At 68.5% G+C, this 57,280-nt stretch carries 47 protein-coding genes and 1 pseudogene (2 of these 48 cut by a window edge); 26 read left to right on the top strand and 22 right to left on the bottom strand.

Annotated elements, in window-relative coordinates; genetic code table 11:
* The 5 genes from rnpA to QP609_RS20850 form a co-directional block, all read left to right on the top strand.
* Positions 1 to 316, top strand: partial view of a ribonuclease P protein component gene (rnpA, locus tag QP609_RS20870; protein ID WP_080053031.1) — the 3' portion only. Its footprint begins 179 nt before the window's first position; 316 of the gene's 495 nt are visible here — the last part of the coding sequence; the start codon falls outside the window, past its left edge; its stop codon occupies positions 314 to 316.
* Positions 316 to 2,031 (top strand): membrane protein insertase YidC, encoded by a 1,716-nt coding sequence (gene yidC, locus QP609_RS20865; RefSeq protein ID WP_014648955.1) that lies wholly within the window; start codon positions 316 to 318, stop codon positions 2,029 to 2,031. Before rnpA ends, yidC begins: the two co-directional genes overlap by 1 nt.
* A gap of 115 nt (positions 2,032 to 2,146) precedes the next feature.
* Positions 2,147 to 4,819 (top strand): polysaccharide deacetylase family protein, encoded by a 2,673-nt coding sequence (locus QP609_RS20860; protein ID WP_197621041.1) that lies wholly within the window; start codon positions 2,147 to 2,149, stop codon positions 4,817 to 4,819.
* 3 nt (positions 4,820 to 4,822) lie between these two features.
* Positions 4,823 to 6,172, top strand: coding sequence for a tRNA uridine-5-carboxymethylaminomethyl(34) synthesis GTPase MnmE (mnmE, locus tag QP609_RS20855; RefSeq protein ID WP_014648953.1), 1,350 nt, complete (start codon positions 4,823 to 4,825; stop codon positions 6,170 to 6,172).
* A 147-nt stretch (positions 6,173 to 6,319) separates the two neighbouring features.
* Positions 6,320 to 7,426, top strand: coding sequence for a glycerophosphodiester phosphodiesterase (locus QP609_RS20850; RefSeq protein ID WP_197621042.1), 1,107 nt, complete (start codon positions 6,320 to 6,322; stop codon positions 7,424 to 7,426).
* Between the two features lie 153 nt (positions 7,427 to 7,579).
* Here the strand turns inward: QP609_RS20850 and QP609_RS20845 are convergent, their stop codons facing one another.
* On the bottom strand, positions 7,580 to 8,350 hold the full coding sequence (locus QP609_RS20845; RefSeq protein ID WP_134967216.1) for a rhomboid family intramembrane serine protease: 771 nt from the start codon (positions 8,348 to 8,350) through the stop codon (positions 7,580 to 7,582).
* 106 nt (positions 8,351 to 8,456) lie between these two features.
* Complete coding sequence (locus QP609_RS20840) at positions 8,457 to 9,419, bottom strand: TerC family protein (RefSeq protein WP_014648950.1); 963 nt, start codon at positions 9,417 to 9,419, stop codon at positions 8,457 to 8,459.
* 386 nt (positions 9,420 to 9,805) lie between these two features.
* Here QP609_RS20840 and QP609_RS20835 point away from each other — a divergent pair, with 386 nt between their 5' ends.
* Positions 9,806 to 10,975: a class I SAM-dependent rRNA methyltransferase gene (locus QP609_RS20835; RefSeq protein ID WP_014648949.1), complete on the top strand. Its 1,170-nt coding sequence runs from the start codon at positions 9,806 to 9,808 to the stop codon at positions 10,973 to 10,975.
* A gap of 135 nt (positions 10,976 to 11,110) precedes the next feature.
* Positions 11,111 to 12,352 (top strand): dipeptidase, encoded by a 1,242-nt coding sequence (locus QP609_RS20830; protein ID WP_197621043.1) that lies wholly within the window; start codon positions 11,111 to 11,113, stop codon positions 12,350 to 12,352.
* A gap of 93 nt (positions 12,353 to 12,445) precedes the next feature.
* Here QP609_RS20830 and QP609_RS20825 read toward each other — a convergent pair whose 3' ends face one another.
* Both QP609_RS20825 and QP609_RS20820 read right to left on the bottom strand, forming a co-directional pair.
* The gene (locus QP609_RS20825) at positions 12,446 to 13,873 is read right to left on the bottom strand and encodes an amino acid permease (protein ID WP_046433392.1); all 1,428 of its coding nucleotides are present in this window, start codon (positions 13,871 to 13,873) and stop codon (positions 12,446 to 12,448) included.
* 175 nt (positions 13,874 to 14,048) lie between these two features.
* Entirely contained in the window at positions 14,049 to 15,044 is a 996-nt protein-coding gene (locus tag QP609_RS20820; RefSeq protein ID WP_046433390.1) for an aldo/keto reductase, read from the bottom strand.
* 121 nt (positions 15,045 to 15,165) lie between these two features.
* On the opposite strand from QP609_RS20820, the gene QP609_RS20815 reads away from it, so the two are divergent.
* On the top strand, positions 15,166 to 16,068 hold the full coding sequence (locus QP609_RS20815; RefSeq protein WP_014648945.1) for a LysR family transcriptional regulator: 903 nt from the start codon (positions 15,166 to 15,168) through the stop codon (positions 16,066 to 16,068).
* Positions 16,069 to 16,091: 23 nt separating this feature from the next.
* On the opposite strand, the gene QP609_RS20810 is transcribed toward QP609_RS20815, so the two are convergent.
* From QP609_RS20810 to QP609_RS20800, 3 genes are read right to left on the bottom strand one after another with little or no spacing between them, the layout of a single operon-like run.
* A complete protein-coding gene (locus QP609_RS20810; protein ID WP_014648944.1) occupies positions 16,092 to 16,529 on the bottom strand; it encodes a hypothetical protein in 438 nt (145 codons plus the stop codon).
* On the bottom strand, positions 16,526 to 17,155 hold the full coding sequence (leuE, locus tag QP609_RS20805) for a leucine efflux protein LeuE (RefSeq protein WP_005411716.1): 630 nt from the start codon (positions 17,153 to 17,155) through the stop codon (positions 16,526 to 16,528). The genes QP609_RS20810 and leuE overlap by 4 nt, the downstream gene beginning before the upstream one ends.
* 15 nt (positions 17,156 to 17,170) lie before the next feature.
* Positions 17,171 to 18,142: a LysR family transcriptional regulator gene (locus QP609_RS20800; protein ID WP_014648943.1), complete on the bottom strand. Its 972-nt coding sequence runs from the start codon at positions 18,140 to 18,142 to the stop codon at positions 17,171 to 17,173.
* A gap of 91 nt (positions 18,143 to 18,233) precedes the next feature.
* Between QP609_RS20800 and QP609_RS20795 the strand changes: the two genes are divergently transcribed.
* A complete protein-coding gene (locus QP609_RS20795; RefSeq protein ID WP_014648942.1) occupies positions 18,234 to 19,241 on the top strand; it encodes a zinc-binding alcohol dehydrogenase family protein in 1,008 nt (335 codons plus the stop codon).
* Positions 19,242 to 19,308: 67 nt separating this feature from the next.
* Here the strand turns inward: QP609_RS20795 and QP609_RS20790 are convergent, their stop codons facing one another.
* Positions 19,309 to 19,914, bottom strand: a complete 606-nt coding sequence (locus QP609_RS20790; RefSeq protein ID WP_111205872.1) for a glutathione S-transferase N-terminal domain-containing protein — start codon at positions 19,912 to 19,914, stop codon at positions 19,309 to 19,311.
* Between the two features lie 55 nt (positions 19,915 to 19,969).
* On the opposite strand from QP609_RS20790, the gene rmuC reads away from it, so the two are divergent.
* The 3 genes from rmuC to QP609_RS20775 all read left to right on the top strand — a co-directional run bounded on the left by rmuC (position 19,970) and on the right by QP609_RS20775 (position 22,661).
* Positions 19,970 to 21,538, top strand: coding sequence for a DNA recombination protein RmuC (rmuC, locus tag QP609_RS20785; RefSeq protein ID WP_014648940.1), 1,569 nt, complete (start codon positions 19,970 to 19,972; stop codon positions 21,536 to 21,538).
* 61 nt (positions 21,539 to 21,599) lie between these two features.
* On the top strand, positions 21,600 to 21,989 hold the full coding sequence (locus QP609_RS20780) for a hypothetical protein (protein ID WP_197621044.1): 390 nt from the start codon (positions 21,600 to 21,602) through the stop codon (positions 21,987 to 21,989).
* 126 nt (positions 21,990 to 22,115) lie between these two features.
* Positions 22,116 to 22,661: a glutathione peroxidase gene (locus tag QP609_RS20775; protein WP_014648938.1), complete on the top strand. Its 546-nt coding sequence runs from the start codon at positions 22,116 to 22,118 to the stop codon at positions 22,659 to 22,661.
* Positions 22,662 to 22,745: 84 nt separating this feature from the next.
* On the opposite strand, the gene QP609_RS20770 is transcribed toward QP609_RS20775, so the two are convergent.
* The 6 genes and pseudogenes from QP609_RS20770 to QP609_RS20745 form a co-directional block, all read right to left on the bottom strand.
* Positions 22,746 to 23,756: a VacJ family lipoprotein gene (locus QP609_RS20770; RefSeq protein ID WP_014648937.1), complete on the bottom strand. Its 1,011-nt coding sequence runs from the start codon at positions 23,754 to 23,756 to the stop codon at positions 22,746 to 22,748.
* 1 nt (position 23,757) lies between these two features.
* A complete protein-coding gene (locus tag QP609_RS20765) occupies positions 23,758 to 24,069 on the bottom strand; it encodes an STAS domain-containing protein (protein ID WP_014648936.1) in 312 nt (103 codons plus the stop codon).
* On the bottom strand, positions 24,059 to 24,727 hold the full coding sequence (locus QP609_RS20760; RefSeq protein WP_014648935.1) for an ABC transporter substrate-binding protein: 669 nt from the start codon (positions 24,725 to 24,727) through the stop codon (positions 24,059 to 24,061). The genes QP609_RS20765 and QP609_RS20760 overlap by 11 nt, the downstream gene beginning before the upstream one ends.
* Before the next feature lie 56 nt (positions 24,728 to 24,783).
* Positions 24,784 to 25,248: pseudogene (gene mlaD, locus QP609_RS20755) on the bottom strand (outer membrane lipid asymmetry maintenance protein MlaD); the annotation flags it as partial.
* 59 nt (positions 25,249 to 25,307) lie between these two features.
* Positions 25,308 to 26,057 (bottom strand): MlaE family lipid ABC transporter permease subunit, encoded by a 750-nt coding sequence (locus QP609_RS20750; RefSeq protein WP_005414955.1) that lies wholly within the window; start codon positions 26,055 to 26,057, stop codon positions 25,308 to 25,310.
* Positions 26,057 to 26,845 carry an ATP-binding cassette domain-containing protein gene (locus tag QP609_RS20745; protein WP_014648934.1) on the bottom strand — a complete coding sequence of 263 codons (789 nt, stop codon included), beginning with the start codon at positions 26,843 to 26,845 and terminating at the stop codon, positions 26,057 to 26,059. The genes QP609_RS20750 and QP609_RS20745 overlap by 1 nt, the downstream gene beginning before the upstream one ends.
* A 189-nt stretch (positions 26,846 to 27,034) precedes the next feature.
* On the opposite strand from QP609_RS20745, the gene recC reads away from it, so the two are divergent.
* The 3 genes from recC to recD are packed head-to-tail and all read left to right on the top strand — an operon-like array spanning position 27,035 to position 35,930.
* Positions 27,035 to 30,379 carry an exodeoxyribonuclease V subunit gamma gene (gene recC / locus QP609_RS20740; RefSeq protein WP_197621045.1) on the top strand — a complete coding sequence of 1,115 codons (3,345 nt, stop codon included), beginning with the start codon at positions 27,035 to 27,037 and terminating at the stop codon, positions 30,377 to 30,379.
* Entirely contained in the window at positions 30,376 to 34,053 is a 3,678-nt protein-coding gene (gene recB, locus QP609_RS20735) for an exodeoxyribonuclease V subunit beta (protein ID WP_197621046.1), read from the top strand. The genes recC and recB overlap by 4 nt, the downstream gene beginning before the upstream one ends.
* On the top strand, positions 34,050 to 35,930 hold the full coding sequence (recD, locus tag QP609_RS20730; RefSeq protein WP_289213835.1) for an exodeoxyribonuclease V subunit alpha: 1,881 nt from the start codon (positions 34,050 to 34,052) through the stop codon (positions 35,928 to 35,930). Before recB ends, recD begins: the two co-directional genes overlap by 4 nt.
* A 225-nt stretch (positions 35,931 to 36,155) precedes the next feature.
* Here the strand turns inward: recD and QP609_RS20725 are convergent, their stop codons facing one another.
* The 6 genes from QP609_RS20725 to QP609_RS20700 all read right to left on the bottom strand — a co-directional run bounded on the left by QP609_RS20725 (position 36,156) and on the right by QP609_RS20700 (position 41,836).
* Complete coding sequence (locus QP609_RS20725) at positions 36,156 to 36,554, bottom strand: hypothetical protein (RefSeq protein WP_111205875.1); 399 nt, start codon at positions 36,552 to 36,554, stop codon at positions 36,156 to 36,158.
* Positions 36,555 to 36,648: 94 nt separating this feature from the next.
* A complete protein-coding gene (locus tag QP609_RS20720) occupies positions 36,649 to 38,688 on the bottom strand; it encodes an FUSC family protein (RefSeq protein WP_111205876.1) in 2,040 nt (679 codons plus the stop codon).
* A 3-nt stretch (positions 38,689 to 38,691) separates the two neighbouring features.
* The gene (locus QP609_RS20715; RefSeq protein ID WP_032955852.1) at positions 38,692 to 40,152 is read right to left on the bottom strand and encodes an efflux transporter outer membrane subunit; all 1,461 of its coding nucleotides are present in this window, start codon (positions 40,150 to 40,152) and stop codon (positions 38,692 to 38,694) included.
* The gene (locus QP609_RS20710; RefSeq protein WP_197621048.1) at positions 40,149 to 41,066 is read right to left on the bottom strand and encodes an HlyD family secretion protein; all 918 of its coding nucleotides are present in this window, start codon (positions 41,064 to 41,066) and stop codon (positions 40,149 to 40,151) included. The genes QP609_RS20715 and QP609_RS20710 overlap by 4 nt, the downstream gene beginning before the upstream one ends.
* Positions 41,063 to 41,272, bottom strand: coding sequence for a DUF1656 domain-containing protein (locus QP609_RS20705; protein ID WP_010487502.1), 210 nt, complete (start codon positions 41,270 to 41,272; stop codon positions 41,063 to 41,065). The genes QP609_RS20710 and QP609_RS20705 overlap by 4 nt, the downstream gene beginning before the upstream one ends.
* A gap of 108 nt (positions 41,273 to 41,380) precedes the next feature.
* Complete coding sequence (locus QP609_RS20700) at positions 41,381 to 41,836, bottom strand: MarR family transcriptional regulator (protein ID WP_012481667.1); 456 nt, start codon at positions 41,834 to 41,836, stop codon at positions 41,381 to 41,383.
* A gap of 598 nt (positions 41,837 to 42,434) precedes the next feature.
* Here QP609_RS20700 and folE point away from each other — a divergent pair.
* From folE to QP609_RS20680, 4 genes are all read left to right on the top strand, one after another.
* Positions 42,435 to 43,046 carry a GTP cyclohydrolase I FolE gene (folE, locus tag QP609_RS20695; protein WP_004141296.1) on the top strand — a complete coding sequence of 204 codons (612 nt, stop codon included), beginning with the start codon at positions 42,435 to 42,437 and terminating at the stop codon, positions 43,044 to 43,046.
* Positions 43,047 to 43,158: 112 nt separating this feature from the next.
* On the top strand, positions 43,159 to 44,628 hold the full coding sequence (locus tag QP609_RS20690) for a DUF3375 domain-containing protein (protein ID WP_014648925.1): 1,470 nt from the start codon (positions 43,159 to 43,161) through the stop codon (positions 44,626 to 44,628).
* Positions 44,615 to 45,316, top strand: coding sequence for a DUF4194 domain-containing protein (locus tag QP609_RS20685; protein WP_005421303.1), 702 nt, complete (start codon positions 44,615 to 44,617; stop codon positions 45,314 to 45,316). The genes QP609_RS20690 and QP609_RS20685 overlap by 14 nt, the downstream gene beginning before the upstream one ends.
* Before the next feature lie 16 nt (positions 45,317 to 45,332).
* Complete coding sequence (locus QP609_RS20680) at positions 45,333 to 48,713, top strand: SbcC/MukB-like Walker B domain-containing protein (protein WP_032960149.1); 3,381 nt, start codon at positions 45,333 to 45,335, stop codon at positions 48,711 to 48,713.
* A 154-nt stretch (positions 48,714 to 48,867) separates the two neighbouring features.
* Here QP609_RS20680 and QP609_RS20675 read toward each other — a convergent pair whose 3' ends face one another.
* On the bottom strand, positions 48,868 to 49,647 hold the full coding sequence (locus QP609_RS20675) for a sulfite exporter TauE/SafE family protein (RefSeq protein ID WP_032960169.1): 780 nt from the start codon (positions 49,645 to 49,647) through the stop codon (positions 48,868 to 48,870).
* 102 nt (positions 49,648 to 49,749) lie between these two features.
* Between QP609_RS20675 and QP609_RS20670 the strand changes: the two genes are divergently transcribed.
* The gene (locus QP609_RS20670; protein WP_041863982.1) at positions 49,750 to 50,142 is read left to right on the top strand and encodes a YchJ family protein; all 393 of its coding nucleotides are present in this window, start codon (positions 49,750 to 49,752) and stop codon (positions 50,140 to 50,142) included.
* Between the two features lie 3 nt (positions 50,143 to 50,145).
* Here QP609_RS20670 and QP609_RS20665 read toward each other — a convergent pair whose 3' ends face one another.
* A complete protein-coding gene (locus QP609_RS20665; RefSeq protein ID WP_014648920.1) occupies positions 50,146 to 51,426 on the bottom strand; it encodes a GGDEF domain-containing protein in 1,281 nt (426 codons plus the stop codon).
* 151 nt (positions 51,427 to 51,577) lie between these two features.
* Here QP609_RS20665 and egtB point away from each other — a divergent pair, with 151 nt between their 5' ends.
* From egtB to QP609_RS20635, 6 genes are all read left to right on the top strand, one after another.
* A complete protein-coding gene (egtB, locus tag QP609_RS20660; protein ID WP_289214021.1) occupies positions 51,578 to 52,846 on the top strand; it encodes an ergothioneine biosynthesis protein EgtB in 1,269 nt (422 codons plus the stop codon).
* Entirely contained in the window at positions 52,843 to 53,817 is a 975-nt protein-coding gene (gene egtD, locus QP609_RS20655; RefSeq protein WP_197621801.1) for an L-histidine N(alpha)-methyltransferase, read from the top strand. Before egtB ends, egtD begins: the two co-directional genes overlap by 4 nt.
* A gap of 84 nt (positions 53,818 to 53,901) precedes the next feature.
* Positions 53,902 to 55,149 carry a lytic murein transglycosylase gene (locus QP609_RS20650; protein WP_197621802.1) on the top strand — a complete coding sequence of 416 codons (1,248 nt, stop codon included), beginning with the start codon at positions 53,902 to 53,904 and terminating at the stop codon, positions 55,147 to 55,149.
* A gap of 61 nt (positions 55,150 to 55,210) precedes the next feature.
* The gene (locus QP609_RS20645) at positions 55,211 to 56,101 is read left to right on the top strand and encodes a D-hexose-6-phosphate mutarotase (protein WP_197621803.1); all 891 of its coding nucleotides are present in this window, start codon (positions 55,211 to 55,213) and stop codon (positions 56,099 to 56,101) included.
* Positions 56,102 to 56,127: 26 nt separating this feature from the next.
* A complete protein-coding gene (locus QP609_RS20640; protein ID WP_197621804.1) occupies positions 56,128 to 56,898 on the top strand; it encodes a DUF2628 domain-containing protein in 771 nt (256 codons plus the stop codon).
* Positions 56,899 to 56,969: 71 nt separating this feature from the next.
* Positions 56,970 to 57,280: the 5' portion of a DUF2628 domain-containing protein gene (locus QP609_RS20635; protein ID WP_197621805.1), read on the top strand. It continues 235 nt past the right edge of the window; only the first 311 of its 546 coding nucleotides appear in the window; its start codon is at positions 56,970 to 56,972; its stop codon lies beyond the right edge, outside the window.

The raw sequence follows: 57,280 nt of genomic DNA, 5'->3' as shown, positions 1-57,280 counted from the left end.
CAGGCTGGGTCTGGCGGTTTCCCGCAAGGTTGATCCGAACGCCGTGGGGCGTAACCGGATCAAGCGCGTCCTGCGCGACATCCTGCGTCAGACACGTACCGAAATCCAGCCAGGCGACTTCGTCGTCGTGGCGCGTAGTGCTGCGCGTTCCGCCAGCAACGACGAGATCCGCCAGGCCTTCCTGCGCCTGCTGCGCCGCCTGCGTGCATTGCCCGCGCCGGGCGTGGACGGCACAATGCCGCCGCCTGATGGCATCGCAACTCCTTCTTTGACCGAGCCGGCATCGCGTCCCGGCCCCGCCGAGCCTGTCCGCTGATGAACCAGACCCGCGTATTCCTCATTTTTGCCTGGCTGATGGTGGCCGTGCTGCTGTGGATGGAGTGGAGCCGTGAAAAGGCTGCTCCGACCCCGGCACCGACGACCACGTCGGCCCCGGCTGCTGCACAGAGTGTTCCGGGCGCGACCCCGGGCAGCATCCCCAGCGCGCAGGTCCCGGGTGCGCCGGGCCAGGCCGCTGTGCAGGCCCAGGCCAGCGCCACCCCGGCCAGCCAGCGCGTGACCGTCACCACCGACGTGCTGCGCCTGGTACTGGACGGCGGCCGTGTGCTGGATGCCGAGCTGCTGCAGTTCCCGCAGACCAAGGACGAAGGCAGCCCGCCGGTTCGCCTGCTGACCGAAGACCCCGCGCATCCGTACAGCGCGATCAGTGGCTGGGCCAGCGAAGACAAGAACACCCCGGTTCCCGGCGCTGACGGCTTCAAGCTGGTCGGTGATACCAAGGACTTCGTGCTGGCCAAGGGCCAGAACGAACTGCAGATCCCGTTCGTGTGGACCGCCGACAACGGCGTGACCATCAAGCGCACCCTGACCGTCTCGCGCAACGAGTACGCCGTGCGCTTCAAGGACGAAGTCAGCAATGCCGGCGCCGCACCGTGGAACGGCTACGTCTACCGCACCCTGGACCGCACCCCGACCATCCTGTCGCGGAGCATGACCAACCCGGATTCGTTCAGCTTCAACGGCGCCACCTGGTACGACAACGACAAGAAGTACCAGCGTCGTGCGTTCAAGGATTACCTGGACGACGGCGCACTGAACCAGAACATCACCGGCGGCTGGCTGGCGATGCTGCAGCATCACTTCTTCACCGCCTGGATCCCGCAGAAGGACCAGACCGCGCACTACGTGCTGTCGCAGGTGGCCGGTCGTGACCTGATTGAAGCGCGTGGCCCGGCCTTCACCGTGGCCCCGGGCCAGTCCACCAGCACCGAGGCCCGCCTGTGGGTCGGCCCGAAGCTGGTCAACCTGATCGCCAAGGAAGACGTGCCGGGCCTGGACCGCGTGGTCGACTACAGCCGCTTCTCGATGATGGCGGTGATCGGCCAGGGCCTGTTCTGGGTGCTGAACCAGGTGCACAAGCTGGTCGGCAACTGGGGCTGGGCGATCGTCGGCCTGGTGGTGCTGCTGAAGCTGGTGCTGTACCCGCTGTCGGCGACCCAGTACAAGAGCGGTGCCAAGATGCGCCGCTTCCAGCCGCGCATCGCGCAGCTGAAGGAACGCTATGGCGATGACCGCCAGAAGTTCCAGACCGCGATGATGGAGCTGTACAAGAAGGAAAAGATCAATCCGATGGGCGGCTGCCTGCCGATCCTCATCCAGATGCCGATCTTCTTCGCCCTGTACTGGGTGCTGGTGGAATCGGTCGAACTGCGCCAGGCGCCCTGGTTCGGCTGGATCCAGGACCTGACCGCACGCGATCCGTACTTCATCCTGCCGGTCATCAACGTGGCAGTGATGTGGTTCACCCAGAAGCTGACCCCGGCACCGGGCATGGACCCGATGCAGCAGAAGATGATGCAGTTCATGCCGCTGGTGTTCGGCGTCATGATGGCCTTCATGCCGTCCGGCCTGGTCCTGTACTGGGTGGTCAACGGTGGCCTGGGCCTGCTGCAGCAGTGGTGGATGACCAAGCGCCATGGCGGCGAGCCGGTTGCGGCCACCACCGCTCCGGCCCCGGTCAAGAAGAAGTAATCGGTAGAGCCGGCCGCTGGCCGGCTGACCCCAGCAAAAGCCCGCCGCAAGGCGGGCTTTTCGCATGCGGCGGTAGAATCGCCGGCACACCGTTCCTCCCACCTTCGAGTTCGCCATGCCGCGTGCGTCGTCGTTCCGCCTGTTCCTGCCCTCGCTGTTGTTGACCCTGGTTGTTGCCGGCTGCGGCGACAAGGACGCGAAGGCGCCGGCGACCACCGTCACCCAGCCAAGCGCGCAGGCCGCGGCCGCCGCCGATCCGGCCGCCGCGCCGTTGCTGGCGGCGCTGCAGAAGCAGCTCGACGGCTACCGCCGGATCATCGTGCTGCTGGCAGACGAGGAACAGCAATCGGCCGCCGACCGCGGCACCTCCACGCGTGTGGGCCAGCAGCTGTTCCACGATGGCCTGGAACAGCGCACGGCGATCGCCGCGCAGTTCGACACCCTGCTGCGCGGCTCCAGCCCGCAGCGCTTCGCCACCCTCGGCACCGTGCTGGACTACATCGAGTCGGCGCCGGAACTGTTCGACGCCGACCGCCTGGCCTTCCGCGAAGTGCTGCGTGATCTGCATGAGCGGGTCGGCACTGATTCGTCGCTGCCGGCGGTGAAGCTGCACCAGCGCATCGGCGAGGACCTGGAGGCACTCGACGAGATCGAGCGAAACTACAACCAGGAACTGACCCGCATCTTCAGCCGCTTCGAGCGCACCCGTGCCATCGAGCTGAAGCGTGAGAAGTGGGACGACTACATCGCCCACCTGCACAAGGACTACAGCCGCGAAGCGATCCTGCGCGACTACGGCGTGATCGAGCCCTACCCGATGTCGATGAAGGACAGCGACCGCGAGATCTTCGGCCGCGACCTGCCGGCCAAGACCGTGGTGCTGACCTTCGACGATGGCCCGCACAAGGCCTATACCGATGAAGTGGTGGCCATCCTCAAGCGCTACGACGTGCCGGGCGTGTTCTTTGAAGTGGGCCGCAACCTTGGCAAGGTCGAGGCCGATGGCAAGGTCAGCCTCGGCCCGATGGCGAAGATCAGCCGCAACCTGATCGAAGAGGGCTATGCGGTCGGCAACCACAGCCTGACCCACGCCCAGCTGTCGCGCACCACCGGTGACGCGCTGCGCCAGCAGGTGCTCGACACCGACACGCTGCTGAAGGATGTCGACAGCAAGCGCGCGCCGCTGTTCCGTTTCCCGTATGGCGCGCGCAATGCCGAAGGCCTGCAGCTGCTCAACGAGGCCGGGCTGAAGTCGATCATGTGGAACATCGACTCGATGGACTGGGCCGACCCGGTACCGGAATCGATCGTGCAGCGCGTGCTAGACCAGGTGAACAAGGAACAGCGCGGCATCATCCTGTTCCACGACATCCACGATCGTGCGGTGAAGGCGCTGCCGCAGATCCTCGACCGGCTGATCGCCGATGGTTACCAGTTCGCCGGCTGGAACGGCCGTGACTTCACTGTCGCCCGTGCGCGCAAGGGTGAAGCCGGTGCCGCCACGGTCACCACCGGCTACGAGAAGTCCTGGGCGATCGTGGTCGGCATCGACAACTATGCCAAGTGGCCGAAGCTGGAGTACGCCAGCCACGACGCGCAGGCGGTGGCCGATACCCTGACCGGGCAGTTCGGCTTCCCGTCCTCGCAGGTGATCGTGCTGAAGAACGAGCAGGCGACCCGCAACAACATCCTCGCGGCCTTCCACGATCGCCTGGCCGATGACCGCACCGGCAAGAACGACCGCGTGTTCGTGTTCTTCGCCGGCCATGGCGCGACCCGCCAGCTCGCTTCCGGGCGCGACCTGGGCTACATCATTCCGGTCGATTCGGACCCGAAGGAATTCGCCACCGACGCCATCGCGATGACCGACATCCAGAACATTGCCGAGAGCATGCAGGCCAAGCATGTGATGTTCGTGATGGATGCCTGCTACAGCGGCCTGGGCCTGACCCGCGGTGGCCCGTCGTCGTCGTCGTTCCTGCGCGAGAACGCGCGTCGCAGCGCGCGGCAGATGCTGACCGCCGGTGGTGCCGACCAGCAGGTGGCCGATGCTGGCCCCAACGGCCACTCGGTGTTCACCTGGGTGCTGTTGCAGGCGCTGGCCGGCAAGGGCGACCTCAACGGCGACGGCCTGATCACCGCTACCGAGCTGGCCGCCTACGTGGCGCCGGCCGTATCGGCGGTCTCGCACCAGACCCCGGCCTTCGGCAGCCTGCCCGGTTCGCAGGGCGGCGAGTTCGTGTTCCAGGTGCCGGACAGCCAGGAATTCCTCAACGCCGATACGCGCCAGCTGACCGCCGATGCGATCGCGCTGAACAACAAGGTGGATGCGGCCAGCGAGGCCAAGGGCAGCCAGGCGCCGGTGACGGTGGCCGACCTGCAGGGCGGCAAGGCCAAGCTGGTGGTGCCCACCGCTGGCCCGGCGTCAGACCGCCAGCGCGCGCAGCAGGCCAACGACCGCGGCCTGCAGCTGTACCGCGAGAAGCAGTACGACGAGGCAGCCGCGCAGTTCGCCGAAGCGCTGAAGCTGCGTCCTGATTTCGCCCAGGCCGCCAACAACCTCGGCTTCGTCTACTACCGCCAGCAGCGCTATGCAGAAGCCGCGCGCTGGCTGGAGAACACGCTGAAGATCGACCCGTCGCGCGCGGTGGCCCATCTGAACCTGGGCGATGCCTACTTCAACGCCGGCGACAAGGCCAAGGCGAAGCAGGCCTACACCACCTACCTGGCGCTGCAGCCGCAGGGCAGTGGCGCGGCCCAGGCGCGCGCGCAGCTGGAGAAGCTCTGAGCCATGAACGACGCGATCCGCACCGACACCATCGTGGCCATCGCCAGCGCCCCCGGCGCCGGCGGTGTCGGCCTGTTGCGCCTGTCCGGTCCGCGCGCTGCGGCGATTGCCAATGCACTGGGGGCGCCTGCACTGCGCCCGCGCCACGCGCACTACGCGCGCCTGCGTGATGCCGACGGCGAGGTCATCGACGATGGCATCGTGCTGTGGTTCCCGGCACCGAACAGTTTCACCGGCGAAGAGGTGGTGGAACTGCAGGGCCATGGCAGCCCGGTGCTGCTGCAGCAGCTGGTCGCGCGCTGCATCGCGCTCGGTGCGCGCCAGGCGCGGCCGGGTGAGTTCAGCGAACGGGCGTTCCTCAACGGCAAGCTGGACCTGGCCCAGGCCGAGGCCATCGCCGACCTGATCGCCGCGGGCGACAACCGTGCCGCACGCGCGGCGCGTCGTTCACTGGATGGCGTGTTCTCGCGCCGCATCGATGCGGTGGTCGAGCAGCTGGTGCTGCTGCGCATCCACGTGGAAGCGGCCATCGACTTCGCCGACGAACCGCTGGATACCCTCGGTGGCGCGCAGGTGCGGCGTGGGCTGGAACAGGCGCGCAGCGATCTGGCCATTCTGCGCCGCGATGCCGAACGCGGCCGTCGCCTGCGCGATGGCCTGCACGCGGTGCTGATCGGTCCGCCGAATGCGGGCAAGAGTTCACTGCTCAACGCGCTGGCCGGCAGCGAACGCGCCATCGTCACCGACATCGCCGGCACCACCCGCGACACCCTGCGCGAAACCATCCGCCTGGATGGCCTGGAGCTGACCCTGGTCGACACCGCCGGCCTGCGCGACGGCGGCGACGCCATCGAACGCGAAGGCATGCGCCGCGCCCACGTGGAAATCGAGCGCACCGACCTGGCGCTGATCGTGCTGGATGCGCGCGATCCGGCGGCCGGTGAAGCGGCGCTGGGCGAGGCCGTGGCGGCGGTACCGCACAAGGTCTACATCCACAACAAGTCGGATCTGCTGGCGGCGTTGCCGTCGCTGGCTGATCCGGATCGGGTGTTCGTTTCGGCCGCCACCGGCGCCGGGCTCGACGATCTGCATGCGCGCCTGCGTTCGATTGCTTCGGCCGGTGCCGGTGAGCAGGTGGACGGCGAGTTCTCCGCGCGCACGCGCCACGTGGATGCGATTGAACGCGCGCAGGAACATGCGCAGCGCGCCGATGGCGAGCTGGCGCACGAGCACCTGGAGCTGGCCGCCGAGGAACTGCGGCTGGCCCACGATGCGCTGGGTGAGATCACCGGGCAGATGAGTGCCGATGATCTGCTGGGGAGGATCTTCTCCAGTTTCTGCATCGGCAAGTAACACGGGGTCAGATCCCCAAAGGGGCTCTGACCCTGCACGGTTCCGCCACGGGGTCGGAGCCCCTGCGGGGATCCGACCCCAGGTCCCCCACCTGTCACATTGCCGCCGCATACTGACGCCCATCACATACCGCTTGGGGAAGTCGCAGTGAAGTCGTGGGGTTGTGCGTTGCTGTTGTCGCTGGCCGTGGCACCATCGGTGGCCATGAGTGCTGAATCCTCCACCCCGGCCGTGCCCAAGGTGTCGGTCTACGGCCATCGCGGGGCAAGCGCCCTGCTGCCCGAGCACACCCTGGCCTCGTATGCGCAGGCCATCGCCGATGGCGCCGACTACATCGAACCGGACTTGGTGATGACCCGGGACGGGGTGATGGTGGCCCGCCACGAGAACGAGATCGGCGGCACCACCGACGTCGCCTCGCATCCGGAGTTCGCCAGCCGCCGCACCCGCAAGGTGATCGATGGGCAGCAGGTCGAGGGCTGGTTCACCGAGGACTTCACCCTGGCCGAGCTGAAGACCCTGTACGCCCGTGAGCGCCTGCCGGAACTGCGCAGTACCGCCTACGACGGCCAGTTCCGCATCGCCAGCCTGGACGAGATCCTGGCCTTCCTGGTGCAGCAGGCCGGGCGCGCCAACCGTGGCATCGGCCTCGTGCCGGAGATCAAGCACCCGACCTATTTCCAGTCCATCGGCCTGCCGATGGAAGACAAGCTGCTGGCCGCGCTGCGTGGCAACGCGTACACCAATGTCGGCCCGGTCACGATCCAGTCGTTCGAGACCGCCAACCTGCGCTACCTGCATGGCAAGATCGGCCGGGGCAGCAACATCCGCCTGCTGCAGCTGCTGTGGAAGGGCGATACCCAGCCGGCCGACATCGCCAAGGCCGGCGGCACGCTGACCTACGCACAGATGATGACCCCGGCCGGGCTGAAGGACATCGCCGGCTACGCCGATGGCATCGGCCCCGAGCTGCGCTCGATCATTCCGCTGGATGCCAACGGCGCGCTGGGCACGCCGACCGCGCTGGTACGTGATGCGCATGCGGCCGGCCTGATGGTGATTCCGTACACCTTCCGCCCGGAGAACCATTTCCAGCCCAGCAACCTGCGCAAGGGCGCCGACACCGCGCGCAACGTCGAAGGCTCGATCGCCGAGATGCGCGCCTACCTGGCGACCGGCATCGATGCGTTCTTCACCGATGATCCCGCGCTCGGCCGGCAGGCGGTGGACGGGATGGGCACAGCGGGGAACTGAGCGATCAACGCGCCGGGCATGGCCCGGCGCTACCCGGGGGCCGGTGTGCTCTGGTAGGTGCCAACCTTGGTTGGCACGCAACAACCGCGCCGACCAAGGTCGGCCACTATCGGTTCATGAGGTTGCCGGCCAGTGGCCGGCACTACCGTCACCTCAACCGCGCGGCTCGTCCGGGCGGCGGAACGGGATCACCACGTAGTCCTGGCCCTCGCGCGGCTGCCACAGCACCGGCACGCGCTGCGGTGACGGCGGCTCCAGCTCGTCGTCGGGCACAGGCTCGACGTCTTCTTCTTCGTCTTCCCAGCTGTAGCGCTGGCGCGGCGGCAGCGGATCGGCGTTGCGGAACAGCAGCGCGGCGATGATGCCGGCGAAGGCGCCGCCCATGTGCGACTGCCAGGACACGCCATCGGCATGCGGCAGGATGGTCATCAGCATGCCGCCATAGAACAGCATGCCGATCAGGCCGGTGGCGATTGCCGCACGGTCGCGGCGCAGCAGGCCGAGGCTGGCCAGCAGGAACATCAGGCCATGGGTCACGCCACTGGCACCCAGGTGCACGCTGCCCGGATTGCCCAGCATCCACGCGCCGAGGCCCGAACCCAGCCACAGCAGGGGCAGGGCGCGCACGGTGGCTTTGGGATACACACTGCCGGCCAGGGTGCCGAGGATCAGGATGGCGATGCTGTTGGCGGCGATGTGCTCGACCGAGGCATGCAGCATCGGGCCGCCGATCAGGCCGAGCAGGCCCTTGGCTTCCAGTGGCGCAACCGCCCACGGTCGCCAGTCGAACGTGCCCTGCAGGGCGAACACGGCCACCAGCACCAGCACGGCCGCCAGGCTGACATTGAACGCCCGCAGGATGCGCGAGCGGTCATTGCGGGGGGCCGGCACGTCGCCGGCGGGCAGGGGCGTGTTGTTGTCCATACCTCAGCAATGGCGGTGGCTGGCGCGAAACCAAGGCCACTGTTGCGGGAGAGTGGGTGCGGCCGGCGGGACAATCCCGCCGGCCGCGCCTTCCCACCGCTCAGGCTCAGGCGTGGCCCGAGCCTTCCTTCGGCGGGTACTTCAGGCTCAGCACCACGGTGGCGGCGATGATCACCGCGACCACGCCCAGCGACACCGGGGTCGGGATCTTGAACAGGTCGATGATCATCATCTTGATGCCGATGAAGGCCAACACCAGCGCCAGGCCGTACGGCAGCAGGTGGAAGCGGTCGGCCATGCCGGCCAGCAGGAAGAACATCGCACGCAGGCCCAGCACCGCGAACACGTTGGAGGTGAGCACGATGAACGGGTCGGTGGTGATCGCGAAGATCGCCGGGATGCTGTCCACGGCGAAGATCACGTCGGTGACCGCGATCAGGATCAGCACCGCGAACAGCGGGGTGAACCAGCGCACGCCATCGCGCTTCACGCTCAGCGCATTGCCGGCGTAGTCCGGCAGCAGGCGCAGGTGCTTGCGCATCCAGCGCAGGGCGGGGTTGGTTTCCAGATCCGGTTCCTGGCCGGCGGCGAACCACATCTTCCAGCCGGTGAACAGCAGGAAGGCGCCGAACACGTAGAGCAGCCAATGGAACTGGCTGATCAGCACGCTGCCGGCGAAGATCATGATCGTACGCAGCACGATCGCACCCAGGATGCCGATGATCAGCACCTTCTGGCGCTGCTCCTCCGGTACTGCGAAGTAGCTCATGATCATCAGGAACACAAAGATGTTGTCGACCGCCAGCGCCTTCTCGACCAGGTAGCCGGTCAGGAATTCGAGGCCGACCTTGTTGGCCACCACCTGGCCGGCGGTCTCATTCAGGTAGTACCAGAGGCCGGCGTTGAACAACAGGGCCAGCGCGACCCAGCCGATCGACCACCACAGGGCTTCCTTGAAGGTGACCTTGTGCGGTCCACCATGGCGCATCAACACGAGGTCGACCAGCAGGGCGATGACCACCACCGCTGCGAAGCCGCCCCACAACCACACGTTACCGATCGTCTGCATTGGGAATGTCCGTTGGAAAGATGAATGCCAGGCCGGACGGCGAGGATCTGCAACGGAGGATCGGGAGGGGGATCCAGGGACAGAGCTTCGCCAGTACGGCGAAGGTCTCGCTCGCAGTTCCAGTCGGCTGGAACTGCCGTTGCACCGGAGCCTGCGGGCTCGAAATGACGGCGACAACGTCTGGGAGCTACTCCCCTTCTGGCGCCGATTCTGCCGTCTGGCTGGGCCGACGTCAAATGGGGGACGAGGGGTCGGATCCCCGTAGGGGCTCTGACCCCATTCCCGAGCCCGTTCCGGCCTGGTGGGTGCCAACCTTGGTTGGCACGCCGGCGGGGGTCAGAGCCCCTTCGGGGATCTGACCCCGGCGCCCGGTTTACAATGGGTGGATGAATACCCCCCTTCCGATTGTCCGCCTCAAGAATGCGTGGCGCTCCAGCCACCCGTGGATCTTCCAGAAACTGGTCGAGAAGCCGACCGTCCGGCCCAAGCCCGGTTCCATCGTCGACGTGGTCGGCATTGATGGCGAGTTCGTTGGCCGCGGGTTCTACAACGGGCATTCGCGTATTGCCGTGCGCATCCTTGAGACCGACCAGAACGTGCCGGTGGATGCCGGCTGGTTCTCGCGCAAGATCGCCCAGGCGGTGTCGCTGCGCCGTGAGGTGCTCAAGCTCGACGCGGTCTCCGACGCCTGGCGCGTGGTGCACAGCGAAGGCGACGGCCTGTCCGGCCTGGTGGTGGATCGCTACGGCGACCTGGTGGTGGTCGAATTCTTCGCCGCCGGCATGTTCCGCCACCGCGAGTGGATCTACGACGCCCTGCGCGAGCAGTTCCCGGGTTGCCGCTTCCACAGCTTCGCCGATGAGCACGTGCAGAAACAGGAAAGCTTCGATTTCCACGGCAATACCACCACCGAAGCGTCGGTGATCACCGAGTACGGCATCAAGTTCCGCGCCGACCCGGCAGGTGCGCACAAGACCGGCTTCTTCGCCGACCAGCGCGAGAACCGCGAGTGGCTGAGCCAGCAGGTGGAAGGCAAGCGCGTGCTGGACCTGTGCTGCAACACCGGCGGTTTTGCGGTGTATGCGGCGGCGCGAGGCGCCTCGGAAGTGGTCGGCATCGACATCGATGAAGACGTCATCCAGATCGCCAAGGGCAATTCGCGCCTGAACAACGTGCGCCCGAAGTTCGTCCAGTCCGACATCTTCCCGTGGCTGCGTGATGCGGCCAATCGTGGCGAGCAGTACGACGTGGTGATCCTGGACCCGGCGAAGATGACCCGCGACCGCGACCAGGTCATTACTGCGCTGAAGAAGTACCTGGACATGAACAAGCTGGCGCTGGGCGTGGTCAAGCCGGGCGGCCTGTTCGCCACGTTCTCCTGCACCGGCCTGGTGGCCGAGGACCAGTTCCTCGACATGCTGCGCCGCGCGGCGTATTTCTCCGGCCGCACGATCCAGATCCTGAAGGTGGCCGGCGCCGGTCCGGACCACCCGTTCATGGCCCACGTGCAGGAATCGCGTTACCTGAAGGCCGTGTTCTGCCGCGTGGTGGACTGACCGCGTCACTGCCGATCTCTGTAGAGCCGAGCCCACGCTCGGATGATCTGTCTGGCAGCCGAGCATGGGCTCGGCTCTACAAAAAGGCCGGGTGCAGCGCTATGGTCGGGCTCTTCCCATTGCCGGTGAGAGCCCATGCCATCGTTGCGCCACCTGTCCGTCGTGCTCGCCGTGGCGCTGTGCGCGCCGCTGTCGGCTCATGCCATCGAGTTCAGCGCCGAGGAACTGGCCCGTGCCAAGGCGCTGCAGCAGCGCCTGGTCACGCTCGACAGCCATCTGGATACGCCGGCAAATTTCGGCCGGACCGGCTTCGACATCGAGCAGCGCCACGACCGCAACGCGCTTTCGCAGGTGGACTACCCGCGCATGGTCGAAGGTGCGCTCGATGGCGGTTTCTGGGCGATCTACACCGACCAGGGCGATCGCAGCGCAGCGGCCCACCTGGCCGAGCGTGACCACGGCCTGCAGCGACTGCTGGAAATCCGCGAGATGCTGGCGGCCAATCCCGCGCGCTTCGCGCTGGCACTGACCGCCGATGATGCGGCGCGGATCAAGGGCGCCGGCAAGCGCGTGGTCTACATCAGCATGGAAAATGCCAGCCCGCTGGTGGAAGACCCGAGCCTGCTCTCGTTCTACCACCGCGCCGGCCTGCGGCTGCTCAGCACCGTGCACTTCGCCAACAACGACTTCGCCGATTCGGCCACCGATCCCAAGGGCGCGGAGTGGAAGGGCCTGAGCCCGGCCGGCAAGGAGCTGGTGCGGCAGGCAGTGAAGCTGGGCATCGTGATCGACCAGTCGCATGCCTCGGACGCGGTGTTCGACGACCTGCTGGCGATGATGCCGGTGCCCTTCGTGCTGTCGCACAGCTCGGCCAAGGCGGTGTACGACCACCCGCGCAATCTTGATGACGCGCGGCTGCGCAAGCTGGCCAAGACCGGCGGCGTGATCCAGGTGAACGCCTATGGCGGCTACCTGATCGACACGGCGAAGACGCCCGAGCGCAAGCAGGCCGAAGAAGCGCTGAGCAGGCAGCTGGGCGGCTGGGAAGGCATGGGCATCGAGCAGGGTGTTGCGCTGCTGAAGGCCGAGCAGGCACTGGACCACGAGCACCCGGTGCGCCACGCCAGCCTGGATGATTTCTTCGCCCACTTCGAGCACATCCTCAAGGTGGTCGGCCCCGAGCACGTGGGCATCGGCCTGGACTGGGATGGCGGCGGTGGCCTGAGTGACCTGCCCGATGTCAGCCAGCTGCCGAAGATCACCGCCTGGCTGCTGCGCAAGGGCTATACCGAGCAGCAGATTGCCGGCATCTGGGGCGGCAACCTGCTGCGGGTGATGCGCCAGGCGCAGGATTACGCCGCAAAGCAGGGCGGTTGAAACGCCGTGCGGTGGTGCCGGCCAGCGGCCGGCATTGCCCCTATCAACAGGATTCGGGTTGCCGGCCAGCGGCCGGCACTACCGGTGATCGGTCTATTTCGCGATCAGCGCATGGCGTCGGCTGTACAGCAGGTACAGCACCAGGCCGGCCACGTTCCACAACAGGAAGTACAGCTGGGTGGTGTGCGGCAGGCTGATGAACAGGTAGATGCAACCCAGCGCGGCCAGCGGGCCAACCACGAAGGCCAGCGGCGTGCGGAACGTGCGCGCGCGGTCCGGCTCGCGCAGGCGCAGCACCACCAGGCAGACGCCCACTGCAGTGAACGCGGCCAGGGTACCGGCATTGGCCAGCGCGGCGATCTCGTCCAGGCGGGCCACGCCGGCCAGCGCCGACACCACCACCGCAGTGAACAGTGTGGTCGCCACCGGCGTGCCGGTACGCGCGTTGACCTTGGACAGGCCACGCGGCAGCAGGCCGTCGCGGCTCATCACGAAGAAGATGCGGCTCTGGCCGTACAGGAAGGCCAGCAGCACGGTCGGCAGCGCGATGATCGCAATCACGCCGATCACCATCGCCGCTGTCGGATGGCCCAGCTGGCGCATGATCAGCGCCAGCGGCTCGGCGCTGTGCCCGAACACGGCGTAGCTCATCGCACCCACTGCGGCCAGCGCCACCAGCACGTAGACAATGGTGCAGCCGATCATCGAACCGATGATGCCGATCGACAGGTCACGGCCCGGGTTCTTGGTCTCCTCCGCAGCAGTGGAGATCGCATCGAAGCCGTAGAAGGCGAAGAAGATGATCGCCGCTGCCGCCATCACGCCGTGCTCGACGCCATCGGGGCCCATCGACTTGGCAAAGCCATACGGCATGAACGGCTGCAGGTTGGCGCTGTCGAACGCAGGCAGGGCCACGGCCACGAAGATCGCCAGCGCGATCAGCTTGAACACCACCAGGATGGCATTGAGCGTGGCGCTTTCCTTGGTCCCGGCCATCAGCATGCCGGCCACCAGCCAGGTGATGATGATCGCCGGCAGGTTGATCATGCCGCCTTCCACGTGCGGGCCGGCTGCCAGCCAGGCCGGCAGGTGCACGTTCCAGCCGAACTGGGTGTGGACCCATTCGAGGAAGCCGACGAAGTAGCCGGACCAGCCCACCGCCACCGTACTCACCACCAGCGAGTACTCCAGGATCAGGCTCCAGCCCACCACCCAGGCGAACACCTCGCCCAGCGCACTGTAGCTGTAGGTGTAGGCGCTGCCGGCGGCCGGCATCATCGTCGACAGCTCGGCATAGGACAGCGCCGCACAGGCGCAGACCGCACCGGCGATGGCGAAGGAGATCAGCACGGCCGGGCCGGCCAGATTGGCACCGACGCCGATCAGCGTGTAGATGCCGGTGCCGACGATGGCACCGATGCCCAGTGCGATCAGGTGCGGCCAGCTGAGCGTCGGGATCAGGCGCCTGCCGGCTTCGTGGACGGTGACGGAATCTAGGGACTTGCGCCGGAACAGGGACATGCAGGCCTCGGAAGGGGTGACTAAGAACGACAAGTTCCCGAGTGTGACCGAACGCAGCGCAGCATTACCACTGACGGGGGTCATGCATGGCGGGGCACGCGCTGCGCCCCGGCCAGGCTGCCGGAATCGGCACAATCCGGCGGCAGCCACCGGTGTACGTTCGTCCCGGCCCCCGCTAGGACTCGATGTTGGCCATGCCGCTGACCGAATAGCGTTCGCCGGCCGCGGCATGCAGCGGGAAGGCCGCATCCAATGCGTCCAGCGTGGCCGCATCCAGTTCCACCTGCAGTGCAGCGAGGTTCTCGTCCAGCCGTGCCCGCCGCGTCGTGCCCGGGATCGGCACGATGTGCCCGCCGCGCGACAGCACCCAGGCCAGCGCCAGCTGCGAGGCAGCGATGCCGCGCTCGGCGGCCAGCGCCTGCACGGTGTCCACCAATGCCAGGTTGCGCTGGAAGTTTTCGCCTTCGAAGCGGGGCGAGGTGCGCCGGTAATCGTCGGCGTCGAAGTCGTCCGGGCTGCGGATGGCGCCGGTCAGGAAGCCACGGCCCAGCGGCGAATACGGCACGAAGCCGATGCCCAGCTCCGCCGTGGTGGCCAGCACTCCGTTCTGCTCCGGCTCGCGCGACCACAACGAGTACTCGCTCTGCACCGCCGTGATCGGGTGCACCGCATGGGCGCGGCGGAGGGTGGCCGCCGAGGCCTCGGACAGGCCCAGCCAGCGCACCTTGCCCTGTTCCACCAGGCGTGCCATCGCACCCACGGTGTCCTCGATCGGCACGGTCGGGTCGACGCGGTGCTGGTAGTACAGGTCGATGTGGTCCACGCCCAGGCGGCGCAGGCTGGCCTCGCAGGCGGCCTGCACATAGTCCGGGTGGCCGTTGATCTGCCGCGCCTTCGGGTCAGCCGGGTCCAGGCCGATGCCGAACTTGCTGGCCAGGAACACCTGGTTGCGGCGGCCGGCAATCGCGCGACCGACCAGCACCTCGTTGGTGTGCGGGCCATACACATCGGCGGTGTCGAGCAGGGTCACGCCACGGTCCAGCGCGTGCCGGATGACGGCAATGCCGTCATCGTCACTGCCGCGGCCGCCGTAGTACGCGCTCATGCCCATGCACCCCAGGCCGAGGGCGGACACGGTGGGGCCGGCGGGGCCGAGAGTACGGGTCTTCATGTGGATCTCCTTGGGGAAGGCGCCACGTCTGGATGGGCAGTGGCGAGGGGCACAGCATCCTCCACGCCATCATGTGGATAAACTGCGTGTCACCGGACTTACCTTGAAGGCTGCCTTCACAATGGATGCCTCCGTCCCGCTCACTGCTGTGGTCGCTTTCGTCCACGTGGCCGAGCACGCCAGCTTTACCCGCGCCGCCGATGCCCTGGGTGTGTCGACCTCGGCGCTGTCGCAGAGCGTGCGCGCGCTGGAAGCGCGGATGGGCGTGCGGCTGCTGCAGCGGACCACGCGGCGGGTCAACCTGACCGAGCACGGCGCGCGTTTCCTGCAGCGCGTGCGCGGCGGCCTGGACCAGATCGACCAGGCATTTGCCGAACTGGACAGCGCGCGCTCGGTGCCTGCCGGGCGGCTGCGCGTGACCCTGCCGCGCATCGTCGCCGATCGCATGGTGCTGCCGCGGCTGCCCGACTTCCTTGCGCGTTACCCGCAGGTGCAGGTGGAACTGTGCGTCGACCCCGCGCTGACCGATCTGGTGGCCGAGGGCTTCGACGCCGGCATCCGCCTGGGCGAATCACTCGCACAGGGCATGATCGCGGTGCCGGTCGGGCCACCCGAGCGGCAGGTGGTGGTAGCCACGCCGGCCTATTTCGAACGCCATGGCGTGCCGCAGACCCCGCATGACCTGCAGGGCCACGCCTGCATCGTGCACCGGCTGGCCAACGGCCGGCTGATGCGCTGGGAATTCAGCCGCGAAGGCCACGACCTGGACGTGGAAGTGAGCGGACGGCTGGTGTTCAACGATGCCGGCGTCGCCCATCGCGCCGTGCTGGCGGGGCTGGGCATGGCCCAGGGCTTCGCCTCGCTGATGGCCGACGACATCGCCGCCGGGCGACTGCAGAGCGTGCTGCAGGACTGGCAGCCGCCATTCCCCGGCTTCCACCTGTACTACCCCGCGCGTGAGCAGATGGCGCCCAAGCTGCGGGTGTTCATCGACCACCTGCGCGCGGAGATGCACGACCGGTAGATGCCAACCTTGGTTGGCATGCTTCAATCGACCACGCGCGCCGCTACGCCTCCCGGCCAATGGCAGCCATCCTCCTGCCACGCCTGGCTGTCATCGTGGAAGGTGGTGCGACGGCCATCACGGGCGCGTTCGTAGCTCAGATCCAGTACCAGCGCGCCCTGCGTGCTCAGCAGGTAGCGGCCGTTGAGGCGCCCGTCGATGCGCTCTTCCCACACGCTGTCGAACTGGTACGGGCGATCCTCGGCCAGCACCGTGGTCTCCATCGAGATCCGGTGCAGGGGCAGGCGCTCGCGCTGGCCGGCGTAACGCACGTCGGCCCGGCCGTCTTCCAGCCAGCGCCATTCCAGGTGGATGTTGTCGTTGCGACCGCCCGTCAGGCAGCGATGGTCCTGCACGGTGCCGGCAGAGGCGGCACCGGCCAGCAGCAGGGTCATGCCGAGCAGTGGCAGCCGCCCGTTCATCCGTTCAGCCCCAGGCGGATGCCGAACCCCACCAGGAACAGGCCGGCCACGCGGCGCAGCGCATCGCTGATCCGCGGGTGCTGGATCAACCGGCGGCGGGCCAGGTTGCCCACGCCGATCAGCATCGAGCAGTAGGCGATGCTGACCACCAGGATGATGCCGGCCAGCGCGGCGAAGGTGGCGATGCCCTGGTGCGCCTTCGGATCGATGAACAACGGCAGGAAGGCCATGTAGAACAGGATCGCCTTCGGGTTGAGCAGGCTGACCAGGATCGCCTGCTGGAAGTAGCGGCCGGGTTGCATGCGGATCGGGCCGGCGTCGCCGCCCTCGTGCTTGGGCGTGCGCAGCAGGCTGATGCCGACCCACACCAGGTAGGCCGCGCCGAGGTACTGCACGGCGTGGAATACCAGAGGATTGGCCTTGAGCAGCGCCGCCACGCCGGCCAGCGCCAGCCACATCAGGATCTGGTCGCCGACCAGCAGGCCGGCCAGTGCGGTGTAGCCGCCGCGCACGCCGCCACGGCCGGTGGCAGTCAGCAGCGTGAAGGTACCGGGACCGGGCAGGGCGAGAAACACCAGCACGGCGACCAGAAACGTCCACAGGTCCTGGATGCCCATCCACGGCATGGCGGTGCTCTTCTGTTACGGGGGGCCGCCATTGTCGGCCAGCGCTGCGGCGGGCGACAGGGGGCCGGTGGGGCCAACCGGCATCCCGGACAGCAGCGGTTGCAGGTGCTGGCGCAGCTGCGCGTGCAGCTGCCGCACGGCGGGTGAGAACTGCTTGCGATGCGGGCACACCAGCTGCAGCGGGATGCTGCTGCCAACGCCGTCCAGCAGCACCTGCAGGCGCCCGGCCAGCACATCCTCGCGCAGGTCCAGCCAGGACTTGTAGGTGATGCCTTCGCCGGCCACGGCCCAGCGCCGCACCACGTCGGCGTCGTCGCAGACCAGCGGGCCGCGTACCGGAACCACGCTGCGGCGCCCGTCCACCTCGAACGACCAGCGATCGTAGGCGCGGCCATTGAGTTGATAGACCAAGCAGTCGTGCTCGCGCAGATCCTCCAGGCGCGTGGGCGGGCCACGCCGCTGCAGGTAGCCGGGTGAGGCGGCCAGCACGCGCCGGTTGCCTTCCAGCAGGGGCAGGGCTACGTAGTTGGCGTCATCGAAGTGGCCGATGCGGATGGCCACGTCGACCGGTTCGCGGAACACGTCGGCGACCTCGTCGGACAGGCGCAGGTGCAGGCGCAGCCGCGGGTGCGCGGCGCGGAACGCGCTCAGCCAAGGCAACAGCAGGTTGCGGCCGAAGTCCGACGGCGCCGACAGCTGCAGGATGCCGTGCAGCTCGGTGTCCTCGCCCTGCACGCGGGCCTGGCCTTCGCGCAGGGTGGCCAGCACCTCCTGCGCATACGGCAGGTAGAGCGCGCCCTCGCCGGTCAGGCGCAGGCTGCGGGTCGTGCGCACGAACAGGCGCAGGTCCAGCTCGCGCTCCAGCCGAGCCACCGCCGCAGCGACCTGCCCGGGCAGCAGGTCGGCCTCGCGGGCGGCCTGCGAGAAGCTGCCCAGCGCGGCAGTGCGGACGAACAGCTGCAGATCGTCGAAGCGGATCATCTTCATCGCCAGAGTGAAAGTGCTGCCCGATTCTGCGCCTTTCCGAGGGAGCGCGCGCGGCGCAACCTGTCGCCTCCTTCCCCACTGGACCGCTGCCATGCGCGCCATTGCCTATACCCACGCCGGCCTGCCGATCGATGATGCCCGGGCCCTGATCGACATCGAACTGGAGCTGCCGCAGCCCGGCCCCCGCGACCTGCGCGTGGCGGTACGCGCGGTGGCGGTGAACCCGGTCGACACCAAGGTCCGCCGCGGCGTGGCCACCGATGGCCCGCGCGTACTGGGCTGGGATGCGGTCGGCATCGTCGACGCGGTGGGCAGCGAGGTGACCCTGTTCCAGCCCGGCGACGCGGTCTACTACGCCGGCGTCATCGACCGCCCGGGCAGCAATGCCGAGTACCAGCTGGTGGACGAGCGCAGCGTCGGGCGCAAGCCGGCCAGCCTCGATGATGCCGCCGCCGCGGCGCTGCCATTGACTGCAATCACCGCCTGGGAGCTGCTGTTCGACCGCCTGCGCATCCCCGAGGGTGGTGGCGAGGGCCAGACCCTGCTGGTGATCGGTGCTGCCGGTGGTGTCGGTTCGATCCTGGTGCAGCTGGCGCGGAAGCTGACCAGGCTGACCGTGATCGGCACCGCCTCGCGTCCGGATACCCAGGACTGGGCATACGCAATGGGCGCGCACCACGTGATCGACCACCGCCTGCCGCTGGCCGAGGGACTGGCGCGGCTCGGCATCAGCGAAGTGCAGCATGTGGCCAGCCTGACCCACTCCGACCAGTACTACGCGCAGATCGTGGAACTGCTGGCGCCGCAGGGCCAGCTGGGGCTGATCGATGATCCTGGCCAGGTGGACGTGATGGCGCTCAAGCGCAAGGCGTTGTCACTGCACTGGGAGTCGATGTTCACCCGGCCGCTGTACCGCACCGCCGACATGCAGCGCCAGCACGACCTGCTGAACCGTGTGGCCGAGCTGATCGACACGGGCGTGCTGCAGACCACGCTGGGCGAGCACTTCGGGCGCATCGACGCGGCCAACCTGCGGCGCGCCCACGCGCTGCTGGAGAGCCACCGCGCCAAGGGCAAGATCGTGCTGGAAGGCTGGTAACGCCGGATCGTTCCCGCACCCTTGGGGTCAGATCCCTTTGCTCCGGGAAAGGGATCCGCCCCCTGCCTCAGGCCACGCCGTTGTCGACGTGGGTGGTGAAACCCGGCTGCTGTCGCAGGCGCTCGAACCACGCCGCGAGGTGTGGCAGCACGGGCTTGTTGCCGGGCGTGCTGCGCCAGCGTTGGGTCGACAGCCCGAGCACGATGTCGGCCAGAGTGAAGGTGTTGCCCGCCACGTAGCCGTCGGTAGTGGCCAGCTGTGCATCAAGGACAGCCATCAGCCGGTTCCACTGCGCCAGGCTGGCTGCGGCGCGGGCGTCATCCGGGTAATCCGGATGCTGGCGCACGCGCGCCATGAACACGTGGCGCCAGGCACTGTTGAGGTCGCTGGCCTGCCAGTCCATCCATTGTTCGACCCGCGCACGATCCTGTGCCGCGCGGGGCAGCAGGTCATCACGGCCAGCGCGTACGGCCAGGTAGCGGCAGATGCTGTTGGATTCCCACAGCACGAAGCCGCCATCGCGCAGCACCGGCACCTGCCGGTTCGGGTTCAGTGTGGCCAGCAGGTCCGCCGGCGGCGCTGGCTCGTGGTGAAGTGGCAGGTCGAGGCCGGCGCACAGCCAGAGCACCTTGCGCACGTTGATGGAGGTGGGTTTTCCGTACAGAGCGAGCATGGGGGCTTCCGGGGCAGACCGACCCAGCCTAGCGCAGCGGGGCTAAACTGATCGCATGAATATCGAAGTCCTCATGATCCTGGCAGTGGTCCTGCTGCTGGCGACCCTGGTCGCGCTGGTGCTGCTGTGGCGTCGCAGTGCTGGCGGTGCACCCTCCGACGAACTGCAGCGGCTGCTGGACAGCGAACGCGAACAGCATCGCCTCGCCTTGGTCGATGCCGGCCAGCTGCGCGGCCGCCTCGATGCGCTGAGCGCTGAACTGGAGAACGAACGGAGCCGCAGCCAGCAGCACGCACAGGCCGTCACTACGCTGACCGCCCGGGTGGAGCGCGAAGCAGCGCTGTCGGCCAGTCGCGAAGCACAGCTGGCCGAACGTGAAGCGGCCCTGGCGCAGGCGCGCGCTGCCGTTGCGGAGACCAGCAGCGAGTTGCAGCAGGCGCAGCAGCGCTACCAGCAGTTGCACGGTGAACATGCCCGCGCGGTGGCCAATCTGCAGCACTCCGAACGGGCCAGTGCCGAACTGCGCAGCTATCTTGATACCGCCAAGGAAAAGCTGTCGGGCGCCTTCGCCGAACTGGCGGGCAAGGTGTTCGACGAACGCGGACAGCAGTTCGAGAAGAACGTGCGGCAGGCGACAGTGCAGTCACGCGCGGACATCGAGGGGCTGCTCAAGCCGTTCGCCGACAAGCTGGGCGATTTCCGCACCCGCGTCGATACGCTGTATGGCGAGGAAGCGCGGCAACGCGCCAGCCTGCTGGGTGCGGTGGGCGAACTGAAGACGCTCAACCAGGACATGGCGGCGCAGGCATCGGCGCTGACGAATGCGCTGAAGGGCAATGCCAAGGTCCGCGGCGACTGGGGCGAGCTGATGCTCGACAACGTACTGCGCGGATCGGGGCTGGAAGAGGGCGTGCACTACCAGCGGCAGAAGCATGCCGTGGATGACGAAGGTGCGCGCCTGCGACCGGACGTGGTGGTGCAGTTCCCCGACGAACGCAGCGTGGTGATCGACAGCAAGGTGAACCTGATCGCCTGGCAGGAAGCCATGAATGCCACTACCCCGGAGCAGTCGGAAGACGCGTTGCGCAGGCACGCGGTTGCGCTGCGCCAGCACGTTAAGGACCTGGGCGAGAAGAATTATCCGAAGGCGTTGGGCAGCGAGACGCTGGACATCACCATCGCCTTCGTTCCCATCGAGGGTGCCTTGTCAGCCGCACTGGGCGCCGATGGCAGCCTGCAGGCGTTCGCCTTCGACAACCGCGTGGTGTTCGCCTCGCCCAACACCCTGATGGCACTGCTGCGCGTGGCCGAGCGCCTGTGGACGCGCGACAAGGTGCAGAAGCAGGCGCTGAAGATCAGCGAGGCCGGCGGTCTGGTGCTGGACGCCCTGACCGGGTTCCTGCAGGACTTCACCGCCATGGGCAAGAAGCTGGACGATGCCGGCAAGGCCTACGCCGATGCGCGCAATCGCCTGATCGATTCGCCGCAGTCGGCCATCAGCCGCGCCCGTCGGCTTGCCGAACTGGGCAGCAAGGCCAAGCGCGCGCTGCCCCCGGAGCTGACCCCGGACCCGATGCAGCAGCTGGGCGCGCCGGAGGACGACGAGGACGGCAATGCGGGTTGACACGTCCCGTGCACCTGCGCCTGGCTATGCTGGGCACCCTGAGTCCGTGGCGGGTATCGACATGCGCTTGCGCTCCTGTGCCGTTCTTGTCCTGGCTGCGTTGCTGGCTGCGTGCAGCAGCACGCCCCCGGTCGTCGACACGACTACGGCCGCTCCTGCGCCGGAAGCCAGCGAGGCCTACCGCGAAGCACGTGACGTCGACTGCCAGGCCGCTGGCGGCACGCTGCAGCGGCTCGGCCGCCTGCAGCGCGAGCAGTGCGTGATTCCCTATGCCGACGCCGGCAAGGCCTGCAGCCGCAAGAGCGACTGCACGGGCCAGTGCCTGGCCGGAGCCGAGGTGGCCGCCGGCAGTGCCGCCACCGGTACCTGCCAGCGTGATGTGCGCCAGAACTTCGGGTGCCGCCAGCGCATCGATGATGGCAAGGCGCAGGGCACGATCTGCGTGGACTGAATCCTGCCTGTAGAGCCGAGCCCACGCTCGGCTGCCATGCCATCAGCCGAGCATGGGCTCGGCTCTACAACAGCGCGCGCGGCGCTATGCTGGTGGGCCATTCCCCGCCGTAGCCGGAGCCCCCGCGTGAGCACCCCGATCCAGGACATTCCCCTCACCACCATCGACGGCCAGCCGTCCTCGCTTGCCGACTACCAGGGCAAGGTGCTGCTGCTGGTCAACGTCGCCTCCAAGTGCGGCCTGACCCCGCAGTACGAAGGCCTGCAGGCGCTGTATGCGGAAAAGCACGCGCAGGGCCTGGAAGTGCTGGGCTTCCCCGCCAACAACTTCCTTGGCCAGGAGCCGGGCAGCGAGGCCGAGATCCAGCAGTTCTGCCAGCTCACCTACGATGTCAGTTTCCCGATGTTCTCCAAGATCAGCGTGGCTGGCGAGGACACCCACCCGCTGTACCAGCAGCTGACCGCCGCGCAGCCGCAGTCGATCGGCGAAGGCCCGCTGCGTGAGCGCCTGGCCAGCAAGGAGATCCCGATCCATCCGGCACCGGCGGTGCTGTGGAACTTCGAGAAGTTCCTGGTCGGCCGTGATGGCAAGGTCGTCGCACGCTTTGCCCCGGACGTGGCCGCCGATGACGCGCGCCTGCGCGAGGCCATCGAGGCCGCGCTGGCGGCCTGAGCACGGCGTGCCAACCAGGGTTGGCACCCACCGGAAAAGAAAAACCCCGCCGAGGCGGGGTTTTTCATGCACCGTCGCGCGGCCTCAGTGGGTCCACTGCGGCATCGGCATCGCATCGACGGGGATCGGCGAATTGGCATCGTCATGGCCGCGGTCGCGCTTGCTGCGCAGATCGTTCTCGATCTGGTAGTTGCGGCGCTGCATCCAGGCATCGCGGACCAGGGCGTATTCGTCCACTGCGGTGTCGCGCAGATCGTCGATCGCCAGCAGCTGTGCGCGGGTGTCGACCAGCTGCAGGCCCTGCAGGCCGATGCGGATCTTGTCTTCCTCGACGCGCCGGATCGGCGACAACGGGATGTCACCGGCCAGGCCGAACACGTCGCGTACGGTACGCGGGCCGAAGAACGGCAGTTCCACGTAGCGCGAACGACGCCAGCCCCAGGCACCCAGGGTCTGGCCGAAGTCTTCATTGCGACGCGGCACCATCGCCTTGCTGGCTGGATCGAACAGGCCACCGATGCCCAGCGTGCTGTTCATCAGGAAGCGGCCGAGGCTGTCCCACGCATCGGCACCACGGCCCTGCAGCAACTGGTTGGTGATGGTCACCGGCGCACGCAGGTTGCTGAAGAAGTTGCTGACGCCGGTGCGCGCGAAGCGCGGCACCACATGGGTATAGGCGGTGGCCAGCGGGCGCGCCACGCCGCGGTCGACCGCATTGTTGAAGGTGTGCACCTTGCGGTTGAACGGTTCCCACGGATCGTAGGCCGCCGCGTTGCCGGTGTTGCCGGTACCACCATAGAGGGCGTCGAAATCATCGTCGCCGGCGGCGGCGGTGGACGCTGCGGCCTTCGGTGGGCTGGCCTCTATGCCCTGCGGCGCAGCCGTCGGCGCTGAAGCGGTGGGCTCGGCAGGGTTGGCCACGGAGGCGACCGGAGCAGCGTCGACCCCGCCGGTGTCGGCCGTTGCGGCCGGAGCAGCGGGGCCGGGCGCAACCACGGTGCTGGCGACCGGTGCATCGCTGCGCGCGGGCTTGCCGGCACAGGCGGTCAGGGCGGTGGCCAGGAGGATCAGGGGGAAAGTGCGTACGACGTTCATGTCAGCTCGCAGCAGAAGTAGCGTTGAAATCCAGGTCGGGCGACAGCCGGTAGGCTGCGCTCAGCTCGTTGAAGCCGGCGGGCGCGCCGGAGATGGCCAGCGCATGGCCCGCCTTGCGTGCACGGGCCGCCAGCTCGGCCAGCAGCGCCAGGCCGGCGCTGTCCACGCGCTCGACCTCACCCAGCTCCAGCCGCGCCAGCTTGGCCGGCAGGGCCTGCAGCTGCGGCCACAGTGCGATCACCGCGGCACGGTCAAGCACCCCGCGCAGGCGCAGGGTGTCGCCTTCCAGCAGCGCAAGTGCGTTACTTGCCATTGCCGGCGGGCCCGGCCTGCATGCTGCCGCTGTGCAGCTCGCTGGCTACCTGCTTGATGCCCTTCTGGCGCAGCGGGGTATCGAACTGGTTGCGGAAGGTCTGCACGTAGGAGATGCCTTCGATGTTGACGTCGAAGATCTTCCACTGACCGTTCACGTTGCGCATCCAGTATTCGACCGGGGTCGGTTCATTGCCGGCGCGCACCAGTTCGGTGCTCACGCGCACGCCACGGTTGCCCGGCAGCGGGCTTTCACCCTTCAGGCGGAAGCTCGGCTTGCCCTGGATGTTGAGCAGGGTCGAACCGTAGCGCTGCATCAGGCTGTCGGCCATGGCATCGGCGAACAGCTTGATGTCGGCATCCGAGGCGCCGCGGGCGTGCGGGCCCAGCACCAGGCGCGCGGCATAGTCGCGATCGAAGGTGCGGTTCAGTTCGCTGTCGATGTAGCTGCGCAGGCTGGCCGGGTTGCTGCTGAACTCGCTGCGGCGCTGCTGCAGGGTGGTGAGGATGCGCGTGCTGGCATCGATCACCACCTTGCCGGCCTGGCCCTGCGCCGCGGCAGCGGCGGGGGCGGGAGCGGTGGCCTGGGCCTGGGCGAGGAATGGAGTAGCCGCCAGCAGCGCCGAGGCGAGCAGGGCCGGGATCAGTTTCATCTTCATGGTTGCGGTTCCGTTGCAGGCGCCTGCGCGCCATCGTTGGGCTTCTGGCCTGCGCCACCACCGGCGCCGCCACTGAACATGTATTTGCCGACCAGCTGGATCAGGTCCACCGCCGGCTGGGTGAAGACGATCTCGTCACCGGCCTTGAGCACGTCCGGGTCGCCGCCCGGCTGCAGACCGATATAGCTCTCGCCGAGCAAACCACTGGTGAAGATGCCGGCCGAGGTGTCCGCCGGCAGGTCCTTGACCTTGCTGTCCATGCGCAGGGTCACGATGGATTCGAACTTCACCGGATCCAGGTCGATCGAGGCGACCTGGCCGACGGTGACGCCGCCGATCTTCACCGGCGCCTGCTTGCGCAGCTGGCCGACCTGGGAGAAGCGCGCCTTCAGCTCGTAGCCCTGGCTGCCCCAGCTCCAGCGCTGGTTGGTCGAGGCCACGGCCAGCACCATCAGCGAGGCCAGGGCCAGCAGCAGGAAGGCGCCGACGGAGAATTCGAGTCTGGGACCGCGGATGGCCATGTGGATTACCTGATCGAGTCGTGGTGGCCGCGCGCGCCTGCGCACCGCCGGTGGAGGGGTTAGGTGAACAACATTGCCGACAGCACGAAGTTGAACATCAGTACCAGCAGCGAGGCGTTGACCACCGCACGGGTGGTCGCCACCGAGGTGCCCTCGATGGTCGGCTCGGCGTGGAAACCAACGTAGGCGGCGACCAGCGCGGCGGTGCCGCCGAAGATCGCCGACTTCAGCATCGCCACGCCGAAGTCATCCCAGAAATCGACGCTGTTGCGCAGCGCCGACCAGAACACGCCATTGTCCAGGCCCAGCACATGTACCGCTTCGAAGTAGCTGGCACTGATCGCCAGCGAACAGAAGATGCCGGTCAGCAGGGGCACGGTCAGCACCGCCGCCCAGAAGCGCGGCGCCACGGCCTTGGCCACCGGGTCGATCGCCATCAGCTCCAGTGCCTTGATCTGGTCGGTGGCGCGCATCAGGCCCAGTTCGGCGGCGATCGAGCTGCCGGCGCGGCCGATGAACAGCAGCGCGGTCAGCACCGGCGCCAGTTCGCGGTACAGCGACAGGCCGAGCAGGGTCGACAGCGCATCGGCCGCACCGAAGGTGGTCAGCGTGCGGTAGCCCTGCAGCGTCAGCACCAGGCCGACGAAGGCGCCACCGACGGCGATGATCGGCAGCGAGCGCGCGCCGATCTTGTAGATCTCGCGGGTCAGTTCGGCCAGGAAATCACGGGTCGGCAGCGAACCACGCAGCACGGTCAGCGAGAACAGGCCGGCGCGGCCGAGCGAGCGGGTGGCTTGGACGAACGGCATCAGGCGACCCTCGCGCGCGGTGCGGCATCGAACGGGATGGGGCCGTCAGGCTGGCCGTGCAGGAACTGCCGCAGCAACGGGTCCTGGCTGGACTGCAGCGCCTCGGGCGTGCCCTGGAACACGATGCCGCCATTGGCGATGGCGATCACCTGGTCGCAGATCGGCAGGGTCTCGTGCACGTGGTGGCTGACGATGATGCTGGTCAGGCCCAGGCTGTGGTTGAGGCGCTGGATCAGGCTCATGATCACGCCAGAGGCGATCGGGTCCAGCCCGGTCAGTGGCTCGTCGTAGATCATCAGCGGCGGGTCCAGCGCCAGCGCACGGGCCAGCGCGACGCGGCGCGCCATGCCACCGGACAGCTCGCGCGGCCAGGCATCGGCAGCGGCCAGCAGGCCCACCGCATGCAGCTTCATTTCCACAAGGCGGCGCAGCACGGCGGTCGGCAGGCGGGTATGCGTGCGCAGCGGCAGCGCGACGTTTTCGGCCACAGTGAGGTCGGTCAGCAGGCCGTTGCCCTGCAGCAGTACCCCCACACTCTTGCGCATTTCCAGCAGCGCGCCGCTGTCCTGCGGAATCGGCTTGCCGAACAGGGTGACCTCGCCAGCCACCGGGCGCAGTTCGCCGGTCAGTGCCGCCAGCAGGGTCGACTTGCCGCTGCCGGACGGACCCAGCACGGCCGTGATGCTGCCCTTGGGCACCTGCAGCGACACGTCGCGCAGGATCGTGCGCCCGCTCCGGTCGATGCGGACGTTGGATAACTGCACCAGACTGGAGGTGGAAGCCGACATGGGCACCATTAACGTTTTTTAGACATCGAAGGATCGGGCCCGTCGGCTGAACATAAGCAGACTGGACGGTCCAGTATTGTGGCACGGCAAGATCCCTGCCAGGCCGGGATAATCGGCCGGCAGCCCGGAACAATCCGTACCGGCGATGGGTCGGCCATTGAATACTGCCTGCCGTGCTGCACACTGTGCATGATGAGTGACCCGGGCAGCGATTTCCGCCTCTACCATTCCAACTCCCTGGACGTGCTGGCCGCGCTGCTGGCGCGCAACGTGCGTGCGCCGGTTGCGGGTCAGCCGCTGCTGGCGCCGGAGGTGGTGCTGATTCCGCAGGTGGCGATGCGGCGTTGGCTGCAAGCAACACTCGCTGCCGAATATGGCGTGGCCGCCAATCTTGAGTTCCTGACCCCGGGCGAGTTCGTTGCCCGTGCGCTCAACGCCAATGTGCCCGGCGAACGCGACGACCTGGACGCGGCCGGCCTGCACTGGAAGGTGTACCAGGCATTGCGCGACCCGGCGTTGCTGGCGCAGCCACCGATGCGCGCGCTGCAGTCCTATCTTGCCGGTAGCGATGCATTGAAGCCGTGGGCGTTGGCCGGTGAACTGGCGTCGGTGTTCGAGAAGTACCAGGCCTGGCGCCGCGACTGGCTGCTGCGCTGGGAGGCCGGCGCCGACCCGGCCGACCCGCAGGCCATCCTCTGGCGCAGCATCGCCGCTGGCCACGACTACCGCGCGCGCCGCATCCAGGCTTACCTGGACCGCTTCGAGGGCGCCGGCCAGCCGTTGCCGCAGGGCCTGCCACCACGCATGTCCGCGTTCGCGACGCTCAACATCTCGCCCGATGTGCTGCGGGTGATGGCCACCCAGGCGCGGGTGGGCGAGCTGCACTTCTATATGCCCACGCCGGTGCAGTCGTACTGGGGTGACCTGCAGACGCTGGCCGAGCGCCTGCGCAGCGGCGCGCCCGATCCCTTCGGTGAAGCGGCCGGTGAGAACCGCCTGCTGGAAGCCTGGGGCGCGGCCGGGCGCGATTTCATGGCGGTGCTGGGCAGTTACGAGGTGGTGCACCCGGCCGGCGAGATTGCCGCGTATTCGGATCCGGAGGACGACACCCGGCCGACGCTGGCCGAAGGTGGACTGTCCGACAGCCTGCTGCATCGCCTGCAGCGCGATCTGTTCCACCGCCGTGCGCTGCCCTCGGGCGAGCTGCGCGACGGGCTGCGCAGCGACGATCCCAGCCTGCAGGTGCATGCCTGCCATACCCGCCTGCGCGAACTGCAGGTGCTGCACGACCAACTGCGCAGCCTGCTGCAGGACCCGCGCTTCGACCCGCCGCTGCAGGCGCGGGAGATCGCCGTGCTTGCACCGGACATCGACCCCTATGTGCCGTATCTGGAAGCCGTGTTCGGCGGCCGTGGGGGCGAGGACGAGCACATTCCCTATGCGCTGGCCGACAGCAGTCCGCTCGCCGGCGAGCCACTGGCCGACGTGTTCGTGCACCTGCTGGGCCTGCCGGTCTCGCGTTTCGGCCTGAACGAAGTGCTGGACCTGCTGGCCAGCGCGCCGCTGGCCGAAGCGGCCGGGCTGGAGGCGGTGGACTTTGATCGCCTGCATGGCTGGCTGCAGCAGGCTGGCGCGCGCTGGGGCCTGGATGCGAAGCACCGCAACCAGCACCAGGCCCCGGCCGACGACGCCTACACCTGGCAGTTCGCGCTGGATCGCCTGGTGCTCGGTCATGCCACCGGCAGCGAGGCCGACCTGGCCGGTGTTGCCCCGTGGATCGAGCTGGAGGGCGGCGCATTGGACGCCCTGGACCGGCTGCTGCGCCTGTTGCGCGTGTTGGCGGTCTACCAGCGCCGCCTCGGCGAACTGCTGACGCCGGCGCAGTGGCGGCAACGCCTGCTGTCGCTGCTGGACGCGCTGCTGCCGACTGCGCCCAGTTCGCCCAACAGCCAGCGTGCCCTGGAGCGCCTGCGCAAGCTGCTCAACCAGTTCGCCGATGATGCCGCCAAGGCCGGCTTCACGGACGGGGTGCCGCCGGAGGTCGTGCGCGCGCACTTCGCCGGAGCACTGGGCGAGGCCGATACGCGCGCGCCGCTGCTGACCGGTGGCATCAGCTTTGGTCGCATGGTGCCGATGCGCCTGCTGCCGTTCCGGGTGATCTGCGTGCTCGGTCTCAATGATGGCGATTTCCCGCGCCGTGACCCGGCTGCCGGTCTCAACCAGCTCACTGCCGAGCTGGACACGCCGCGCCGCCGGCCCGGCGACCGCTCCACCCGCGAAGACGACCGCTTCCTGTTCCTGCAGCTGTTCGCCGCCGCGCAGGAGGTGTTCTACCTGAGCTACCTCGGTGCCGATCCGCGCGATGGCAGCACGCGTGAGCCGTCGGTGCTGGTCAGTGAACTGATCGATGCCGCCGCTGCGTATCACCTCGATCCGCCTGCGGCGGTCCGCGACTTCACCGTGCGCCACGCACTGCAGCCGTTCTCTCCGGCGGCGTTCGGTGACGGTGATCCACGCCGCTTCAGCTATCGCCGCCAATGGCATCCGGCCGCCGGTCGCCTCACCGGCGCGCGCGGAGGCCTGCAGCCGTGGTTCGATGCCGCGTTGCCGCCGCTCGACGATGCGGTGGAAGACGACGTTGCACTCGATACCCTGCGCCGCTTCCTGTGCGATCCGGCCGGGCAGTTCCTGGCGCAGTCGCTGGGCCTGCGCCTGGCCGACGATGTCGAGGAGGTCGATGACCTGGAACCGCTGGTGCTGTCCTCGCGCGGGCCGGAAAAGCGCAGCGTGCAGGCGGCGGTGGTACGCGCCACGCTCAGTGGCGATACCGAGCCGTTGTATCCGCGGCTGCGCGCGCGTGGCCTGCTGCCGTCGGGCCCCCTGGGTGAGCGCCAGTTCGAGGTGGAGCAGTTGAAGACCCGCCCGTATGCCAGTGCATTGCTGGGCTGGATGCGGGGCGAGCCGCTGGAAAGCCGCCGCTATGAAGTGGAGATCGATGGCGTGCGCCTGCATGGCCGTGTGGCCGATCGACACCCCGACGGGCTGGTGCGCCTGCGCGCTGGCACCCTCAATGGCACTGCGGTGATCCGCCAGGGCCTGGATTGGCTGCTGGCCAACGCTGCCGGCGATGCCCTGCCGCTGGTGCAGTTCCATGATGGCGGCGACGCCGGTCCCGGCCCGCATGTACTACCGGCACTGAGCGCTCCTGCTGCACGCGCGGCATTGCGCGCATTGCTGCAGTTGCGCCAACGCGGACTGCGTGAACCGCTGCGCTTTGCCCCCTACACCGGCTGGGTGCTGTACAACGCGCCGGCCGAAAAGCAGCGCAGCGAAGGCTGGAAGCAGTGGCACGGCAGCGACCGCAGTTGGGGTGAATCCAGCAGCGACGCCTGGCAGCTGCTGCTGCGCGGTGCCGATCCATTTGCCACCGACGCCGGCTATGCCGATCTGCTGCGCAACAGCCAGGTGGTCTTCAGCGCGGTGCGCGAAGGCCGCACCCTTGGCGCCGATGCACGCCAGGAGGGCAGCACATGAGCACCGCCATCGTCGATGAGGACTCCCAGCGCATGGCGGGCGATCCCTATCTGGCCCTGCCGCTGGATGGTATCCGCCTGATCGAGGCCAGCGCCGGTACCGGCAAGACCTTCACCCTGGCCACGCTGTTCACCCGCCTGGTGGTGGAGCAGGGCCTGCGCATCGGCCAGATCCTGGCGGTGACCTTCACCGATGCCGCCACCCAGGAACTGCGCAAGCGCATCCGCGAGCGCCTGTCGCTGGCCGCGCGCCTGGTCGATCTGGAACCGGCCGAGGGCGAAGCACCGGACACGAGGCTGACCCGCCAGGTGCTGCAGCGCCATCTGCAGGGGGGCACCGAGAGCGCCGCCGCACTGAAGCGCCGCCTGCAGGTGGCCGCCGATGAGATCGACCTGGCGTCGATCTTCACCATCCACGGCTTCTGCACCCGCGTGCTGCGCGAGCATGCGCTGGAGAGCGGCCATACCTTCGATCCGCCGGAACTACTGGCCAGCGACCGTGAGCTGTTGGAGGAACTGGCGGCCGATCTGTGGCGGGTGCATGCCAACGACGCGGCCACGCTGGAGCCGCTGACCTGGCTGTGGTCCAACCCGGACGCGCTGGCCACCGATCTGCGCGCGTTGCTGGCTGCGCCGCCTCTGCACCCGTTGCCGCGGCCGGTGGCGCTGGCCGATCCACAGCCGGCTTTGCAGGCCGCCGCCACCGAACTGCAGCAGGCGCTGCGCGGGCATGGCGAGCAGTTCTTCATCGACCTCTGCGATGCCGTCGACAACAAGTGGATCAACGGGGTGTCCTACAAGCTGGGGTGGCTGCACTCGCTGGGCCGGCAGCTGCTGGCCTGGGCCGAGCGCGGCGACCCGCGCGAGCTGCTGGCCAGCGAGCGCCTGCCGGCACTGCTGCCGGAGGTGCTGGCCGACAAGACCAACAAGAAGTTCCCCGACCGCACGCCGTCGTCGCCAGTGCAGGTGCCATTGGCGCGCTATGTCGCGCTGCTGGCCGAACGCGATGCCTGGCTGCGTGGTACTGCGCTGAATTTCCTGCACGCGCTTCGCGCCGAAGCCATGCAGCGCCTGCAGGCGCTGAAGCGCACGCGCCGGGTGCAGACCTATGACGATCTGATCGATGGCGTGGCACTGGCCCTGGAAGGCCCGCAGCGGCTGCCGCTGGTAAGGCAGCTGCGCGCGCAGTACCGCATCGCGCTGGTCGATGAGTTCCAGGACACCGATGATCGCCAGTGGAACATCTTCCACACCGTGTTCGGCGATTCGCCGGAGGTGCGCGAACTCGGCCTGGCACCGGCGCTGTTCCTGATCGGCGATCCCAAGCAGGCGATCTACGGGTTCCGCGGCGGCGACATCCACACCTACCTGAAGGCCAAGCAGGTGGCGCAGCAGGCGCCGGTGCTGGACCAGAACTTCCGCTCGCGACCGTCAGTGCTGCGCGCGTTGCAGGCGCTGTACGACAACGGGGGTGAGGACGCCTTCCTCGAGCCTGACATCCAGTTCGAGCGGGTGCGTCCCGGTGGCGTGCGCACCGATGAGGACTATCTGCACGACGGCCACGCCGCCAAGGCACTCACCCTGCGCATGCTGCGCAGCGGGGGTGACAAGGCGATGAGTGCCGATGCCTCGCGTGAGGCAGCGACCCAGGCCTGCGTCGCTGCGATCCACCAAGCCCTGGTCGAGGCGCGTGCGGGCAAAGCGGTGTTGCGTGGGCGCCCGGTGCAGCCTGGTGATATCGCGGTGCTGGTGCGCTCGCATCGCGAGGCGACGCTGGTGCAGCGCGCGCTGGCTGCGGTTGGCATACCCGCAGTGGCGGCGGGCAAGCAGAGCCTGTTCGCCACCAGTGAGGCACGTGATCTGCGCGCGCTGCTGCTGGCGCTGCTGCAACCGGCAGACGAAGGCCGCCTGCGTGCAGCGCTGGCCACGGTGTTGCTGGGCCAGCGGGCCAGTGCGATCGCGGCGATGGAGCGCGAGGGCGACCTGCAGCGCGGGTTCCAGGCGCAGCTGCTGCACTGGCGCGAGCGCTGGCAGCGCGGTGGTCCGTTCGCGGTGATCGCCGATGTCTGTGCCGCGCACGGCGAACGCCTGCTGGCGCTGATCGACGGCGAGCGCCGCCTGACCAACTACCTGCAGCTGGGCGAACTGCTGCAGGAAGCCTCGGCGCAGGCGCTGGGCATGCATGGCCTGCTGGACTGGCTGCAGGGGCAGATGGCCAGCGCCGACCAGGATGACGAGCAGCAGTTGCTGCGCCTGGAATCGGATGCGCGCCGCGTGCAGATCATCACCCTGCACAAGAGCAAGGGCCTGGAGTATCCGCTGGTGTTCCTGCCCTTCGTCGGCATCGACGGCGGCGCACCGAACACCGCCTCGCACTGCACCGTGCACGTCGATGGCCAGCGCCAGCTGCACTGGAAGCTGGACAGGGACGAGGCCTGGGAAGCGGCCAGCACACAGCGCGAGCGTGAGCAGCGGGCCGAGGATGCGCGCCTGCTGTATGTGGGACTGACCCGCGCCGAGCATGCGCTGTGGATCGCCGTGGGTGATCTGGCCGGGCTTGGCAAGACGCGCCTGGCGCCACTGCTGGGCGACCTGCAGGCGCTGCGCGCGCACGCCGACGTGCACATCGATGACAGTGAGACAGTGGCCGCGCTGCCGCAGCTGGCGGCCGAAGTGGAAGGGGATCTTCCGGCAGTGCGTGCACTGACCCGGCGCGTGCCGCACGACTGGTGGGTATACAGCTTCACCCAGCTGGCGCATGCCGACGCGGGCGCTGGCAGTGATATTGAAGCCGCCGCCACCGAGCTGCCGGCGCCCGCCGCCGACGAACCCGCGGGCCCGGAACTGCCGCTGGAGCCCGCGCTGCCGGAACCCGCCGCCGTCGAAGACAGCCCGCCGGTCGACCCGCGCTTCATGGGCAGCCGCTTCGGCAACGTGCTGCACGAGGCGATGGAGAACGTCGACTTCGCTGCGTGGGGGGGCTGGCAGCCGGGCCTGGAAGCGCCCGAGGGCCAGGCCGAGGTGCTGCGCAAGGCGCTGCACGATGAAGGCTATGCCGACGTCGACCTGGACGATGGCGTGGCGGTGCTGGTGCCGTTGGTCGGCCACACGCTCACCGTGCCACTGCCCGAGGGCGGTGCGCTGCACAGCCTGGGCGAAGGCGAGCGGCGCGCGGAAATCGACTTCCATTTTGCCATCGAACCGACCACGGTACCGGCGCTGTTGCAGCTGCTGCATGCACATGGGGTTTCCAGTGCGCGTCGCGGCTTCGGCCAGCGCCGCCGCCTGGAAGGGCTGATGACCGGCATGATCGACCTGACCTACGTGCGCGACGGGCGCTGGTACGTGCTCGACTACAAATCCAACCGGCTGCCCGGCTACAGTCCGGACCTGCTGGCCATTGCCATGCGCCACAGCGAGTACGACCTGCAGGCGCTGATCTATACCGTGGCCCTGCATCGCTGGCTGCGCTTCCGTCTGGGCGCGGCCTACGATTACGAGCGCGACATGGGGGGCATCCGCTACCTGTTCTGCCGCGGCCTGGATGCAGCCGGCAACGGCGTGCATGTGGACCGCTTCCCGTTCGCGCTGGTGGATGCACTCGACGCGCTGTTCGCAGGTGGCGAGCAGGCCCAGGCCGAACTGGCCGCACGTGCCCGTGGGGCCAGCGCATGAGCCTGCTGAAGGAACTGCACCAGAAGGGCCTGCTGCGCACCCTCGATCACGCGTTGGCGACCAGCCTGCAGCGGTTGCGCGACGACACGCCGGACAGTGTGGCGCTGGCGGCCGCGCTCGCCTCGCTGGCGGTGTCGCAGGGCCACGCCGGGTTTGATCCGGCACAGCCGCAGCGGTTGCTGGACGGCGTGCCCGAGTGGCCTGCCGCGCAGGACTGGCTGGCGCAGCTGCGCGCATCGCGCTGGGTAGCGACGCCGGAGCAGGCCGATGCCATCGCCGAGGATGCGCCGCTGGTGCTGGAGAACGGCCTGCTCTACCTGCGCCGCTATCGCGAGTACGAGCGGCAGTTGGCGGCCGGGCTGCAGCGCATCGGCCGGCATCCGCTGCCGGCACCGGACATGGCCGCGCTGGCACCGTTGTTCGCGCAGCTGTTCCCGCAGGCACTGGGCAGCGAGGATCACCAGGCACGCGCCGCCGGCGTGACCCTGCGCCATCCGCTGGCGCTGGTCACCGGCGGTCCCGGCACCGGCAAGACCACCACCATCGCGCGGCTGTTGCTGCTGCTGGCCGCACAGGCCCGGCACGCTGGCCAGCCGCTGCCCGAGGTGGCGCTGGCCGCGCCCACCGGGCGCGCCGCCGAACGCATGGCCGAGAGCCTGCGGCTGGCCGTGCAGCGCCTGCAGGAGCACGGCGTGGACCCGGCGCTGTGCGCGGCACTGCCCAGTTCCGGCACCACCCTGCATCGCCTGCTCGGCGTGATCCCGGATTCGCCGCGCTTCCGCCACCACGCCGACAATCCGCTGCCGGTGGACGTGGTGGTGGTCGACGAAGCCTCGATGATCGATCTGCCGATGATGGCCAAGCTGGTCGATGCGATCGCCAGCGGCACGCGGCTGATCCTGCTCGGCGATCCCGACCAGCTGCCGTCGGTGGAGGCCGGCGACGTACTCAGTGCGATCCTGCGTGCCAGCGGTGATGGCATCGGCACCCGCGCCGATGATGCGCAGGCACTGCAGGGTCTGTTGGCACCGGCCACGTTGCAGCCGCAGGCCACGCCGCGCGCCTTCGCCGGCCGCCGCGTGCAGCTGCAACGTGGTTACCGGCAAAGCGATGCGCTGGACCTGGCACCACTGGCGCATGCCGTGCGCGAAGGCGACAGCAGCACCGCATTGCAGCTGCTGCGCGGTGGGTCGCTGGCAGGCGTGCATTTCCACGAAGGCGAGGCCGATCCATTGCGCGGCCAGCGCGAGCACCTGCTGGGCCACTGGCGTGCACTGGCCGACGCGGCCGATCCAGCGCTTGCCCTGCAGCAGGCCGGGCGCCTGCGCGTGCTGACCGCGCTGCGCGAAGGCCCGCAGGGCGCGCGTGGCCTCAACAGCCGTATCGAGCAGCTCCTGGCGGGCAACACCCCGGGCTACTTCCAGGGCCGCCTGCTGCTGGTCACCGAGAACAGCTACCGGCACCGCCTGTTCAACGGCGATATCGGCATCTGCCTGCGCGACCGCAGCGGCGCGATGGTGGCCTGGTTCCCCGGCGACACCGTCGAGCAGCCGCGCGCCTTCCACCCGGCCGCACTGCCCGCGCACGAAAGCGCCTTTGCGATGACCGTGCACAAGGCACAGGGCGCGGAGTTCGATGAAGTGTGGTTGCAGCTGCCACGCCAGGACAGCCGTGTGCTGTCGCGCGAACTGGTCTACACCGGCCTGACCCGCGCCCGCCAGGTGCTGCATGTGGCGGGCAGCGCAGAGGTGCTGCAGGCCGCATTGAAACGCCACGCCAGCCGGTTGGGTGGCCTGGCCTGGCGGCTGGGTGCGGAAGCGGTGGCCGAAGCACCGGCGCGCCTCGAACAGCCCACCGTGCAGGGCACCTTGTTCTGAACCGGGGTCGGATCCCGTTCCCACCGGGAACGGGCTCTGACCCCTTCACCTGATCGCCAGGCAGAAGCAGTCGAGCATGGCTCGACTCTACAAAAGCGTACTTCGATCATTCCGACGTTCATCCACGCATGGCGTGGACCACCCCGCCAACCCAGGGATAGCACGCATTTGACGTTGCTGTTGACGTTGTTTCGGCAGGTGCAGGGCGCAGCCCTGCCGCCACACCTATTCCGCGATCAACACCAGCCCATCCGGGAACACGATCGCCGCTTCGTCGGCACTCACATCGAAGAAGCCCACGCCGTGCTTTTCGGCCAGGTCCTGCACGCGGCCATGCGCACGCTCGGCCACCGAATAGGCAAACGCACCGTAGATCACCTGCTGGCCGATGCTGTACTCGGTCACCTCGGCGCGGTCGTCATCGTCGTTGCTCAATGGGCCGTTCAACGGCGGGAAGTCCTGCGCCATCTCCGCGAACCACGCCTGCAGCGCCGGGCTGCTGACCGCCGGGTCGTCATACTCGTGGCGCTCGTTCCACTGCGTCTGCTTCTCGAACCAGGCGATGAAGGCTGCCGCCTCGCGTGGCGCGGCGCTGGCCTCGAACACCATCATGTCGTAACTCATTGGAGCTTCCTGTGCAGAGCAGGGGTCAGAGCCTTCGCTCGCGGCGAAGGATCCGACCCCGGCAACGAGGTCTGTGGCTGCACAGGGTATCGCGCTACGGCTGTTCGGCTGCACTCATGGCCAGGCCCGGCGCCAGCGCCTTCGCCTCCGGGAACAGCGCGAAGCGCAGGCCGATCAGGCCCATCAGCGCCTCGTCGCGTGCCTTGCAGGCGGCTACGCTGCCGACCCGTCCCAGCGAGGTATCCAGCCGCTCGCGCAATGCGTCGGCCGCCACCATCGGCTTGCGTGCGGCAATCTGCCGCCGGTAGTGCACGGCGACCTCCTCAAGAATGTGCTCGACCGCCTCGCGGCTGCGCTCGGGCAGTTCCAGCCGCGCGCGGCGCAGCTGCAGGATGTTCAGGCCAATGCGCGCTTCGTTGAGCATATCCACCGAGGCGATGTCGCTGCCCTCCGGGGTTGCCGCCAGGCGCGGCGCGAGCAGGCCCAGCAGGTCGAGCATGCGTGCGGCGAAGCGCTGGCGGTCCTGCTGGCCGCGCCCTTCGGCGGCCTCGGCCAGCGTAGTCCAGCCCTGCCGCACCAGCCGGCGCGCGGTCCACTCGGCACCCACCGAACGGAACAGGCGGGTCATCACCACCGCAAAGCCAATGCCGATGAACATCGCGATCGACGAGTTGAGGAAGGTCTGGATGTTGGCGCTGTAGGTGTTCTGCAGGCTCAGCAGCGCGGCCAGGTTCACCGTCAGCGGCAGTGCGAACAGCGCGCTCTTGGGGTGGTGCAGCATCAGCCCCAGCGGCAGGAACGCCACCGCCAGCACCAGCGCCAGCAGGCCGAAGTCGTGCACGGCCGGGAACACGCCGAACAGGTACACGCCGGCCACCACCGAGGCGACCATGGCCCACACCAGGAACGACACCATGCTCGGTGCCGGGTCGTCCTGCGCGGCGAAGAACGCCGCGGTCACCGCGGCCATCATCGCGCCGTTGCCACCGCCCTCCCAACCCAGCGCGATCCACAGCACGCAGTAGCTCATCAGTGCCACGCCGGCACTGAGCGCGGAGAACAGCGCCATGCCGTAGTCGACGTGCTTGTCAGCGGCTACGCGTTCGGTACGGATGCGGTAATGCGCGCGGTCCAGCGGCGCGGTGCCGTGGTCGATGGCGTGCTGCAGGGTGCGGCAGTCCTGCCACAGGTCCACCAGTTCCTCCAGGCGCAGCAGCAGGCTGGCCAGCTGCAGATGCTGCAGGTCGCGGTCCACCTGCGGCTTCAGCGCGCTGATGCGCGCGCGCAGGCGGGCGTATTCACTGGCGTTGGTTGGGCCATCCAGCCAATCATGGATGTCATCGACCAGCGCCGGCAGCCCTTCGGGCAGGGCTTGGCCGTCGCTGCGCAGCGCACTCAGGCGATCGGCAATCGAGGACAGCACTGGCAACAGCAGCAGCATGCGCTCACGCAGGCGCTCCATCGACACCGCAGACCCGGCATGGCGCGGATCATCGCGGCGCAGGAATTCGATCAGTGCCTCGAACTGCACCAGGTCGGCGGCCAGCCGGTTGCGCGGCGCGTGCGCGCGTCCACGTTCAAGGATCTGCCGGCACCACTGCGCGGCGTCCTCCATCCAGTTGCCGATGCGCGCGCGCAGCATCGGGCGTACCGAGGCCGGGAACAGCAGCGAAGCGGCCAGCACCGCCACGACCGTGCCGAGGATGATCTCCTCGCTGCGTGCCACCACCGTGTCGAAGATGGTCTCCGGCGAAGTCACCGCAGGGAAACCGATGAAGGCGGTGGTGTAGCCGGCCAGCAGGAACGCGTAGCCGCGCGGGCCGCGGTTGAGCAGGGCCATGAACAGGCAGCCGGCCAGCCAGATCGACATGGCCGCGCTCAGCACCAGCGGCGTCTCCACCAGCGCCGGCAGCACCAGCAGGGTGGCCAGGCCGGCCACCAGGGTGCCGACGATGCGGTACACGCCCTTGGCCCGGGTCGGGCCCAGCAGCGGCTGGCTGACGATGTACACCGTGCCCATCGCCCAGTACGGGCGCGACAGGTTGCCGGCCATGGCGATGTACAGCGCGGCCACTGCGGCCAGGTAGGTCTTGATCGAGAACAGCCAGGCCTGGCGGTCGGTCAGCGCGTTCATGGTTTACTTCGCTGCGGTCGAGGCGTTGGGCGCGGTGGCGCTTGCCTGCCAGCCACCGCCCAGCACCAGGAACAGATGGATCTGGTCGCGCGAGACCTGCGCTTCGGCGGCCGCCAGGGTGGCATCGCTGGTGGCCAGGCTGCGGTCGGCATCCAGGCTGGACAGGTACGGCGTGCGGCCACCCTGGTACAGCCGGCGGTTCTGCTCGGCGGCCAATGCGGCCTGTTCCTGCGCAGTGCGCAGCGACTGCAGCCGGCGCAGGTCCTGCGCGTAGCGGTCCAGCGCGGTCTGGGTCTCGCGCAGCGCTTGCAGCACGGTGTGGTCGAACTCGGCCAGGGCCGCATCGGCGCCCGCTTCGGCAGCGTGGATGCGTGCGTGCGTGCCGGACGACGGCAGCGTCCACGAGATCAGCGGGCCGATCGACCACTGCTGGGTCATCGGCGTGCCGAAATCCTCCAGCAGGCCGGCGGCACCGAGCGAGGCCCCCAGGCGGATGTCCGGATACAGCTCGGCGGTGGCGACGCCAATCCGCGCGGTGGCCGAAGCCAGCTTGCGTTCGGCCTGGCGCACGTCCGGGCGGCGCTGCAGCAGTGCACGGCCATCACCGACCGGCAGCGGCTGCGCCAGGCCGGGGGCGTGTGCACAGTCGATCACGCCTGCCGGCAGCTGGCCCGGGGTCTGCCCGAGCAGGGCGGCCAGCGAATAGGCGGCCGCGGAACGCTGCGCGCGCAGCGGCGGCAGCGCGGCTTCCAGCAGCGCGACCTGGGCATTGGCGCGGGCCAGTTCCGGCGGCGTGCCACGGCCAGCCGCGATCAGGCGCTGAGTGACCGTACGGCTGCGTTGCTGCAGCTGCAGCGAATGTTCGGCCACGTGCAGCTCGTGGTTGGCGTGGCAGATTTCCAGATAGCTGTCGGCCACCTGCGCGACCACGCTGACCTGGGCCAGGTCGCGCGCCGCAGCAACGGACTGCTCGTCGGCACGCGCTGCCTCGGCGCCGCGCTTGAGCTTGCCGAACAGGTCGAACTGGTAGCTGACCGCGAACTTGCCATCGGCCAGGTTGATCACCGGCAGCTCGTGCTCCTGCAGGAACGATTCGGCCGACAGCTGCGCGCGGCTGACCCCGGCCTCGGCCTCGTACTCGAAGCCACCGGCGTCCAGCGCCTGCTCGTACACCGCCGCGGCACGGCGCAGATGTGCATCGGCGGCCTTCAGCTCGACGTTGTCACGCAGCGCCTGCGTGATCAGGCCGTCCAGCACCGGGTCGTTGTACAGCGACCACCAGCGGTCGGGCAGCGCCTGGTTGGCGGCCACCTGCGGGTTCTGCGTATCGATGAAGGCCGCATTGGCCTGCGGGCGCTTGAAGGCCGAGCCTTCCGGCAGGGCGTAATCCGGGCCGACGGTCTTGCAGGCCGCCAGGCTGGCCAGCGCAACGATCAGGCCGAGACGGGGCAGGGCGGCGTTCACAGGCCCGCCTGTGTCGGCGCAGTGCCGGCCTTGTCGTTATGCGGATGGCGGCCGGTGTCCACGGTCACCGTGGCGGTACGGCCGGCGATCAGGTCCACGCCCTTGGGTACTTCGTCGATGGCGATGCGCACCGGAATGCGCTGTGCCAGCCGCACCCAGTCGAAGGCCGGGGTCACGTTCGGCAGCAGGGTGCTGCCGTTGCTGCGGTAGCGGTCTTCGATGCCGGCGGCGATGCTCTCCACATGGCCACGCAGCGGGGCCGACTCGCCCATCAGGCGGATGTCCACGCGCTGCCCCGGGGCCACGCCGCGCAGGCGGGTTTCCTCGAAGTAGCCATCGATGCGGAACGAGCCGGTATCCAGCAGCGCCAGCACCGGCTTGCCGGCTACCACGTAGTCGCCCACGCGCAGGGTGCGGTCGTTGACCCGGCCATCGGCCGGTGCGCGCACTTCGGTGCGGCCCAGGTTGAGCTCGGCCAGGTCGACCGCCGCCTGTGCGGTGGCCAGCGCAGCCTGTGCGGCCTGCAGCTTGGCGCGGCGCACTTCGGCGTCCTCGGCGGCGACCAGGTCCTGCAGGCTGCGGTCACGGCCGATCTCGCGGCGCAGCTGCGCCACCGATGCCTGGCGCTCGGCCAGGTTGGCGCGGGCCTGCTCCAGCGCGATGCGGTAGCGGGCGCGGTCGACCACGAACAGCAGGTCACCCTTCTTCACCGCCTGGTTGTCGGCCACCTGCACCGTTTCCACCAGCCCGGACACGTCCGGCGCCACCTGCACCACGTCGGCGCCGACATGGGCATCGCGGGTCCACGGCTCATCCATGTAATAGACCCACAGCTGGCGCAGCACCAGCAGGGCGATGATCACGGCTGCGGTGGTGAGCAGCACCGGCAGGGTCTTCTTCACGATCTTGTTCACGATTGCATCCAACGCAGGAGGTGGAACAGCAGGCCAAGCACGATCCCGTACAGGGCCAGGTTGAACAGCGCCGGGTGCCATACGTGGCGATAGGCGCCGGCACGCTGCAGCAGCGCGTGCAGGCCGCTGTTGACCAGGTAGGCCAACAACATCAGCCCGAGCAGGGTCGGGACGAACACTCCGTGGAGACTGAATTCACCGGGCATCGGTAGGGGCGGGGGCGAGGTGGGGGAGGGGAGGAACAACGAAACAACAGCAACGGGTAAAAGCCGCTGGCGTGTGCACGGCAGCGGCGGTATTCAGGGGCAGCGGTCTTACGTGATGCGGTCGGCGGCCTCGGCCAGCAGGCGCCATGCCTTCAGCACGGCGTGCAGTTCATCCATGGAAAGCTCGCCGAACACGTCCTGGCGCAGGCCGATCAACTGGTCTTCCAGCTCGCTGACCAGCGCATGGCCCGCGTCGGTCAGCCACAGCAGGTTGGCGCGGCGGTCGCTGGCGTCGCTCTCGCGGCGGACCAGGTCGCTGGCGCACAGCTTGTCCAGCAGGCGCACCAGGGAAGGACCTTCCATGCCCAGCTGCTGGGCCAGCGCCACCTGGCGGATGCCACCGCCGGAGCGGCCGATCATCAGCAGGGGCATGGTGCAGGCGGTGGAGATGCCGTAGCTGCCGAGCCGGCTGTCGGCCAGGCGCTGCCACTGCCGCCCTGCGTACAGCAGGCCGGAGCTGAGCTGCATCTGCAGCACGGTGCGCTCGTCGAGGGGTCGGTCCATAAGAGATAGATAGGATACTACTAATTTCATTCCTATCAATAGGTATTGCTGAATGGGTGGGCAGGAATACTGAGGAAAGCGTTGCACCCGCTTGGTGTCGGGTGGGGCAGCGGGGGCCGGACGGTGCAGGACACGCCGCAAGTACGTCCCTGTAGGCTCGGCCGCGGCATCCATGCCGCGGACGGTCCTGCCCCGCCCGGCCCCCGCTGCCCTCCCATCACCCCGCGAGCGCGGTGGGTTGGCTCTTTAAAGGCAGGAGCAGTGCGGACCAACGGCCCGCACCCACCGCAGCAGCGGCCCGCGGTGCTTCCGAAGCCATGAACCCCCGCTTTTGCCCCCGCTTTCGGGCGGTCCGGCCGCGCCCGCAGGAAACCGTCGGAGAGGGGGAGGGGCAGGCCGGGCAGGACACGCCGCAAGTACGTCCCTGTAGGCTCGGCCACGGCATCCATGCCGTGGACGGTCCTGCCCGGCCTGCCCCTCCTCCTCTCGCTCAGCAGCACCGAGGCGCTGCAAGAGACCCCCGATGAACCCGACCAACAGGACGACCCACCCCCCGGTCGGGTACGATGCTCGCCCCCCGTTCGGGACGCTGTACGCAATGAGCAAGAACAACGAAAAGGCCGCCCCACAGGGCGACGTGACCCAGGACCAGGCCGAGGATGCCGTGCGCACCCTGCTGCGCTGGGCCGGTGAGGACCCGTCCCGCGAAGGCCTGCTGGATACCCCCCGCCGTGTCGCCGAAGCCTATGGCGACTGGTTCAGCGGTTACCGCGACGACCCGCGCGCCTACATGGAGCGGACCTTCGAGGAAGTGGCCGGCTACGACGAACTGATCGTCCTGCGTGACATCGAGTACGAAAGCCACTGCGAGCACCACATGGCGCCGATCATCGGCCGCGTCCACGTCGGCTACCTGCCGGCCGGCAAGGTGGTGGGCATCAGCAAGCTGGCCCGCGTTGTCGAAGCCTACGCCCGCCGTTTCCAGGTGCAGGAGAAGATGACCGCGCAGATCGCCCAGTGCATCCAGGATGTGCTGCAGCCGATCGGCGTCGGTGTGGTCGTCGAAGGTGCCCACGAATGCATGACCACCCGCGGCATCCACAAGCGCGGCGTCAGCATGGTCACCTCGAAGATGCTGGGCAGCTTCCGCGACGACGCGCGTACCCGCGCCGAGTTCCTGCGCTTCATCGAAGTGGGCGGCAAGCGCTGAGCCGCTTGACCGCACTGCGCCGGCCTCTGCGGGCCGGCATGCCCACGGCTGCCCGCGCGGCCGCCGCGGGCGGCTGCTCGTCCCCGCCAGCCCTCATGACTCCTTTCGCTGCATGAAGCACCGCGAACGCATCTCCCGTTACCGCCATCTGCGCGAACAGCCCCAGTGGAAGCTGCTTGCCGCCGACCACGCCCCGGAAATCATCGGCCTGCTGCAGGGGCTGCTGATGGACGGCGAGCGCACGCTGCCGTCGTCGGTGCTCAACGAGCGCCTGCAGCGTGCGCTGGACCAGCTCAACGGCGACGAACTGTCGCGTGAGCTGCCGCGTACCGCGCAGGCCTACATCGCGCACTGGCTGGCCCAGGGCTGGCTGGAACGCCGCCTGCCCGAAGGCGCCGACCAGGAGCAGTACGAGCTGTCCACTGCGGCACTGCAGGCCATCCGCTTCGCCGATGGTCTTGAGCAGGCCCGCGTGGCCGCCACCGAAAGCCGCCTGGCGCTGGTCATCGAACAGCTCTCGCAGTTGGCCGCGCAGACCGAGTCCGACCCGGATGCACGCCTGTCAGCACTGCGCGACGAGCGCGACCGCATCGACGCCGAGATCGCCCGCGTCGGTGCCGGACGTGTGATCGCGCTGGATGGCAAGCGCGCGCTGGAGCGTGCGCGCCAGATCATCGGCCTGGCCGACGAGCTGACCGAGGATTTCCGTCGGGTGCGCGACGATTTCGAGCAGCTCAACCGCGACTTCCGCGAACGCATCATCGACGACGAGGGCGAGCGCGGCGATGTGCTGTCGCAGCTGTTCGAAGGCGTGGATGTGATCGGCGAGAGCGATGCCGGTCGCAGCTTCCAGGCCTTCTGGCGCCTGCTCAACGACGCCGAACAGAGCGCCCAGCTCGATGCCGCGCTGGAAGCGGTGCTGGCGCGTGGCTTCGCCCGCCGCCTGGACCGCAATGAACGCAACTTCCTGCGCGGCTTCACCAGCACCATGCTCGAGCGCGGTGGCCAGGTGCACGACGTGCTGCAGAATTTCGCGCGCAGCCTGCGTGGCTTCGTGCAGAGCCGTGGCTATCTGGAACAGCGCCGCCTCAACCAGCTGCTGAAGCAGGCGCAGTCCGAAGCGCTGGCCCTGCGCGACGAATTCCCCGCACAACGCGGCATCGGCCGCGACCTGCAGCTGACCACCAGCCGCCTGCGCTCGTGGTCGCAGTGGAAGCTGCACGATCCGCGCAGCGCCCAGGTCGATGGCAACGTCGAGTACAACGACGCCGCAGCCATCAGCCTGGAGAGCGTCGGTGATCTGGTCGCTTCGTCTGAAATCGACTTCCGCACCCTGCGCCGCGACCTGCACGACCTGCTCGATGCACAGCCGCGGCTCAGCATCGCCCAGGCACTGTCGCAGCGCGAAGCGCCGCAGGGTCTTGGCAGCGTCATCGGCTACCTGTCGCTGGGCACGCGCTTCGGCAACGTGATCGCTGGTGAGCAGGAGCTTGCCGAATGGCGTGGTGGCGACGGCCAGGTCCGTCGCGCCCGCATCCCGCTGGTTTGGTTCACCCAGGAGAGACGCCATGAGCTGGCATGAAGATCCCATCGACGCACCGCAGGCCGACGTGGCGGAAGACGCCTACGAAGCCGAACCGGTGGCGGCCGTGGCGCAGCCCCGCCGTGGCAATGACGTGTATTACCTCGGCGACACCGGGCGCCTGCCGCTGGATGCACGCCGCGCGCTGTGCCAGCTGCTGATCGGCCCCAGCATCGACCAGCTGCGCCACGCCAAGCTGTGGCCGGCACTGATCCGCAGCGAGGCGGCCATCCGCTCCTCGCTGGCGGACCTGTTCCTGGAACTGGTGCTCGACCGTGACAGCGGCGTGGCCTTCACCCGCCAGGCCGATACCGAAGACGTGGATGCGCCGGTGTTGCTGCGCACCTCGCCGCTGACCTTCATCGACTCGGTGCTGCTGCTGTACCTGCGCCAGCAGCTGGCCGAGGCCGATGCGCGCGGCAACCGCGCGGTGGTCGCCGACGCCGAGATGGCCGAAGCGCTGGCCATCTACGAAAAGAACCTGTCCACCGACCGCGCCGGCTTCAACCGCCGCGTCGCTTCGGCGGTGCAGAAGATGAAGGACAACCACATCCTGACCCGCCTCAGCGGCCAGGAAGACCGCCACGAAGTCTCGCCGGCGCTGAAGCTGCTGTTCTCCGCCGAAGACGTATCCCAGCTTTCGGCGGTCTACCGCCAGCTGCGTGAAACCCCGGCCGCCGAGGCCTGAGAGACCCGACCATCGCATGGCTATCTCCAAGCACACTCCCGCCCTGTTCAACGAAGGCCTGCCGGACCCGCGCCTGCAGCAGTTCCGCATGCGTCGCCTGCAGGTACACAACTGGGGCACGTTCAACGGACTGACCGAAGTACCGATCGCCGAGCGTGGCTTCCTGTTCGTCGGCCGTTCCGGCTCGGGCAAGTCGACCCTGCTCGATGCCATGTCCGCGCTGCTGACGCCGCCGGCCATCGTCGATTTCAACGCCGCCGCGCGTGAAGCCGAGCGCAGTGGCCGCGACCGCAACCTGGTGTCCTACGTGCGTGGCGCGTGGGCCGACCAGCAGGACAGCGGCACCGGCGAAATCGCCACCCAGTACCTTCGCAAGGGCGCGACCTGGACTGCGCTGGTGCTGGAGTACCGCGCCGGCGATGGCCGCGTGGTCAGCCTGGTGCGCCTGCTGTGGATCTCCGGCAACGGCACCTCTGCCGGTGACGTGCGCAAGCACTACATGATCGCCGAGCGTCCGTTCGACATCGCCAAGGATCTTGGCGGCTTCGACCTGGACCTGCGCAAGCTCAAGCAGAAGCTGTCCGACCTGCACCACTTCGACACCTTCTCCGGCTACGCCGAGCGCTTCCGCGACCTGCTCGGCATCGACAACGAGATGGCGCTGCGCCTGCTGCACAAGACGCAGTCGGCGAAGAACCTGGGCGACCTCAACGTCTTCCTGCGCGACTTCATGCTCGACACGCCGAAGACCTTCGACGCCGCCGAGCGCCTGGTCAGCGACTTCGCCGAACTCGATGGCGCGCACCAGGCCGTGGTCACCGCCCGCCGCCAGGTGGAGACCCTGCTGCCGGCACGCGCCTACTACAACGACCTGAAGGAAATGCACCGCCGGCGCGGCGACGACGAAGCCCTCAAGCTTGGCGTCGACAGCTTCCGTGAAAGCCGCCGCCAGGCGCTGATCGAGGCGCGCCTGCGCGAGATGGACGTGCGTGACCGTGGCCTGCTCGGGGAAGAAGCCCAGCGCCGTGCCGCACTGGACAACCACACCGAGCGCCTGGCCGAACTGGAACTGCAGCGTCGCCAGCAGGGCGGTGAGCGCATCGAGGAACTGGAACGCGAGCAGGGCCGCGCCGAAGCCGAGCGTGACCGCCGCCAAGCCAAGCGCGAGCAGGCAAGCCTGGCCGCGCAGCAGCTCGGGGCTGAACTTCCGGACGACGCACACGGCTTCGCCGAGCTGGTCGAGCGTGCGCAGAACGAACTGCAGGACCGCCAGCGTGCCTCTTCGGCGCTGGACGATGCGATCAGCGATCGCCTGGGTGGCAAGCGCGATGACGAGCGCCGTTTCGGCGAAGTCCGTGCGGAACTCGAAGCGATGCAGCGCACGCCCTCCAACATCCCGGCGCCGATGCAGAAGCTGCGCGCGCGCCTGGCCGAGGAAACCGGCATTGCCGAGGCGGCGCTGCCGTTCGTCGGCGAGCTGATCCAGGTCCGCTCGGAAGAGCAGGGCTGGCAGGGTGCCATCGAGCGTGTGCTGGGTGGCTTCGCGCTGTCGCTGCTGGTCGATGACAAGCACTACAACGACGTCGCCGAGTGGGTGAATCGCACTCACCTGGGCATGCGCTTCACCTACTACCGTGTGCGCCGCAACGATGATGCGTTCGCGCGCGAGCCGTCGGCGAAGTCGCTGCTGCACAAGCTGGAGCTGCGCGAGCACGTATTCGAAAGCTGGCTGCGCCGTGAGCTCGGCAAGCGCTTCGACTACGAGTGCGTGGATGCCAAGCAGCTGCGCAACGTCGACCGCGGCATCACCCGAGAAGGCCAGGTCAAGCATCCCGGCGACCGCTTCGAGAAGGACGACCGCAGTGCGGTGGGCGACCGCCGTCGCTGGATCCTCGGCTTCAACAACCACGACAAGGTGGGCGCCTTCGAGCGCGAAGCCCAGGAACTGGCCAAGCGCATCGCCAGCTGCGAGACCGACATCGCGCGCCTGCGTGGGCAGCGTGACCGCGACAACGAACGTCGCCTGGCCTGCCACGAGCTGGTCAGCATCAGCTGGAACGAGATCGACATCGCCGCCCCGCAGCAGCGCCTGACCGATATCGAGGCCACCCTGCGCGACCTGCGCGAAGGCAATGCCGACCTGGCCAAGCTGGCCAAGCAGATCGACGCCGTGCGCGCCGACATCGAGCAGGCCCGCCGCACCTATGAAGACGTCCGCGTCGAGCGCGGCCAGCTGGTCAAGGAGCGCGATCGCCTCGACCGCGCCCGCCAGCAGAGCCGTGCGCTGGTGCTGCCGAGCCTGGCCCAGGAGCAGGAAGCCGGGCTCGCCGAGCGCCTGCAGGAGCAGGGCCCGCTCAGCCTGGAAACGCTGGAGGCGCACATGCGCCAGGTCAGCAACGCGCTGAACGAGCAGCTGTCGACCTCGCAGCAGGACCTCAACCGCATCGAGAACCAGCTGATCGGTTGCTTCCGTCGCTTCATCCAGCAGTGGCCGGAGGAATCGGGCGACTTCACCGTATCGGTGGCCTCGGCCGAGGATTTCCTTGCCCGCCTCGAGCGCCTGGAGCGCGACGGCCTGCCGCAGCACGAAGAACGCTTCTTCGATCTGCTGCAGAACCAGAGCAAGAACAACCTGCTGGCCCTGCAGCGCCACAGCGCCGAGGCCCGCAAGTCGATCGGCCAGCGCCTGGACGAAGTGAACGCCAGCCTGGAGCAGGTGCCGTTCAACCGTGGCACGCTGCTGACCATCGAACTGAGCGACCGCCGCCTGCCGGAAGTCGGCGAGTTCCACCTGCAGCTGCGCGAGGTGCTGGCGCAGCAGCAGACCGAGCAGCGAGAGCTGGCCGAATCGCAGTTCACCGTGCTGCGCCAGCTGGTCAACCGCCTGGGTTCGCAGGAAGGCGAGGACAAGCGCTGGCGCGAGCTGGTGCTGGACGTACGCATGCACGTGGAGTTCATCGGCGTCGAGCTGGATGCGGAAACGCGCCAGCAGGTCGAGATCTACCGTAGTGGCGCGGGCAAGTCCGGTGGCCAGCGCCAGAAACTGGCCACCACCTGCCTGGCTGCGGCACTGCGCTACCAGCTCGGCGGCGCCGACAGCCAGCTGCCCAGCTACGCCGCCGTCGTGCTCGACGAAGCCTTCGACAAGGCCGACAACGAGTTCACCGCGCTGGCGATGAACATCTTCGACAACTTCGGTTTCCAGATGGTGGTCGCCACCCCGCTGAAGTCGGTGATGACGCTGGAGCCGTTCATCGGTGGCGCCTGCTTCGTCGAGATCAGCGGCCGCCACGACTCCGGCGTGCTGCTGATCGAGTACGACGAAGAAGGCAAGCGCCTGAAGCTGCCCGAGCGCAGCCGCCAGCAGGCCAACGAACCGGAAGAAGCCGAAGCCTGACCCGGTCGATTGAATGGGGATGCCGGCCAGCGGCCGGCATTACCCATGGGCGGGGTTCACGACCCGATCGGATGGGGATGCCGGCCAGCGGCCGGCATTACCCATGGGCAGCGTTCATGACCCGGTAGTGCCGGCCGCTGGCCGGCAACCGCATTCACGCACCGCGGAAGGTATCCCACGCCATCCGCGCGATCAGTACCACCACCAGCCCCACGAACAACTTGCGGATGAACGGCGTGCCGCCCTTCAACGCCAGGCGCGTGCCCACCACCGAGCCGATGATGTTGGCCGCCGCCATCGGCAGCGCGAACAGCCACAGGATGTTGCCGGTCGGTACGAAGAACGAGATTGCCGCCACATTGGTCGCCAGGTTCACCACCTTCGACGCCGCTGACGCACGCAGGAAATCCAGGCCGAAGAAGCGCACGAACAGGAAGATCAGGAAGCTGCCGGTGCCCGGCCCGAAGAAGCCGTCGTAGAAGCCGATCGCCGCACCGATCGCCAGCGCGATCGCCAGTTCGCGGCGGCCGATCTCCTGCGGCCGGTGCAACGCGCCGAAGTCCTTCTTCCACAACGTGTAGGCCAGCATCGCGATCAGCAGCACCAGCACCAGTGGGCGCACCGCGTCCTTGGGCAGCAGGCTCACTGCGGTGGCCCCGGCGAAGGAGAAGATGAAGGCGGTACCGGCCGCGAACAGTACCGGCTTCCACGGGAAGCGCACGTTGCGCGCATAGCGCCAGGCGGCCGCACCGGTACCGAACATCGAACTGAACTTGTTGGTACCGAACAGCATCGCCGGCGTCTGCTGCGGCAGCACCGTGAACAGGCCGGGCAGCTGCACCAGGCCACCGCCACCGACGGCGGCATCCACAAGGCCGGCGATGAAGGCGATCACCACCAGCCACCACAACTCAGGGGGAACCAGTTCCAGCACGGCGATCAATCAAGGAGGGGGCGCGACAGCATACGCCTGTCCTGCTCCGGGCGACTGCGGCCCCGCGTGGATCAATCCCGGCAACCCGGCGACAATGCCGGCATGAGCCGAAAACCTGCCGATCCCTGCCCCTGTGGCCTTCCCGCCGACTATGCCGCCTGCTGTGGCCGTTTCCATGCCGGTGAAGCCGCGCCTGATGCAGAGCACCTGATGCGTTCGCGCTACAGCGCCTATGTGCGTGGCCTGGCTGACTACCTGCGCCAGTCCTGGCATCCGGACACGCGTCCGGCCGAGCTGTCGCTGGACGATGCCCCCGGCCAGCGCACCCATTGGCTGGGCCTGACCGTGCACGAGCACACTGTCACTGGTGCTGACAGCGCCGAAGTCCGCTTCACCGCGCGCTACCGCATCGGCGGCGGCAGCGCGGTGAGGATGACCGAGCACAGCCGCTTCCAACGCATCGACGGCCGCTGGTACTACCTCGACGCGGTCTGAGCACTACGCGCTGTGCGCTGCCAGAACGCGCTGGCCGCCGTGCGCGCGCACCTGGTTGCGGCCCCCGTCCTTGGCCACATACAGGGCCTGGTCGGCGGCCTTGACCACGGCCATCGGCCGCGGATCCACGCGGCTGTCGGCCAGCCCGATGCTCACCGTTACCTGCACCACCTGGCCGCTGCCACCGCGTCCGCGCCGCTGGCGGCCGGCTTCGTCGTCACGGCTGCGGGTGCTGCGGTCGCGAAGCTGCATGCGGGTGTCCTCGACGCTCTGCCGCAATGCTTCCACGGCATCGACACAGGCTGCCGCCGGCCGGTCCAGGAACACCACCGCGAACTCCTCGCCGCCATAGCGGAACGCACGGCCACCGTCGCCCACCCGCGCCAGCCGCGACGCCACCAGGCGCAGCACATCGTCGCCGGTGTCGTGACCATGGGTGTCGTTGAATGACTTGAAGTGGTCAACGTCCACCATCGCGATGCTGTAGGTACCGCGTGCCCGCTGCAGGGTCTCGTTGAACGCCCGTCGCCCCGGCAGGCCGGTCAGCTCATCGCGGAAGGCCATGTGGAAGGATTCCTGCAGCATCGCGCCCAGCATCAGCAGCAGGGCGGCACTGCTCAGCGCCGGCAGCAGCACCGGCTGCAGGAAGATCCGCGGCAGCATCCACCACAGGCACAGCAGGGCCAGCAGCATTGCCGTGTGCAGTGGCCGCGGATGCCGCCACGCCTGCCAGCCCAATGCTGCGGTCGCCAGCAGGAACAGCAGCGCCGGCAACTGCGCCAACGCGTTCCAGTTGGCGGGAATCCAGGCCCAGTGACGGTTCGACAGCAGATCGTGCATCCCCTGCGGCTGCTGTGCCGCCAGCAGCAGGAAGACCAGCAGCGCCGCGCCGCACACTACGCTGCGCAGCAGCAGGTCCTGGCGTCGGCGTCCGCGTTCCGGCCATAGTGCCAGTCCGGCGAACAGCAGCGGCACCCACGCCGAGATCGCGTGGAAGCGCAGCGGGGTCAGGGCGTCGACATGGCCGCTGCGCAGGTAGCCACCGACGTCCCGGTGCAACAGGGCGAATACCACCGCCACCACCAGCAGCAGGCACAACGCGCGCATCTGGTGGTAGAGCAGGGCCAGGCCTGCACCGAGACAGGCCAGCAGCCAGGGCAGGATGCGCTGCGCCGGGCTGGCGACATCCTCGGTGCCCAGCGCCATCCACAGCACCAGGACGACCAGCACGGCGGGCAGCACGAACAGGTAATGCGCAGGCTGGCGGAGCGGATGCAGGGGCACGCGGTAAGTCCAGTGCGGTGACGATGCGGCCGCAACATTGCCGTTAGCGGCGTCCCCACGCGCTTCTTGAATGCGCGTGCCCGCTGTCATGTGAACGTGGTGATGTGGTGCCATGACGTTGCGCTCACCGTCCTGCGCCGATGCTTCCGGCATGGACAGCGTACCCACCGCCGTCGCTGCCCCGCAGCGCGATCTCGCCCGCCGCTTTGCACAGGTGCGGGCGCGCAGCCTGCAGCTGGCCGCGCCGCTCAGTGCCGAGGACGCCATGCTGCAGAGCATGGCCGACGCCAGTCCCAGCAAGTGGCACCTGGCCCATACCACCTGGTTTTTCGAACGCTTCGTGCTGGCCGGTTTCGCCACGCCCGCGCATGACCCGGCCTGGGACTATCTGTTCAACAGCTATTACAAGAGCATCGGCCCGGCGCATGCGCGGCCGCAGCGCGGGCTGCTGTCGCGGCCCTCGCTGCAGCAGGTGCGCGACTACCGGCAACAGATCGACATGCAGGTGCAGTCACGGCTGGCAGCCGGTGACCTCGACGCGCAGGCGCTGCACCACCTGCAGTTGGGTCTGCAGCACGAACAACAGCACCAGGAACTGCTGTTGACCGACATCAAGCATGCGTTCTGGTGCAATCCACTGCAGCCACCGTATCGCGAGGACCTGCGGCCCGTCGCCAGCACCGCCACGGCGCAGGGCTGGATCGAATCGCCCGAACGCATCGTCACCGTCGGTGCCGCGGCATGGCCCCGGCACGCCGCCTTCGCCTACGACAACGAATCGCCGCCACACCGTGTGCTGCTGCCCGCGCATGCCTTGGCCGAACGCCCCGTCAGCAATGCCGAGTACCGCAGCTTCATCGAGGCGGGGGGCTACCGCGAGCCGCGCTGGTGGCTCAGCGAAGGTTGGGCGCTGCGTGAAGCCGAAGGCTGGCAGCATCCCCTGTACTGGGATGATGCCCTGCAGCGCGAGTACACACTGGGTGGTTGGCGCGAGCTGGATCCGCATGCGCCGGTCTGCCACCTCAGTTACTACGAGGCCGATGCCTGCGCCCGCTGGGCCGGTGCGCGCCTGCCCAGCGAGTTCGAGTGGGAAGCGGCCGCCGCGTCGCAGCCCCTGCGCGGTCATTTCGCCGATGACGATCACCTGCACCCGCAGGCAGCCGGGGGCAGTGGGCTGCGGCAGCTGTTCGGTGATGTCTGGGAATGGACCGCCAGCGCCTATGGTGCCTACCCGGGCTTCCGCTCTTTTGACGGCAACCTCGGCGAATACAACGGCAAGTTCATGTGCGGGCAATGGGTGCTGCGCGGCGGCAGCTGTGCCACGCCCCGTGACCATGTGCGCGCCAGCTACCGCAATTTCTTCATGCCGCCGGCGCGCTGGCAGTTCTCCGGACTGCGCCTGGCCAGGGACCTCATATGAGCACGGTGTATGACGCGCTGCAGGCGCTGACCGACCTGACCCCCAGCCGCCAGCAGATCCTGGCCGATGCGCTGGCCGGTCTGTCATGCGCATCGCGGCAGCTGCCTTCCAAGTACTTCTACGATGCCCGCGGCTCGCGTCTGTTTGAACAGATCACCCAGACCCGCGAGTACTACCCCACGCGCACCGAGCTGGCGCTGCTGGCGCGGGTGCTGCCCGATATCGCGCGCGTGGTCGGCCCGCGCCTGCATGTGGTGGAGCTGGGCAGCGGCAGTGGCCGCAAGACCGCGTTGCTGCTGGCCGCGCTGCAGGATCCGGTGGCCTATACGCCGATCGAGATCTCGCGGGCCGCACTGCTGTCCAGCATCGACCACCTGGCGCCGGCGCTGCCCGAGGTCGAGATGCTGCCGGTCTGCGCGGACTTCACCCGCGCCGTCGCCGTGCCCATGCCCGAACGCGAACCCGCGCGACGGCTGCTGTTCTTCCCCGGTTCCACATTGGGCAATTTCGCCGAAGCGGAGGCCGTCGCCCTGCTGCGGGCGATGCGCCAGACGATGGGCCGCGACGGCCTGGCCCTGATCGGCATCGACCTGCACAAGGACACGGCGCTGATCGAAGCGGCCTACAACGATGCGCAGGGCGTCACTGCGGCATTCACCCTCAATCTGCTGGCCCGCCTCAACCGCGAGATCGGAAGCGATTTCGATCTCGATGGATTCCGCCACCGCGCCCGTTACAACACCGCGCGGCTGCGCATCGAAACCGACCTGGTCAGCCAGTGGCCGCAGGACGTCCACCTCGGTGGCCGCACCTTCCACTTTGCTGCCGGTGAACCCATCCGCGTCGAGTACAGCCACAAGTACACCGATGACAGCTTCGACGCGCTGTTGCAGCAGGCGGGCCTGCAGGTCGCACAGCGTTGGGATGCCGAAAGTCCCGCCTATGGCCTGCGCCTGCTGCGCGTTGCCTAGGGGGGACGGCCAGCCGGTGCCCCTTCAGGTTCGGCCGCACTGCTGCCCCTAAGATGGCCGTGCAACGGCAACACGGAGGACGCCATGCCCATTCTGACCACGCTCGGCCTGGCGGCCGTACTCGCGTCGACCCCGACGCTGCCTGCGGCCCCTGCCGCCAGCAACGATCCGGCGTTCAGCCGCTGCCTGGCGGGCCTGCAGGCCACCGCCGCAACCCAGGGCATCGGCGCCGACCGTTTCAACGAGATCACCACCGGGCTCACGCCGGACCCGAGCGTGCTCGGACTGCTGGACGCACAGCCGGAATTCACCACGCCGATCTGGGATTACCTGGCCGCGCTGGTCGACCGCCAGCGCGTCGATGATGGCCGCACCCTGCTGCAGCAACATCGCGATCTGCTCGATCGCGTCTCCGCGCAGTATGGCGTCGACCCGGCCACCATCGTCGCGGTCTGGGGGGTGGAGAGCGACTATGGCCGCGTCTTCGGCAAGCGCCCGCTGCTGCAGTCGCTGGCCACGCTGTCCTGCGCCGGCCGCCGCCAGGCCTTCTTCCGTGGCGAACTGCTGGCGCTGCTCAAGCTGATCGACCGCGGCGACCTGCAGGCCCAGGGGCTCACCGGTTCCTGGGCCGGCGCCTTCGGGCATACGCAGTTCATGCCCAGCACCTACGCACGTATCGCGGTCGATGGTGATGGCGATGGCCGCCGCGATCTGGTCGGCAGCATTCCCGACGCGCTGGCGTCCACCGCCAACTACCTCAAGCGTGCGGGTTGGCGCAGTGGCGAACCGTGGGGCATGGAGGTCCGTGTTCCCCCCGGCTTCAATGCCAGCCAGGCGGGCCGCACCCAACGTCGAGCCCTCGCCGATTGGCGCGTGCAGGGCGTGACCGCGCTGGATGGCAGCGGGCTGGTGCCGCCCAATCTGCCGGCCGACGCGCGCGCCGCCCTGCTGCTGCCGGCCGGCATCAAGGGCCCGGCGCTGCTGGTGTTCCGCAACTACGATGCGATCTACAGCTACAACGCCGCCGAAAGCTATGCACTGGCCATCGCCACGCTGGCCGACCAGCTGCGTGGCGGCACCGGCCTGGCCACCGCCTGGCCGACCGATGATCCCGGCATCGGCCGCGATGAACGCCGCCAGCTGCAGACCCTGCTGCTGGCCCGCGGCCACGACATCGGCAGCGCCGACGGCATGATCGGCACCGCCACGCGCCGCGCGATCCAGGCCGAGCAGCAGCGCCTCGGCTGGGCCAATGCGGATGGGCGCGCCGGCCAGCGCATCCTGCGCGCGTTGCAGCAGGAGGCAGCCGCAGGGACGCCTGCCACCCGCTAGACCTTGCCGATCACAGGCTGGCCGGGACATCATCGCCGCGGTCTTCAAGGAGCGTCATAGCATGCAGTCGAACCCGGACATCAGCACCGGCCTGTACCACGGGCTCGAGGCCTGGCAGATACGCACGCCCAGCGCCACCGCGGTCATCAGCGTGTTCGGCGGACAGCTGCTGTCGTTCATCCCGGAGGGGCAGCCGGACCTGCTGTGGCTGTCGCCAAAACGGGCCGGGCTGCCCACGCCGATCCGGGGTGGCGTTCCAGTGTGCTGGCCGTGGTTCGGTCGCCAGGGCCAAGGTGATGACGTGCCGGCACACGGCCTGGTACGCACCGCGCGCTGGGAGCTGCTGCAGGCCCGCCAGGACGATGACGCTGAACTGGAGCTGCAGCTGGCGCCCCTGTCGATTGCCGAGTGTGGCCTGCGCCTGCAGATGCAGCTGCGCATCGGTCGCCAGCTGCGCCAGCAGTTGACCACCGAGAACACCGGCCCGTCCCCGGTGACCTTCACCCAGGCCCTGCACAGCTACTTCCGGGTGGGCGATGCCCGTCGTGTCGAGGTTGATGGCCTCGATGGCCTGCACTATCTGGACAAGTACGAGGATTACACGCAGCTGCGCCGGCAGCAGGGGCCCTGGTCGCTGCGTGACCCGCGCGATCCGGGGCGCAGCGACCGCATCTATACCGGTGCCGGTGGCCACTACGTGCTTCGCGATCCCGTCCTGCAGCGGCGGATCGAGATCCGCAGCGAAGGCAGCCAGACCCTGGTGGCGTGGAATCCGGGCGCGGAGGCGGCGGCGAAAATGGCCGATGTCGGCGACGGTTGGCACGATTACGTGTGCCTGGAAGTAGCCAATGCCGGGCCGGAGCAGATTGCCCTTGCACCCGGCGCGCGCCACCAGCTGGTGCAGGTACTGGCCAGTGAACCGCTGCAGGCCGTGGCGGGGTGTTCGGAGTAACCATGGGATCGACAGGAATGGATGGCATGCAGGACGCACAGTGGTGGTACGCCAACAGCAAGCAGAGCGAAGGGCCGGTGGACCTGGCCGGGCTGCGCCGTCTGCAGCAGGACGGCACGGTAACCGCCCGTACGCTGATGTGGCGGGAAGGAATGGCATCGTGGCGGCCGCTGGCCGAGCTGGATCCTTCGGTGGCGCCGATGGATCCGACCCCGCCGTCGATTGAACCGGCGCAGGCCGTCAGCGCCAACGGCGCATCGACCGCTGATCCGTCCGACCCCTATCGTGCGCCGGCAGCTTCGCCGGTGGCCGCGACCGCGCCGCAGCTGGAAGGCGACATCGCCTTGTACGCCGCCGTGGTCGGCGGCAACTTCCCGATCTATCGACAGCGCTGGCGGCTCGACCAGGGCATTGCCGACGGCAACGGCACCTGGCACTGGCCGGCGTTCCTGATCGGCGTGATCTGGATGGTGTACCGCAGGATGTACCGGCTGGCGGCGATCTGGGCCGGCGTGCTGGTGTTCTTCAGCATCGCCGAGGCGTTGCTGGGCGTTCCGGAAGGCGTGTCGACGGTCATCACCCTCGTCATCAACATCACCGCCGCGGTGTATGCCAACCGCTGGTACCTGGCGCATTGCCAGCGTGAGATCGCCCGCGCGCGCGCGTTGGTGGGAGATGACGAGGCGCGCCTGCGCAGCGAGCTGGCCAGACGGGGTGACACCAATGCACTGGCGGCGGCGGTGGTGGCCATCGCCGTCGTTGCGGTGATGCTGGTGGGGCAGGCGCTGGCAGGCTGAGGCCGGGAAGGCTTCAGATCCAGCGGTGGCTGCCGCTACCGCTGGATCGTCCTGGGCAAGGAATCGCCGACATGAATCATCTGGATACTCCGCCGGTTTCCCCGGCGGATGACAATCCCTATCTTGCGCCCGCCACAGAGGTGGACGACGCGCCCGCTCCGTCCGACGCGGACTACCTGAACCTCCTCGTCGGCCCCAACGCGGCGCTCTATCGCCAGCGCTGGCACCTGGGCAGCCCGGTGCCGAAGCCGCCGCGACCGTGGCACTGGCCCGCCTTCCTGGTGCCGACGTACTGGCTGCTGCACCGGAAGATGTACCTGGCAGCCATCCTCTTCGAGCTGGTCCTGATCGGCATCGCGCTGCTGGCGGCACGCGCCAACCC

Source organism: Stenotrophomonas sp. 8(2023), assembly GCF_030345295.1.
Classification (GTDB): domain Bacteria; phylum Pseudomonadota; class Gammaproteobacteria; order Xanthomonadales; family Xanthomonadaceae; genus Stenotrophomonas; species Stenotrophomonas muris.
The sequence above is the reverse complement of the archived record's forward strand: the minus strand, read 5'-3'. Positions and strand labels throughout refer to the sequence as shown.

What these genes read in the sequence shown, in the direction of transcription:
- yidC (WP_014648955.1), top strand. Translation starts at nt 316, where the DNA reads ATGAACCAGACCCGCGTATTCCTCATTTTTGCCTGGCTGATGGTGGCC.
- QP609_RS20860 (WP_197621041.1), top strand. Translation starts at nt 2,147, where the DNA reads ATGCCGCGTGCGTCGTCGTTCCGCCTGTTCCTGCCCTCGCTGTTGTTG.
- mnmE (WP_014648953.1), top strand. Translation starts at nt 4,823, where the DNA reads ATGAACGACGCGATCCGCACCGACACCATCGTGGCCATCGCCAGCGCC.
- QP609_RS20845 (WP_134967216.1), bottom strand. Translation starts at nt 8,350, where the DNA reads ATGGACAACAACACGCCCCTGCCCGCCGGCGACGTGCCGGCCCCCCGC.
- QP609_RS20840 (WP_014648950.1), bottom strand. Translation starts at nt 9,419, where the DNA reads ATGCAGACGATCGGTAACGTGTGGTTGTGGGGCGGCTTCGCAGCGGTG.
- QP609_RS20835 (WP_014648949.1), top strand. Translation starts at nt 9,806, where the DNA reads ATGAATACCCCCCTTCCGATTGTCCGCCTCAAGAATGCGTGGCGCTCC.
- QP609_RS20830 (WP_197621043.1), top strand. Translation starts at nt 11,111, where the DNA reads ATGCCATCGTTGCGCCACCTGTCCGTCGTGCTCGCCGTGGCGCTGTGC.
- QP609_RS20825 (WP_046433392.1), bottom strand. Translation starts at nt 13,873, where the DNA reads ATGTCCCTGTTCCGGCGCAAGTCCCTAGATTCCGTCACCGTCCACGAA.
- QP609_RS20820 (WP_046433390.1), bottom strand. Translation starts at nt 15,044, where the DNA reads ATGAAGACCCGTACTCTCGGCCCCGCCGGCCCCACCGTGTCCGCCCTC.
- QP609_RS20815 (WP_014648945.1), top strand. Translation starts at nt 15,166, where the DNA reads ATGGATGCCTCCGTCCCGCTCACTGCTGTGGTCGCTTTCGTCCACGTG.
- QP609_RS20810 (WP_014648944.1), bottom strand. Translation starts at nt 16,529, where the DNA reads ATGAACGGGCGGCTGCCACTGCTCGGCATGACCCTGCTGCTGGCCGGT.
- leuE (WP_005411716.1), bottom strand. Translation starts at nt 17,155, where the DNA reads ATGCCGTGGATGGGCATCCAGGACCTGTGGACGTTTCTGGTCGCCGTG.
- QP609_RS20800 (WP_014648943.1), bottom strand. Translation starts at nt 18,142, where the DNA reads ATGAAGATGATCCGCTTCGACGATCTGCAGCTGTTCGTCCGCACTGCC.
- QP609_RS20795 (WP_014648942.1), top strand. Translation starts at nt 18,234, where the DNA reads ATGCGCGCCATTGCCTATACCCACGCCGGCCTGCCGATCGATGATGCC.
- QP609_RS20790 (WP_111205872.1), bottom strand. Translation starts at nt 19,914, where the DNA reads ATGCTCGCTCTGTACGGAAAACCCACCTCCATCAACGTGCGCAAGGTG.
- rmuC (WP_014648940.1), top strand. Translation starts at nt 19,970, where the DNA reads ATGAATATCGAAGTCCTCATGATCCTGGCAGTGGTCCTGCTGCTGGCG.
- QP609_RS20780 (WP_197621044.1), top strand. Translation starts at nt 21,600, where the DNA reads ATGCGCTTGCGCTCCTGTGCCGTTCTTGTCCTGGCTGCGTTGCTGGCT.
- QP609_RS20770 (WP_014648937.1), bottom strand. Translation starts at nt 23,756, where the DNA reads ATGAACGTCGTACGCACTTTCCCCCTGATCCTCCTGGCCACCGCCCTG.
- QP609_RS20765 (WP_014648936.1), bottom strand. Translation starts at nt 24,069, where the DNA reads ATGGCAAGTAACGCACTTGCGCTGCTGGAAGGCGACACCCTGCGCCTG.
- QP609_RS20760 (WP_014648935.1), bottom strand. Translation starts at nt 24,727, where the DNA reads ATGAAGATGAAACTGATCCCGGCCCTGCTCGCCTCGGCGCTGCTGGCG.
- QP609_RS20750 (WP_005414955.1), bottom strand. Translation starts at nt 26,057, where the DNA reads ATGCCGTTCGTCCAAGCCACCCGCTCGCTCGGCCGCGCCGGCCTGTTC.
- QP609_RS20745 (WP_014648934.1), bottom strand. Translation starts at nt 26,845, where the DNA reads ATGTCGGCTTCCACCTCCAGTCTGGTGCAGTTATCCAACGTCCGCATC.
- recC (WP_197621045.1), top strand. Translation starts at nt 27,035, where the DNA reads ATGATGAGTGACCCGGGCAGCGATTTCCGCCTCTACCATTCCAACTCC.
- recB (WP_197621046.1), top strand. Translation starts at nt 30,376, where the DNA reads ATGAGCACCGCCATCGTCGATGAGGACTCCCAGCGCATGGCGGGCGAT.
- recD (WP_289213835.1), top strand. Translation starts at nt 34,050, where the DNA reads ATGAGCCTGCTGAAGGAACTGCACCAGAAGGGCCTGCTGCGCACCCTC.
- QP609_RS20725 (WP_111205875.1), bottom strand. Translation starts at nt 36,554, where the DNA reads ATGAGTTACGACATGATGGTGTTCGAGGCCAGCGCCGCGCCACGCGAG.
- QP609_RS20720 (WP_111205876.1), bottom strand. Translation starts at nt 38,688, where the DNA reads ATGAACGCGCTGACCGACCGCCAGGCCTGGCTGTTCTCGATCAAGACC.
- QP609_RS20705 (WP_010487502.1), bottom strand. Translation starts at nt 41,272, where the DNA reads ATGCCCGGTGAATTCAGTCTCCACGGAGTGTTCGTCCCGACCCTGCTC.
- QP609_RS20700 (WP_012481667.1), bottom strand. Translation starts at nt 41,836, where the DNA reads ATGGACCGACCCCTCGACGAGCGCACCGTGCTGCAGATGCAGCTCAGC.
- folE (WP_004141296.1), top strand. Translation starts at nt 42,435, where the DNA reads ATGAGCAAGAACAACGAAAAGGCCGCCCCACAGGGCGACGTGACCCAG.
- QP609_RS20690 (WP_014648925.1), top strand. Translation starts at nt 43,159, where the DNA reads ATGAAGCACCGCGAACGCATCTCCCGTTACCGCCATCTGCGCGAACAG.
- QP609_RS20685 (WP_005421303.1), top strand. Translation starts at nt 44,615, where the DNA reads ATGAGCTGGCATGAAGATCCCATCGACGCACCGCAGGCCGACGTGGCG.
- QP609_RS20680 (WP_032960149.1), top strand. Translation starts at nt 45,333, where the DNA reads ATGGCTATCTCCAAGCACACTCCCGCCCTGTTCAACGAAGGCCTGCCG.
- QP609_RS20670 (WP_041863982.1), top strand. Translation starts at nt 49,750, where the DNA reads ATGAGCCGAAAACCTGCCGATCCCTGCCCCTGTGGCCTTCCCGCCGAC.
- egtB (WP_289214021.1), top strand. Translation starts at nt 51,578, where the DNA reads ATGGACAGCGTACCCACCGCCGTCGCTGCCCCGCAGCGCGATCTCGCC.
- egtD (WP_197621801.1), top strand. Translation starts at nt 52,843, where the DNA reads ATGAGCACGGTGTATGACGCGCTGCAGGCGCTGACCGACCTGACCCCC.
- QP609_RS20650 (WP_197621802.1), top strand. Translation starts at nt 53,902, where the DNA reads ATGCCCATTCTGACCACGCTCGGCCTGGCGGCCGTACTCGCGTCGACC.
- QP609_RS20645 (WP_197621803.1), top strand. Translation starts at nt 55,211, where the DNA reads ATGCAGTCGAACCCGGACATCAGCACCGGCCTGTACCACGGGCTCGAG.
- QP609_RS20640 (WP_197621804.1), top strand. Translation starts at nt 56,128, where the DNA reads ATGCAGGACGCACAGTGGTGGTACGCCAACAGCAAGCAGAGCGAAGGG.